Consider the following 56,665-nt stretch of genomic DNA (forward strand, 5'->3'; position numbering starts at 1 on the left):
TCCAGCTCTGCACTTCTTCCGGAGTCAGGGTGTCGAGGTTGACGCGACGGGCCGACGGGCCAGCTTCCCAGACGATTTCCGGGTAGGCGTCCAACGGTGGTGCTTCCTGGGCAACCGGTCCGGAACCGTCGAGCACAAAGTGCGTGTGACGGGTGGCGGCGCAGTTGGGGATCATGCACACCGGCAGCGAGGCTGCGTGAGTCGGATAATCCATGATCTTCACGTCGAGCACGGTGGTCAGGCCACCGAGGCCCTGGGCGCCGATGCCCAATTGGTTGACCTTCTCGAACAGCTCCAGGCGCATTTCTTCAATGCGATTGGACGGGCCGCGCTTTTTCAGCTCGTGAATGTCGATGGATTCCATCAACACTTCTTTAGCCATGACAGCGGCTTTCTCGGCGGTGCCGCCGATGCCGATCCCGAGCATGCCCGGAGGGCACCAGCCGGCGCCCATGGTCGGAACGGTCTTGAGCACCCAGTCGACGATTGAGTCGGACGGGTTGAGCATGGCCATTTTCGACTTGTTCTCGGAACCGCCGCCCTTGGCCGCCACGTCCACTTCCACGGTGTTACCCGGAACGATGGAGTAGTGGATCACGGCCGGGGTGTTGTCCTTGGTGTTCTTGCGAGCGCCCGCCGGGTCGGCGAGGATCGAAGCGCGCAGGACGTTTTCCGGCAGGTTGTAGGCGCGACGTACGCCCTCGTTGATCATGTCGTCCAGGCTCATGGTGGCGCCATCCCAACGCACGTCCATGCCCACGCGGACAAACACGGTCACGATGCCGGTGTCCTGGCAGATCGGACGGTGGCCGGTGGCGCACATGCGCGAGTTGATCAGGATCTGTGCCATCGAGTCGCGAGCCGCTGGCGATTCTTCGCGCAGGTAGGCCTCGTGCATCGCCTGGATGAAATCCACGGGGTGGTAGTAGGAAATGAACTGCAGGGCGTCGGCAACGCTCTGAATCAGGTCGTCTTGCTTGATCACGGTCATGAGTCGCGCTCCTCTAAAAGACGGGAACATTCAATAAGGTGCTTGCAGCTTGGGTGCATCGGTCGGTTGCAAGCACCTTTCAAGGCACGCCGGGGCTGCTGGCGCGACGCTAAAAAGGCGCGGCAGTATACCGCGCCTCACGGGCAGGCACACGCGCCGGCAGTCAATCGTTGGTCGCATACCGCACATATCCGCAGGAGCTGCCGAAGGCTGCGATCTTTGAGGTAGTTTTTTGAGGCGCAAGATCAAAGGATCGCAGCCTGCGGGGAATGTCAGTCAAGGATTTGACGCCGGTTTTTCGCCCCTAAAATTGAATGGTCATTTAACGACCGCGCTACTAAAGTGACATTTGGTCTGTAGAGTAGGACGCTCCGTCAGCCTCCATTATTGGTGAGTCAACGATTGACCCCTAACGCCATCCAGCAACTGTTGCTCAAGCGTTTTGCCCTCGCGGCCGGCACCTATGCCCTGGCATTGCTATTGCTGTGGCTGGCTTTTTTTACGGATCACTTTACTGGATCTCAGTCTGGTGTCGCCGTCGGTAGTGCGCTGGTGGTCATCAGCCAGGCCATTCTGTTCGCGCTGTTTTATTCCGGCCTCAACCTGCGCTTTGCCGACCCGAGCCTGACCGAGGCGCAAGTGTTGCTGGGGCTGGGGTGGCAAACCTGGCTGGTCGCCCATCTGGACGAAGCCCGTGGCGCGTTCCTGGTGTTCTATGTCCTGATTCTGCTCTTCGGCCTGTTCCATCTGTCGCGCCGCGCCTTTGTGCGTTGTGCTCTGTTGGTGTTCTTCAGTTTTTGCGCGATCACCCTCTGGGAAGGCTACCACTCCCAGTTGCCGGACCCGGCCACGGCGGTGTTGCAGGTGTGCGTGTTGTTTATCGTACTGGTGTGGCTGGTGCTGTATGCCCGCTATATCCAGGCCTCGCGGCAACTGATGCGCCAGCGGCGATTCGCCTTGCAGGCACACCAGGACACCTTGCGCGGAATGATGCGTCAGCTCGAGGATCTGGTGGCTACCGACGAACTGACCGGCCTGTTCAATCGCCGGCATTTCCTGCGCCTGGCTTCCCGTGAGTTGAATGCCATGGACGCCGGTGTGGTGCATGGCCTGGCATTGATCGACCTCGATCACTTCAAACGCATCAACGATGTACACGGCCACGCGGCCGGCGATCAGGTGTTGCAGGCCTTTGCTGGCGTGGCCACAGCCTGCCTGCGCGAGGGCGATGTGCTGGCCCGCTACGGCGGTGAAGAGTTCGTTGTGCTGCTTCCCGATTGTGATGCCGAGCGTTTGACGGCTTGTTGCGAGCGGCTGCGTATCGCCTTCACCGATGTAGAGATGGTGGGTCTCAATGTGCGCAACCTCAGCCTGTCGGCCGGGATGACCCTGCTGGCGCTCGGCGACGATCTTGACGATGCCTTGCAACGGGCCGATCAGGCGCTGTATCGCGCCAAGCGTGACGGACGCAACCGTTGTGCCGCGGCGTGGGAGAACGTCGATGCCTGAGTTGCGGGTCGGAGACAAACAATGGTCGGTAGCGGCGGGCAGCAATCTGCTCGACGCACTGAATCACAATGGCGTGGCGGTGCCTTATAGCTGTCGCGCCGGCAGCTGTCATGCGTGCCTGGTGCAGTGCATGCAGGGTTTGCCAAATGACAGTCGTCCCGATGCCTTGAGCGCGCAGCAGCGTGAGCAGGGTTGGCGCCTGGCGTGTCAGTGTCAGGTGGTCGAGGACTTGCAGGTGCATGCCTTTGATCCGTTGGTCGATGGTCGCCCTGCTGAAATTTCAGCCGTCGACTGGTTGAGCACCACGGTGCTGCGCTTGCGCGTAATCCCGCAACGACCGTTGCGTTACAGGGCCGGACAGCATCTGGTGTTGTGGGCGGATCATGTGGCACGGCCCTATTCCTTGGCGAGCTTGCCCGAAGAGGAACGGTTTCTGGAGTTCCACCTTGATTGTCGTCTACCGGGTAAATTCAGTGAGGCGGCTCGCCACTTCAAGATCGGCGAATCGATCCGCCTGGGTGAGCTGCGCGGTGGCGCCTTGCATTATGACCCGGACTGGCATGCCCGACCGCTGTGGCTGATGGCGGCGGGCACCGGTCTGGGGCCGCTGTTTGGCGTTTTGCGCGAAGCCTTGCGACACAATCACCAAGGCGACATCCGCGTCATTCACCTGGCCCATGATGCCGATGAGCATTACCTGGCCAAACCCCTGCAAGCCATGGCTGCCAGCCGCCAAAACCTTAGTGTCGAGCTGTGGACCCCGGCCGGGTTGCCAGCGGCTTTGGCGCAACTGCGGCTTGTTTCGCGGCAAACCATGGCCTTACTCTGCGGAGCCCCCGACAGCGTCGACAGCTTTGCACGGCGTCTTTACCTGGCGGGACTGCCGCGCAATCAACTGCTGGCCGATGTGTTCCTGCCCCGTGGTTGAGCGCTGACTTCTCAGACGCGAGATTTGCCATGACCGATGCCATCCAGGTTGAACGCGAACGCGGCCTGCTGACCCTGCGCCTGAATCGTCCGGACAAGAAAAACGCCCTGACTCGCGCCATGTACAGTCACTTGGCCGAGGCGTTGCAACAAGCCGACAGTGACCCCGAAATCAACGCCGTGCTGATCACCGGGTCCGCCGAGTGCTTTACCGCCGGCAATGACATCGCCGACTTCATCCAGCAACCACCGAGCAATCTTGACAGCCCGGTGTTTCATTTCATGCTCAACCTGCTCGAATGCCGCAAACCGGTGATTGCCGCTGTGGCGGGGGTGGCGGTGGGGATTGGCACAACGATGTTGCTGCATTGCGATCTGGTCTATGTGAGCCGCGATGCACGCTTGCGCATGCCGTTCGTCAATCTCGGTTTATGCCCGGAGTTCGGTTCCAGTCTTATTCTGCCGCGGCTGCTGGGGCAGGCCAAAGCGGCGGAGCTGTTGTTGCTGGGAGAAGGCTTTAATGGTGAACAGGCTGCGGCGTGGGGCATTGCGTCCCAAGCCTTGGGCAGTGGCGAAGAAGCCTTGGCCAAGGCGCGGGAGATGGGGCTGCGCTTCGAATCGTTGCCGCCGGAAGCGGTGCGCATCAGTAAGCAATTGATGAAAGCGCCGGATCGGGAATTGCTGCGCAAAGTGATCGAGGAGGAGGGCGCGTTGTTTACCCAGCGGCTGCGATCGCCGGAAGCGTTGGCGGCGTTGACCGGGTTTATCAAACGGCATTGAGTTTTGTGGTGACAGAGTGGGCGTCATCGCTGGCAAGCCAGCTCCTACAGTTGATTTGCGGTGTTCATACGATCCCTGTAGGAGCTGGCTTGCCAGCGAAGAGGACAGATCAGAAGACTCACCTTCAGGATCAGGAAGCAAAAAGCCCCGCCATTCACATGGCGGGGCTTTTGATTTTCGAACAACCGGTCACTCAGACCATCGGGTCGCCAACGTGCAGGATTTTCATGCCGTTGGTGCCGCCGGTGGTGTGGTAGCTGTCGCCCTTGGTCAGAATGACCCAGTCGCCTTTCTGCACGACGCCGCGCTTGACCAGCTCGTCGATTGCTTTCTGGCTGACTTCGTTCGGCGCCAGCGAAGCCGGGTCGAACGGGATGGTGTACACGCCACGGAACATTGCCGCGCGTGCCTGGGCTTCGCGGTGCGGGGTGAACGCGTAGATCGGCACCGAGGAACGGATGCGCGACATGATCAGCGGGGTGTAGCCACTTTCGGTCAGGGCGATGATCGCTTTCACGCCCGGGAAGTGGTTGGCGGTGTACATGGTCGCCAGTGCAATGCTTTCGTCGCAGCGGGTGAACTCCTTGCCGATGCGGTGGCTGGAAGTCTTGCTGGTCGGGTGCTTTTCGGCACCGACGCAGATACGCGCCATGGCCTGAACAGCTTCCAGCGGGTACAAACCGGCAGCACTTTCGGCCGAAAGCATCACGGCGTCGGTGTAGTCGAGTACGGCGTTGGCCACGTCGGACACTTCGGCGCGGGTCGGCATCGGGTTCTGGATCATCGACTCCATCATCTGGGTCGCGACGATCACCGCCTTGTTGTGACGGCGTGCGTGCAGAATGATCTTCTTCTGGATGCCCACCAGTTCGGCGTCGCCGATTTCCACACCCAGGTCGCCACGGGCAACCATCACCGCGTCGGACGCCTTGATCAGGCCGTCGAGGGTTTCGTCGTCGGCCACGGCTTCGGCGCGTTCGATCTTCGCCACCAGCCAGGCGGTGCCGCCGGCCTCGTCGCGCAGCTTGCGGGCGTATTCCATGTCGGCGGCGTCTCGCGGGAAGGACACGGCGAGGTAGTCGACTTCCATTTCCGCAGCGAGCTTGATGTCGGCCTTGTCTTTTTCCGTCAGGGCCGGGGCGGTCAAGCCGCCACCGCGACGATTGATGCCTTTGTGGTCGGACAGCGGGCCGCCGATGGTCACGGTGCAGTTCAGTTCGTTGGCGGTGGCAGTGTCGACGCGCATCACCACGCGGCCGTCGTCGAGCAGCAGCTCGTCACCCACGCCGCAGTCCTTGACCAGGTCCGGGTAGTCGATGCCGACCACCTGCTGGTTGCCTTCGGTCAGAGGATGGCTGGTGGAGAAGGTGAATTGATCACCGATCTTCAGCTCGATCTTCTTGTTGGCGAATTTGGCGATACGGATTTTCGGGCCTTGCAGGTCACCCAGCAGGGCGACGAAGCGACCGTGCTTGGCGGCGAGGTCACGCACCAGCTTCGCGCGAGCCTTGTGCTCGTCGGGGGTGCCGTGGGAGAAGTTCAGGCGGGCGACGTCCAGGCCAGCCAGAATCAGCTGTTCGAGAACTTCCGGCGAGTTACTGGCCGGGCCAAGGGTGGCAACGATTTTGGTACGACGGACGGACATGCAAAGACTCCTGAGTTCAAGCGCTAAGTGAGGCTACTATGCTGCGAAGGTGTAGTCATTGTTCGTGTGCACTACTTTTTTTGAAGATATTGGTTTCAAGGAAGAACCAGGTGCCGCGGTGTCTTGACGGATCAACTTTGCGCCGGACAGCCTGAAGATTTCCGCCCGCGGGTCGATACAGCGTTCAAGACAGGAGATCCCCCATGCGATTCGTGCACATTGCCGCCCTAGCCATCAGCGTCCTCAGCGTCACGGGCTGCACCCGTTGGTCGATGAACCATCATTTGAACAATGCCTACAAAGCTTATGACCGGGGCAACTGCGAGCAAGTCATGCTCGAATTGTCCAAGGTCGAGCGCGAAAGCCGGGCACGCCCTTATGTGTGGCCGGAAGCATCGATGATGCGTGGCCTGTGTCTGGAGCGGCAGAAGATGTTCGTCGATGCGGCGCAGACGTATCAGTTCATCATGGCCGCGTATCCCCAGAGTGAATACGCTTATCGCGCCCGCGCGAGATTGGAAACCCTGCAAAGCCTGGGACACTACCCGTTGCGCAGTGCGGCCGCAGCGGTTCGCCCGACACAATTCTGAAGGTTCGCTGCCTGGCTCACCGGCGCAGGTGAGCTATAGTCGAATAAACCGGTTTAGAGCCTGATCTCTAATCCGGGGCAACGCCTGCAACCGGCATTGGCAAGACACAGCGCTGCAAGTAGCGGCGCACCGGGAGTGGGGAGAGCGGGCACTTATACAAGACAGACCCGTTCCGAAGCAGTAGTGCGGTTCTGCTTAAGAGCCTTGCATAGTGACGTCCACATGTTTACCGACCGCCGGATCGAGCGGCACCAACTGCCGTATTGTCTGAAAGTCTTCAACGGCCACACCGACAGGACCATCGGCTACCTGGGCAATGTGTCCGAAGACGGGCTGATGCTGATCAGCCAGCTGCCGATGATGATCGGCGCTGATTTTGATTTGCGCCTGAAGATCCCCGTCACTGATGGCAGCCCGAAAGTGATCGACCTGCGGGCGTGTTGCCTGTGGTGTCATGAGGACGCAACCCCTCACCACTATGACGCCGGGTTCAGCCTGCAACGGGCGCCGCCGGAGTATGGGCAACTGGTCGAGGCGTTGAAGCAGTATTTCAGTTTTCAGACGTTGCCGGCGTCGGCCTGAGGTCAACCACGATTGCGCTGATCGTCATCCCCCGGCTTTCTTCCAGGCCAGGTACTGTGTCACCAGTTTAGCGCCCAACCCGTCAGGACGCGCTTCCAGTACCCATGCGCCATGAGCGCTCAACCGCTCATGGCGTTCGGCCCGCGCGTTCAGGTAGTCCACGGTACCGCAGTAATCCAGTGCCTCTTGCAAGGTTTGCACGGGTCGCTGTCGCAGACTATCGAGCAGATCCTCGCGCAAACTGGCCACGACGACCTGATGCTGTTTGCTCAGGCGTTTGACCGCGATCAGCAATTCTTCGTCGTCTTCGTCCCGCAGATTGGTGACCAGCATCACCAGTGCCCGGCGTTTTTGCCGGGCCAACAATTGATTGGCGGCAGCCTGGTAGTCGGCGGGGCGCTGAGTGCTGTCGAGGTCATAGACACTGTTGAGTAGGACGTTGATCTGGGCAACGCCTTTGACCGGGGCAAGATAGCGCGGCTTTTCGCTGGCAAAGGTGTTCAGACCCACCGCATCACCCTGGCGCAACGCCACATAGCTGAGCAAAAGGCAGGCATTGAGCGCGTGGTCGAAATGCGTCAGTTCATCATCCTGACTGCGCATGTGCCGGCCGCAATCGAGCATGAAGACAATCTGTTGATCGCGCTCGTCCTGATACTCCCGGGCAATCGGCGTGCGTTGGCGGGCGGTGGCTTTCCAGTCGATCTGACGCAGGCTGTCGCCTTCACGAAACTCCCTGAGCTGATGAAACTCCAGACCCAGGCCGCGACGTTGTTTTTGGCGCACGCCGAGCTGGCTGAGCCAGTTATCCACAGCCAGCAGTTGACCGCCATAGAGGCGGGTGAAGTCGGGGTAGACGCGGGTATGGTCGGGTACATTGAGCAAGCGTTTGTCGGACCATAAGCCCAGCGGGCTCGGCAAGTTGATTTCGCACTGTTCGAACCCGAAGTGACCGCGTTTGAGTGGGCGTAGCCGATAACCGACGCTGCTGTGATGGTCGGGTTGCAGTTGGGCAATGAGGGGCAGGTTTTCGAAGCTCAGGCCCGGCGGCACATGATCAAAGATTTGTATGTTCAGTGGCTGTGCAAAGTCATGCGCGATGGTCAGTTGCACATCGCTCCACCGTCCAAGCGCCAGGGTGGCGGGCAGTTGGCGCTTCAGCCGGGGCGAGGGCAGGCGCTTCAAGCGCACGGCATCGAGAATGGCCAGGGCCGACAACGCCAACAACAATCCCCAGTTGATCGCCGTGAGATTCGATGGCATGGCGATTTCCAATGCCCGCAATGTACCCAGCGCAATGCCGCATGCCAGCAGGATCACCAGCCAGATCAGCATCAGGCGCGACGGCTTCACTGGCGCGGCGCCGGCACTTGATCGAGCAATTGCTGGAGTACCTGATCGACGTCCAGACCTTCGATATCCAGCTCCGGCGCAACGCGCACGCGATGGCGCAACACGGCCAGTGCGCAGCCCTTGATGTCATCAGGGATGACGAACTCGCCACCTCGCAGCAACGCTCGAGCCCGGGCACAACGCACGAGCGCGATGGACGCTCGCGGGCCGGCGCCGAGGATCAGGCCAGGCCAATTGCGGGTGGACCGCGCCAGGCGCACGGCGTAATCGAGCACCTGATCGTCCAGTGGCAAATCGCTGGCGATACGTTGCAGGGCCAGCACATCCTTGGCTTGCAGCAGTGTGCGTAGGGGCTGCACGTCAAGCATGTCGGCGCGAGTCGAGCGGCTGACCTGACGCACCATGGAAAGCTCCTGGTCGGCGTCCGGGTAGTCCATGCGTACCTTGAGCATAAAGCGATCCAGCTCCGCTTCGGGCAGTGGATAAGTACCTTCCTGTTCGATCGGATTTTGCGTGGCGAGCACCATGAACGGTTGCGCGATAGGCAGGGCGCGACCTTCGAGGGTGACCTGGCGTTCCTGCATGGCTTCGAGCAGCGCGGCCTGGGTTTTCGCCGGGGCGCGGTTGATCTCGTCGGCCAGCAGCAGGTTGGTGAACAGCGGGCCTTTGCGCAGCTTGAATTGCTCGGTCTGCAAGTCGTACACCGCATGACCGGTGACGTCGCTGGGCATCAGGTCCGGGGTGAACTGGATGCGCGCGAACTCACCGCCGAAGCAGCGAGCGAGGGCGCGTACCAACAGGGTTTTGCCCAGCCCCGGTACACCTTCAAGCAACACATGACCGCCGGCGATCAGCGCGGTCAGGACGTCGTCGATCACCGTGTCCTGGCCGATCAAGGCTTTTTGCAGTTCCTGGCGCAAAGCCCGGGCCAACTGGCTGGCGCGCTGGCGTTGCTGAGCTTCATGGCTTGGTACATCCGGCTCGATCGCTTCACTCATAGGGCGTTCCTCAAGATTTGCAGGTGGGCGACCTGACGGCTGAAATCAACGCTGGACACTCGTCGTTTCGGGCGTGGGGTCATGGCCTGGCTGATAGCGTGTGTGGGTTGGCCGGTAAGGCGTTCAATCACCTGCCATTGTTCGGCAACGTCAAGCTGTTCAAAACCCGGGTAGCGACGTCGTGCACGGCGCAGGATGTCTTGCTGCAAAGCCTGCAGCAGGTGGGCCTGACCGCTGCGGCGCCAGATGAAGTCGGCACTGGCGCGCAGGTGTTCCTGAAGTTGCCGACGTGCCTTCGGCGCGGGCTCCAGCAGAGGGCCCTGTCTTACGCCCAGGTGCCAGAAGCCCAGGCAGATCAGCGCGAACAAGGCCACCAGCGCCTGGGGGAAGTAGCGCAGCAGCAAGGTCGGCAGACTGTCGTGATCGGTATTGAAGACCAATGTCACATCGGTGTCGGCGGTCAGGTACCAAAGCAGCCAGGCGTTGTCGTACAGGTCGATGGTCGGGGTTTTCCACAGGTCCGCATCGGTGACCACAATGACTGAGCCGAGCCCGAGCCCGAGCTGCATCATGTGCGTGGCTTTGCTGCTGTTGGCCCAGGCCTGGGCGAGGTTGTTCGGGTCTTCGAGATGGAAGGCGGTGTCGAAACCGGCGAAGGCCGGTGCATCTTCGTCTTCCAGGTAAAGTCTGGTCAGGTTGGGGTAGGGATCTTCGCCGACATTGGGCGGCGGGCCCTTGAGGTCTTTGCTCAGCGACTGGTGAATCTGCACTCGATCAAGCAGCAGGTCATTGCTCTGGCCCAGTTTTTCATCCCACAGCGATTGGGCGACGAACAACAGCCGCCCACCGCCCCGGGTCCAGTTCATCACTTGATCAATCTGTCGTGGGGTCATGTTGTAGCGGTCCCCGAGCAACAGCAGGCTGTGCTGGCGCGGGTCGAGGGCCGGCAGGGCGTCGAGTCCATTGGCGTGGGTGACGGTCAGGCCTTGCTTGCGCAGGAAGTGTTCCGCTGCCAGATAGGGATTGGCCTGGGCCTCGGGAGAGGGACCGTGATCGATTTCTTCCTGAAAGGGTGTGGCCTTGAGGTACAGATAAACACTCGATATTGCGAGCAGAACAATACCGAGCACGCCGATCACTATCCATCCACGCCGACTCAATGGGTTGCTCCCGGACCGAACAGATCGCGCCAGGTTTCACACAGTTCCTGCTGCGTCTGGAGCGGGGGCAAGCGATGACCATAGGCCATGTTTTGCCAGTGCCCGGTCAGGGCTCTGCTGAAAGCCAGCAGGGCCGGTTGTTGCAGTTGCTCGATGCGCTTGAGCACCTGGCCTTCGGTGTCGGCGCTTTTAAACGATATGTTGAAGTCGTGCAGCAAGCGGCTGAGCAGGGCGCGGTAGAGCAACCCGAGGGCCTCGCGTGGGTTGGTTTGCCACAGGTGTTCGGCACTGGTGGCGATGTCGTCGGGCAAGGATTCTGGCTTTAGATCCAGTCCGAACGCCTGCTGTGGCAAGGGGAGTTCGGCCTTTCGCTTTCGCGTCGGACGCCGGTTGACCAACGTCTGCAACACGTCGCGATAGCGCCAGATCAACACCGCGAGGCCACTGATGAACGCCCCCCACAAGACAACTTCAATGACTGTCGCCGCCGCAGCGAATCGCTGGCCGTCAAACAGCTTGAACAACGCCTTCAGCCATTGCGGCGTTTTATCGTCGTTTGGGGATTCGGCGTCCGGTTTGTCCTCGCCGAATCGGTAGCGTGTTACCGCTTCCCTGTTCTTGAAGGGCGGTTGATCGAGCAGGGCCTTGATGCTGTCACGGGAGGCTTGGCTGGTCAGGGGTTGATCGAGCAAACGCGGGCTGTCGGGGGATACGTCCGGTTCGGCGGCCCACACTGTATGCGCTGTCGGCAGTAGCAGGAACACCGCCAGTAACAGCGCGCTGCTTACAGCGACTACGCGCTGACGGAGGCGACGGAACACCAGTTCGATGTCCCAGGCTTCCAATACGGTGCGCCGGTTCAGATACAGGCTGAATCCACAGGCAACATAAACCGGTTCCCAGACGACAAGCACCACGACATAGAAAGCGTTGGTCAGGTGCTCCAGCCAGCGCCAGTCCTGGGTCATCGCGCTGATCAGCGTCTGCCAGCTCCAGTCAATCGCGACTTGCTCGGGCAGCAGGAAATAAAACAACGCCATCAGACCGATCCACAAGGCGCCTTCCAGATGGACGCCGATGATTGTCAGCCAGCGCGCGGCGCTGGCGTCTCGCTGCAGCAGCACGCGCAAACGTTGCTGGCGCGGATGCCCGTCCAGACCTTCCAGTTGCATCACCGGCATCACGAAACTGCGAGTCGGACTCAAACGGCGCCAGGTCAGGCTGGCGAGCAATTGCGGTCTGAGTAATCGCGGCCATTGGTAAAGTGCCTGTTTGAGCGTGGGTGTTTCGCCGAACAGGGCTTTGGACAGGATGTACAGCGGCAGGCGGTCGAACGCCGGTTTCAGCCACCAGAAGATGAACACGGCAAGGGATGGCGAATCCCAAAGCCCCCAGGTCAGCAGCGCGAAAACCGGAATGGTGATGATCGCCCAGCTGGTCATCAACAGGCGCCGATGGCGCTGGCTCAGGAGTACCCCCAGGTCCATGGCTTCCCAGGTTGTGCGAGGGCGGATGGCCACGGTGGCGTCACTCAGGCGCATGACGTTGGCGTCCGGCAAACAGCAGATAAATCAGCACCAGCACCCATAGCCCCGCACCGACCAGGTACTTGATCACGGCCGTGGGGCCGGTCATTGATGACCAATAGGCCTCGATGAACGCAGCAATCAGCAAAAATAACATGACCCCGCAAATCATCAGGACGCTTTTGTGCGCCGCCAGCCGCAAGGCTTCAGTGCGCGTCAGGCGCCCCGGTGCGATCAGAGCCCAACCCAGTTGCAAACCGGCAGCACCGGCCAGGGCGATGGCGGTGAGTTCAAAGGCACCGTGACCGATCACGAATGGCCAAAAGGTTTGTCCGTAGCCGATATTCGTCAGGTGTCCGGCGACTGCGCCGATCATCAAACCGTTGAAAATCAGGAAAAACACACTGCCCATCCCCAGCAGCAAACCGCTGGCGAAGGTCTGAAAGGCAATGCCGATGTTGTGCATGATGTAGTAGCCGAACATCACCCAGTCTTCACTGGCGGCACGCTCCGCTGTGCGCCCGAGATGACCGGCGACGGGGTCGTACATACTTTGCATTTCGCTGACCTGGGGGGCAGGGATCAGGTTGTAGATCAGGTCCGGGAACACATACACCAGCAGCGCGAACCCGCCCAGGCTGCCAAAAAACATCAGGCTGGCGGCAAGTACGAAGCGCCATTGTTCACGCACCAGTTGCGGGAAGTCCGCGAGGATGAATGCCAGCACATTGGCGCCCAGTCGGCTGCGGTGACGATAGAGTTGTTGATGTCCGCGCAGTACTTGTTGCTGTAATGAGTCCACCAGAAAGCTGCTGTAGCCACGTTCCCGGGCAATTGCCAGGTGATGGCAAAGGCGTCGGTAGTTGCTCGGGAAACTGTCGAGGTCTTGGGCTTTGCGGTCCCGCTCCAAGCTCGCCAGCTGGAGGGAAAACTGCGCCCATTCGGCCTGGTGCCGATGCTCGAAGAGACTTTGCTTCATGCCGGTCCCAACAAGCCGCGAGCGATGCCATTGAGCGCTTCCACCGCTCGCGGAGCAGGAACCTGAAAGGGTTGCGCGAGGATGGACGCCAGTTCATGGGTGCGCGCTTGAGAGAGTTCACCCTGGCGTTCGGCAAAGCCAAGAATGGCCCGCTGTTCGATGAGGGTCAGTGCCAATGGCGGTCGGCAAGGCTGGGCCTCGGGCAGCTCGGGACGAATGAGCGGTTGATCGCGGTAAATCACCAGTGTGCCGGCGGCAATGTCGCCAAGGCGCTTGAAGTTTGGGTGTTGCAGGCAGCTGATGGCGCCAAAGAAGTACCCGAACGGCAGCAGATCGACAAAACGCAGCAAGTTGCGCAGCAGCGAAGCGGACCAGCCGATGGGCGTGCCATCGTCCTGCACCACGCGCAATCCCATCCATTGCTTGCCCGGTGAGCGGCCCTGGTTAAGCACTTCGAACAACACCATGTACCACCAACTGATCACGAACAGCAGGATCGAGCCCAGCCCTGCGCCCAGTTTGCCGAGCATCGCCAGGACAATAAACAGCAGGCCCAGAATCACACCGCGCACGCCAAGGTCTATGGAGAACGCCAGGGCACGCACCATCAATCCGGCTGGTCGCAGTGGCAAGTCGATGCCTTCGGGCGTTTCGACCTGATGCCGCGTATCCAGTGGTGGTGACAGCGTTGCATTCCGTGGCGGTGCTGTGGTCTCGAGCATGGGCAACCTGATGATGTGGCCTGGATCGGGAGTCGGTGTCCCGATGCTAGCAGCCTCCTTGGGTAATACGACATAACAATGTAATGCACATCATTTTGCGCAAGCTGCTTGAATGGCAAGACTACTGGCCCAGGCGGGACGTGAACGCCTAAACTTTGCCGATCTTCAGTTCAGGAATCGCCCGTGACCTCCATTTTCTGGTACGACTACGAAACCACTGGCATCAATCCCCGCTGCGACCGCCCTTTACAGATGGCCGGGCTGCGCACCGACTTCGACCTCAATGAAATAGACGAACCGGTCAACCTCTTTTGCCAGCCAAGCGAGGACATCCTGCCGCACCCGGCCGCTTGTGCGATCACCGGGATCACTCCGACTTTACTGGCCGAACAGGGTTTGAGCGAAGCCGATTTCATGACGCGTGTGCATGCCCAGCTCGCGGCGCCGGGCACCTGTGGCGCGGGGTACAACACCTTGCGTTTCGATGACGAGATGACCCGCTACAGTCTTTATCGAAACTTTTTCGATCCTTACGCCCGTGAGTGGCAGGGCGCAAACAGCCGCTGGGACTTGATCGATGTGGTTCGTGCCGCTTACGCCTTGCGTCCGGACGGCATCGTCTGGCCGACGGATGACGAGGGGCGGATTACGCTTAAGCTCGAGCGTCTGACCGCTGCCAACGGTCTTGATCATGGTCACGCCCACGAAGCGCTGTCGGATGTTCGCGCGACGATTGCCTTGGCACGCCTGATTCGGGAAAAACAGCCAAAGTTGTATGACTGGCTGTTTCAATTGCGCAGCAAACAAAAGGTTATGGATCAGATTCGCCTGCTGCAACCGATGGTGCATGTTTCCGGGCGGTTTTCGGCGGCGCGCAATTACGTGGGTGTCGTTTTGCCTTTGGCCTGGCATCCACGCAACAGGAATGCCCTGATTGTCTGTGACCTGCACCTTGATCCACAAGGGCTGCTCGACCTGGATGCCGAGGCGTTGCGTCAGCACCTGTACACACGCCGTGATGACCTGCTTGCGGGCCAATTGCCGGTACCGCTGAAACTTATCCACATCAACAAATGCCCGGTGGTGGCACCTTTGGCGGTACTTCGTGCTGAAGATCAGCAACGTCTGGGCCTGGACATGCCGCTTTATCAGCAACGTGCGCTGCGGCTAAGTGAGGCGCAGAAAGTTTGGCTGGATAAAGTGCTGACAATTTATGCCAAGGAGGATTTCACCCAGAGCCAAGACCCCGAACAACAGTTGTACGATGGATTTATCGGGGATCGGGATCGTCGCCTGTGCGAACAAGTCAGAAACGTCGACCCTGTTCAATTAGCGCAAGAGTCGTGGCCTTTCGATGATGAGCGTTTGCCGGAATTATTGTTTCGATATCGCGCTCGTAACTTTTCCGACACGTTGAGTATCGAAGAACAAGAGCGATGGCGAATGTTCTGTCAGAAGCGTCTGACAGACCCTGAATGGGGTGCACCCAATACCTTGGAAAGTTTCGTAGAGGCTGCAGCCCAGTTGAGTGTAACTGCTACGCCGTTTCAGCAAATGGTATTGAGTGAGTGGCAGGACTATGTCCAGAAATTACGCAAACGTTTGGATCTTTGAAATCGAACATGCCTCGGGTTGAATATCGCGCATAAAAAACGCCAGCATCTGCTGGCGTTCTTTTTTGTCACGGATCCGTCTGCGACAAGCTCTGCGGCTTAGCCCAGCAGGGTAGCCCAGCCTTCAACCACGTCACCGCCCCACTTGGCTTTCCACTCTTTCAGAGTTTTATGGTTGCCACCTTTGGTTTCGATGACTTCGCCGTTGTGCGGGTTTTTGTATTGTTTAACTTTGCGAGCACGCTTGGTGCCAGTCGTTTTGACGGCAGCGCCGCGTGGTGCTTTGGTTTTGGAGTCTGGATCCAACAGCGCGATGATGTCGCGCAGGGACTTGGAGTATTCGCCCATCAGGGTGCGCAGTTTGCCTTCGAATTCCAGCTCGGTTTGCAGCTTGTCGTCTTGGGACAGGTTCTTCAAACGGGCTTGCAGCTCTTTGATAGCTTCTTCGGTGGCGCGATATTCGTTGATCAAGGACATGGTGACTACCTTATGTTTTGCGCTGGATGGCAGGTGACAGTGCGGCAATAATAGTCAGGGTGTTTCATCAAGTAAACATTTAAACCAAGTTTATTTACTTTAGTTGCATGGATTCTGGACACATTGGTAATGCAATTAAAAGTGTGATTTCGACCTCAGGAAAAAAACATAAATTAACAAATGAGCAGCTTCGCAAGAGCAGCCGCAGGGTTGAGCACGGCGATGCTCATCGTGCGGGGCCTGCCTTCTGGCAGCGCAGGGTGTCATCAATACTGCAGTTTTTTTGCACAATCGCTAGAATGGCCGCCTTTGCGAAGTTCTGGAGTTTCCCCCTCATGCGCACCTTTCGCCTGGTGATTTCTTGCCCGGACCGTGTCGGCATCGTTGCCAAAGTCAGTAACTTTCTGGCATCACACAACGGCTGGATCACTGAAGCGAGCCATCACTCGGACAATCTCAGTGGCTGGTTCTTCATGCGTCACGAAATTCGCGCCGATTCGCTGCCGTTCGGTATCGAAGCGTTGCGCGAAGCCTTTGCCCCGATCGCCGAAGAGTTCTCGATGGACTGGCGCATCACCGACACCGAACAGAAGAAACGCGTGGTTCTGATGGCCAGCCGCGAGTCGCACTGCCTGGCGGACTTGTTGCACCGCTGGCACAGCGATGAGCTGGACTGCGAGATTTCCTGCGTGATTTCCAACCATGATGACTTGCGCAGCATGGTGGAGTGGCACGGCATTCCGTACTACCACGTCCCGGTCAATCCGCAGGATAAACAACCGGCATTCGCCGAAGTGTCGCGCCTGGTCAAACAGCACGACGCCGAAGTAGTGGTACTTGCCCGTTACATGCAGATTCTGCCACCGCAGTTGTGTCGCGAGTATGCGCAGAAGGTCATCAACATTCACCACAGCTTCCTGCCATCGTTCGTCGGTGCCAAGCCTTATCACCAGGCGTCCCTGCGTGGCGTGAAGTTGATCGGCGCGACCTGCCACTATGTGACCGAAGAGCTGGACGCCGGCCCGATCATCGAGCAGGACGTCGTGCGCGTCAGCCACAGCGACAGCATCGAAGACATGGTGCGGTTCGGTCGTGACGTCGAGAAAATGGTACTGGCCCGCGGCCTGCGTTATCACCTGGAAGACCGGGTGCTGGTGCATGGCAACAAGACTGTGGTGTTCTGATAGCACCACCCGATGGTTGAAATTCGAAGGGCCTGGGCGTTCAATCGCTTCAGGCCCTTCGCCGTTTCTGCCCTGAGGACATGACCATGGCCGATCCACTGGACAAAGCAACATCCAAGGCTCCCGCCACGCTGGGTGAGGGTTGTTTGAGCCGCTACGACCCGGACGACATGGAGCCTGAAACCGGAACGGAATTTCCTGACGCCGCGAAATTGTGGGAAGAGTTGAAACGTCAAACCGACGAAAAATCTCAGTAGGAGTTGCCCAAAGCTGCAATCTTTATGCTCGCTTAACCTTCGTCAGCTTCTTCAACAACGGCCGCCCGAGCATCAGCAAAAACACCGGCCCACCGGCCAGCAAGTAGAAGTAAAACGTCACCGCACGCCAAATCAGAATCGCCGCTGCTGCTGTGGACTTACCTACCATGGGCGCCAGCAACGCCGCTGACGTCAACTCCGCCGCTCCGGCACCGCCTGGCAGCAGGCTGAATTGCCCGGCGCTGAGTGCAAGCATCTGCACAAGAAAGCTCCAGGCCCATTGCAGATCTGCGCCAAGCCCACGCAACGCCAGGTACAGCACGCTATAGCGCAACGCCCAATGCACACAGGTCAGCGCAAACACCGTGATCAGTGTCTGAAAGGGTAACTTCAGCGTGTCAGTAAAAGCCGCCAGAAAATGCAGGAGTTTTCTCGCCCAGCGCATTCGGGTGGCGGTCTGGACATTCAGACGGGCGAGCAATCGACCGCTCATTCGAATCACTAACCGGTGATAACGGGCCAGCATCACGCAACTGAGCAACCCGCCAAACATCGAAATGGCGCTGACGGTCAGCAACCACTCCATACGCTGGCTGAGGTGTTGGAACAGTGAATAGATCAGAATTCCGCTCAGGGCGCAGAGAAAAAACAGCAGATCGCTCAGTTGGTCCATGGCAAATACCGCGCTACCCCGGGCCGGGCGTACGCCGTTGCGGGCAAGCAGCGCCATGATGGTCAAGGGGCCGCCACTACCGCCGGGTGTGGCGCAGTAGGCAAACTCGGCTGCCATTACCACGCCGAGGCTTTTGAGTCCGTTCACCTTGTGGCGTTGATCTCCCAATAGCAGACTTAAACGCAGGGAGTTCACCAGCCAGCACAGCACGATCATACCGAACATGATCAGCAGCCAGGTTCGTGGAAAACCGCTCAGCCGCGACCAGGTCTCACTGCCGCCCAGCAACGTTGGAATCAGCACCGCAGCGAGTAGGCCAATCAGTAAAAGAATAATGCGACTCATGCGACACGACCGATTCTGTCGCTTTGCTGGGCCAGCCAACGGGTCTTGGTCATCGGTACGCGTCCTTGATCGAGCAGGCGTTCAAGGGTGTTCAGCCAGTAACGCCGCGAGAAGTCATGGCGCATGTCGACCGGGTGCAAACCAAGACGAATCACTGGAGCGTGTCGCCAGCGTTGTTCGCGCTGGTCATTGACGAGTTTGGAAACGCCGCGACGCCAGGCACTGCGGGCGCTCCACACCAGACCGGGCGCATCGATTGCAGTAAATTCCGGCAAGCGGTACAGAAACTGCGGGTCGCTCGTGTAGCTCAAAGGTAACTCTCGCAAGGCCTGTCGGGTGCCTTCGCTCATCAGCCAGGCCGGAGCGACGAATCCCTGCAGCGGCCAGTCATGGCGGCGAAACAGGTCGATCCCCGAACGCAGGCGGGCGAGAGCGGCTTCGCGAGATAATTGATAAAACTCGCCTTCGTGGGTGTAAATCCGGCGCATGAACCAGTCCCGGGCATTGCTTGCCATTGGTCCGTCATCGCAATGGAAGTAACCGTGCAGCGTCAATTCGTCACCACGGGCGACCCTGTCACTTAGAAAACGGCGAAAGTCGGGATGAGCGCCGAGATCGTTGTCCTTATGGTAGTTCGGCACCACCAGCCAGGTCATTGGTACACCACCTAGCGCGTCGACGGCTTCGACGAAGGGTCGATAGTCGGCCCAGGTTTGCGGAGCGACATCATGCAATACCAATAACAGAGCTGGACTGTTCATGGACTCAGCCATTGGCCGTCTGCGGCCATTGCGTGCCGAGCACGGCGTGGTAGTGCCCCAGCAGGCTGTCGACCACCGAATTCCAGGCGTAAAAACGTTCGACATGTTTGCGCGCCTGTCTTCCCAGCGCGGCGCTGTCTGAGGCGAACAATTCACGCACCGCATTGGCCATGGCCGTGGGATTGTTCGGCGCGCACAGCAGGCCGCCTTCTTCGGTGACGATTTCCTCAAAGGCGCCGGCCGCGACGGCCACCACCGGAATACCGCACGCCATCGCTTCGAGGATCACCAGGCCGAAGGTTTCCTGGTCACCGGCGTGGAGCAACGCATCGGCACTGGCCATCAGGCGGGCGACTTGCGTGGCGGGGCAGAACTGATCGATCACGCTGACGTTGGACGGCACCGCTCCGGGCATCGACGAGCCGACCAGCAACAGGTGATAGCGCCGTCCCAGGCGCTTCATGCAGTCGAGCAGTACCGGCAGATTTTTTTCCTTGGAGCCACGTCCGGCAAAGATCAGCAGATGGGTGTCTTCATCGATACCCAAATCGGCACGCAACTCTGGATCTCTGGCATCCGGAGTGAAGGTCTGCAGATCGACGCCCAGTGGTTGCACGAAAACATTCCTGACACCCAGCCCGGTCAGTTTGTCGGCCATGACCCGACTTGGCGCCAGTACCCGATCGAAGTTGCCGTATAGCTTGCTGACATAGGCCTCGACATTGTTGGTCACCCAATTACCCATGCGATTGCTGACCAGCAGCGGCAGGTCTGAATGATAGAAACCAATGACGGGCACATCGAGTTGGCGTCGAGCATCCAGCGCAGCCCAGGCGGTGAGGTAGGGGTCACCCACTTCAATCAGATCGGGCTGTAAATCCTGCAGGACGTTGCGCCAGGGCGCGAGACGGAGAGGGAATCGATATCCCTTGCCGAAGGGCAGGGCGGGTGCCGGAACCTTGAATATGCCGTCGTGTTCGCTAAAGGAGGAGCCGGGAATCAGCAAGCTGTGGCGAATGCCCGGCTTGATGCCCAGGCGACGATGCTTGGCATCCAGATAAGTGCGAACGCCACCGCTGGCAGGGGCGTAGAACATGGTTATGTCAGCGATATGCACGATGAGCATCCCTCCGGTCCTGGTTCTCCCTTGGTTGACCTTTATGAAGGATAGTTGTTCGGTTGGGGTTGTGATGGCGGGGCCAGTTCCTACAGGTCTTGTGCTTAACCCTGTAGGAGCTGCGATGCGGCGATCCGACTTGCCGGCAAAGTGGCCGATCCGGCGCTAGATGCGGAAACTGCCAACCAACTGCTTCAAACGCGCCGCCTGCTGTTCAAGATCCGAGCACGCGCGCAACGTCGATTGCAGGTTCTCCACGCCTTCCTGGTTCAGCGTATTGATCTCGGTGATGTCGACATTGATCGACTCCACCACGGCCGTCTGTTCCTCGGTCGCGGTAGCGACCGACTGGTTCATGCCGTCGATTTCACCGATACGCAGCGTCACGCTGTTGAGGCGCTCGCCCGCCAGATTGGCGATTTCCACGCTGTCCTGGCTGTGACGCTGACTGTCGCTCATGGTGCTGACCGATTCTCGGGCGCCGATTTGCAGTTCCTCGATCATGGTCTGCACTTGCTGCGCCGACTCCTGGGTGCGGTGCGCCAGATTGCGGACTTCGTCAGCCACCACGGCAAAACCACGCCCGGCTTCGCCGGCACGGGCCGCTTCAATCGCGGCGTTGAGTGCAAGCAGGTTGGTTTGCTGGGAAATGCTGGTGATCACTTCGAGAATTTGCCCGATGTTCACGGTTTTGCTGTTCAGCGATTCGATGTTGCTGCTCGACGCGCTGAGCATGCTCGACAGTTGATTCATCGCGGCAATGCTGCGATCCACCACTTGCTGGCCGTCTTCGGCGAGGCTGCGGGCGTCGCTGGCCTGGTTCGATGCTTGCGCGGCATTGCGGGCGATTTCCTGGGCGGCGGCACCGAGTTGGTTGATGGCCGCGGCAACGCTGCTGGTGCGTGAGGCTTGCTGGTCGGAGTTGTACATCGACGAATTGGAAGCCGCCACCACCCGCAAGGCCACTTCGTTGACCTGACCGGTAGCGGAAGACACTTCACGGATCGAACCGTGGATGCGCTCAACGAAACGGTTGAAGGCGGTGCCGAGGCTGCCGAATTCGTCGTTGTTCTCAATGGTCAGGCGCTTGGTCAGGTCGCCCTCGCCGTCGGCGATATCGGCCATGGCGCGGGTCATGACGTGCAGAGGCTGGATAAGAATGCGGATCAGCATGCCCAGCAGGGCGATGATGATCGCCACGGCGATCACGGTTGCAACCACCGCCGAGGTGCGGAATTCGCTGAGCATCGAGAAGGCTTTTTCCTTGTCGACCGACAGACCGATGTACCAGTTGACCGAAGGCAGGCCTTTGATCGGGGTGAACGAGACAATGCGGGTCTTGCCGTCGACATCGACTTCGCTGAAACCGCTGCCGATGCGAGGAGTGTCTTTCGCAAACGCCTCGCTCAGGGATTTCATTACCAGGGTTTTGTCCGGATGAACCAGGATCTTGCCGTCGGCGCTGACCAGAAACGCGAAACCCATGCCATCGAAATCGCGGGCACTGAGGGTCTCGATCAGGGTTTGCAGGCTCAGGTCACCACCTACAACGCCCACGCTCTGTCCGGCTTTTTTCGAGGCAGCGGCCATGGAGATGATCAACTGGCCGGTCGCCGCATCGATGTACGGTTCGGTCAGGGTCGGCGTGCTGCTGTTTTCGGCACCTTTGTACCAGGGACGAACGCGCGGATCGAAGCCGTCAGGCATCTTTGCATCAGGACGTATAGTGAAGTGCCCCGTGGCGTCACCCAGGTAGGATGCCATGAAGGTCGACGTCAGGGCTTTCTGCTCAAGCAGGTTGGCGACGTTGGATTGTTCCGCATTGATCGCAATGTTTTGCGAAAGGTTTTCGATCAGCAAAATGCGGCCGGCCAGCCAGGTCTGAATATTGCTGGCGGTGACGTCGCCCATCTCGTTGAGGTAGCTGTCCAGGTCTTCGCGGATCGCGTTGCGCTGTAGATAGTCGTTGTACAACGTGAATGAGGCGAAAGCGGCAATAACGATGAGCGCGGCGGCAAGCAGGATTTTATGGCTGAAACGCAGATTTTTGTTCATGGCTTGGGGTTCCGCTAAGGTCTTAATGTCCAACGCGTGCTTTTATAAAGGGACGCACTGTAGGCAATGTTGAAAGCAACTGATATTTCCGCCTCTCCTTAGGGAAATTTCTGATCAGATCGTGTCTGATTGCTTTGTCGAAGTAGCTATCGGCCGAGCAGGACTAAAGATTAACCATTGGGTGACCAAATGCCTGACTCATCGCAACTCGTCATCGGCGCCGATCTGGCGGGGCAACCGATTTCCCAGGACTTTCGCCTGGCGAATCGTCACGGATTGATCGCGGGTGCAACCGGCACTGGTAAAACCGTGACTTTGCAACGCCTGGCCGAAGCCTTCAGCGATGCGGGAGTGGCAGTGTTCGCGGCCGACATCAAGGGAGACCTGTGCGGCCTGGGTGCCGCGGGCAACCCCCAGGGCAAGATCGCAGAACGGATTGCCGGGATGCCTTGGCTGAACCATCAGCCTCAGGCGTATCCGGTGACCTTGTGGGACATTCATGGTCAGTCCGGTCATCCTTTGCGTACCACCTTGAGTGAAATGGGGCCGCTGCTAATCGGCAGCCTGCTGGAACTGACCGACAGTCAGCAGTCCGCGCTGTATGCAGCGTTCAAGGTCGCGGACCGTGAAGGTCTGTTGCTGCTGGATCTGAAAGATTTGAAGGCATTGCTCAACCATCTCAAGGACAACCCGGTGCTGCTGGGGGACGACGCGGCCCTGATGACCACGGGTTCAAGTCAGGCGCTTTTACGCCGACTGGCCACCCTGGAGCAGCAGGGCGCCGAAGCGCTGTTCGGTGAACCGGCGCTGCAACTGGAAGACTTGTTGCAACCGACCGCAGACGGACGCGGGCGTATTCACCTGCTTGATGCCAGTCGCCTGGTGCACGAAGCGCCCAAGGTCTACGCGACATTCCTTTTGTGGCTGCTGGCCGAACTGTTCGAACAACTGCCGGAGCGCGGTGATGCCGACAAACCGCTGCTGGCGCTGTTTTTCGACGAGGCACACTTGTTGTTCAACGGCACACCACAGGCATTGCGCGATCGTCTGGAACAGGTTGTACGGCTGATTCGTTCGAAAGGCGTGGGCGTGTACTTCGTCACTCAGTCGCCGGGCGATTTGCCGGACGACGTGCTGGCTCAGTTGGGCTTGCGTATTCAGCACGGTTTGCGCGCCTTCACCGCCAAGGAGCAGAAGTCCCTGCGGGCGGTTGCCGAGGGATTTCGGCCAAATCCGGCGTTCGACACCTTGTCGGTGCTGACCGAGCTTGGCATTGGCGAGGCGCTGGTCGGCACGCTTCAAGAGAAAGGCACGCCGCAGATGGTCCAGCGGGTGTTGGTGGCACCGCCACAATCGCGAATCGGGCCGTTGAGCGAAACCGAGCGCATGGTTTTGATCGCAGGCTCACCGTTAAAGGGGCGGTATGACAAGCCGATCGATCGCGAATCAGCCTATGAAGTGCTGATGGGACGCAAGGGCTTGGCACCTGAACCCGAATCGGAGCAGGGCAAGCAGGAACCGAGTTTCACCGAACAGGCCGGAGAGTTTCTCGGCACCGCGGCAGGGAAGGCGTTGAAATCGGCGATGCAACAGGCAGCGAACCAGATTGGCCGACAGTTGGTGCGTGGTTTGATGGGGTCGTTGCTGGGCAGCAAAAAACGCCGCTGAAAGCAAAAGATCGCAGCCTCGGGGTACTCGCAATCCCAATGTAGGAGCTGCCGAAGGCTGCGATCTTTTAAGCCTTGGATTTGGCGTGCGCCGCCAGCCGCTCCAGCGCTGCCCGCAAATTCGGGTCGCTGATGCCATCGGCCGTGGCCTGAATGGTCGCGGCCGCAACGTTGGACAAATCCATGGTATGCCCGGTCGCACCTTGCTGAACGGTCGGTGGCTGAACTTTGAACAGGATTCGGGTCAGACTGGCAAACTCATCGAACATCTGCAATTGCCGCTGCAGGCGCTTTTGCTGGTAACGCAGCCGGGTCGCCCAATGCCCATCGGTGACAATCAGCAACAAACTGCCTTCGCGCCAGGAGGCCACGTGGCAATGCTCGCGAGCGGCGGGTTGCAGTTGACTTTCAAGCAGACGCTGCAGATGACCCAGTCGTTGAGCGTGGCCGAGGATGGCTTTCAACGGTTTGGCTTCGCGTAATAGAACGGCAGGTACTTTAGCCGTAAGTGGGCGAAACGCCATGATCAGACACCTGAAGTAACAGAGACGCCATGGTAGCAGAAAGCACGGATCAACCCGCCCATTGCTTTTGGGTGTGCTTTACCCATTAAATCAACAACTAACTTCTTCCTTGAATGGGTTGAAGTTGAGCAAAACGCCCTTATTTTAAGTGAGCCCCGTCAAAGCGCAGTGCCAGCATCGTGGAATTTCGCCACTTTCCTCACCACCGTTTCCGGGTAGAATGCTCGTTCGCATGCGGCCATGAGGGCTGCACGGGCGACTCACGGGGCCGCCCTCCATCCCTTTAGTGTGGAAGATCCTGCCGATATGTTTGCGCCTTTGTTAAAGAAACTTTTTGGAAGCAAGAATGAGCGTGAAGTCAAACGCATGCTCAAGACGGTGCAACTCGTCAATGCCTTCGAAGAGCAAATGGTGGCCCTTTCGGACGATCAATTGCGTGCCAAGACAGACGAGTTCAAGGCCCGCATCGCCAAAGGGGAGACCCTCGACAAACTGCTGCCAGAAGCCTTTGCGGTCGCCCGTGAAGCCGGTAAGCGTGTCATGGGCATGCGTCACTTCGACGTCCAGCTGATCGGCGGCATGACCTTGCATGAAGGCATGATCGCGGAAATGCGTACCGGTGAAGGCAAGACCCTGGTGGCAACACTGGGCGTTTACCTCAACGCACTGTCCGGCAAAGGCGTGCACGTAGTGACGGTGAACGACTACCTGGCCCGTCGTGACGCCAACTGGATGCGTCCGTTGTACGAATTCCTCGGCCTGACGGTCGGCGTGGTCACGCCGTTCCAGCCGCCGGAAGAGAAGCGCGCCGCCTACGCCTCCGACATCACCTACGGCACCAACAACGAATTCGGTTTCGATTACCTGCGCGACAACATGGCGTTCAGCATGGAAGAAAAATTCCAGCGCGAACTCAATTTTGCCGTGATCGACGAAGTCGACTCCATCCTCATCGACGAAGCCCGTACCCCGCTGATCATTTCCGGTCAGGCCGAGGACAGCTCCAAGCTGTACATCGAGATCAACAAACTGATCCCGCGGCTGGAATTGCATGTCGAAGAAGTCGAAGGCGAAGTCACCAAGGCTGGCCATTACACTGTCGACGAGAAGACCCGCCAGGTAGAGCTCAACGAAGCCGGTCACCAGTTCGTTGAAGAGTCGCTAACCTCCCTCGGCCTGCTGGCTGAAGGCGAAAGCCTGTACTCGGCGCACAACCTGAGCCTGCTGACTCACGTTTATGCCGGCCTGCGTGCGCACAAGCTGTTCCACCGCAACGTCGAGTACATTGTGCAGGACGGTCAGGTTGTCCTGGTCGACGAACACACCGGTCGCACCATGCCGGGCCGTCGTTTGTCCGAGGGCCTGCACCAGGCCATCGAGGCCAAGGAAAACCTGAACATCCAGGCCGAGAGTCAGACCCTGGCATCGACCACGTTCCAGAACTACTTCCGTCTGTACAACAAACTGTCCGGCATGACTGGTACGGCCGACACTGAAGCGTTCGAATTCCACCAGATCTATGGCCTGCAGGTCATGGTCATTCCACCGAACAAGCCGTTGGCCCGTAAGGACTACAACGACCTGGTGTTCCTGACCGCCGACGAGAAATACGCCGCGATCGTGGCCGACATCAAGGAAAGCATGGCTGCCGGCCGTCCGGTTCTGGTGGGTACCGCGACCATCGAAACCTCCGAGCACATGTCGAGCCTGCTCGTGAAAGAAGGCATCGAACACAAGGTCCTGAACGCCAAGTTCCACGAAAAAGAAGCCGAGATCATCGCCCAGGCCGGCCGCCCAGGCGCGCTGACAATTGCTACCAACATGGCCGGTCGTGGTACCGACATCCTGTTGGGCGGTAACTGGGAAGTGGAAGTGGCATCGCTGGAAGACCCGACCCCTGAGCAGATTGCCCAGATCAAGGCCGACTGGCAGAAGCGTCACCAGCAAGTGCTCGAGTCGGGCGGCTTGCAGGTGATCGCCTCCGAGCGTCATGAATCGCGCCGTATCGACAACCAGCTGCGTGGTCGTGCCGGTCGTCAGGGCGACGCCGGTTCCAGCCGTTTCTACCTGTCCCTGGAAGACAGCCTGATGCGCATCTTTGCCTCTGACCGGGTGAAGAACTTCATGAAGGCCCTGGGCATGCAGCCTGGCGAAGCGATCGAGCACCGCATGGTGACCAACGCCATCGAAAAGGCTCAGCGCAAGGTTGAAGGCCGCAACTTCGACATTCGTAAACAACTGCTCGAGTTCGACGACGTCAACAACGAACAGCGTAAAGTGATCTATCACATGCGTAACACGTTGCTGGCCGCCGACAATATCGGCGAGACCATCGCCGACTTCCGTCAGGACGTGCTCAACGCCACCGTCAGCGCCCACATTCCTCCGCAATCGTTGCCTGAGCAGTGGGATGTGGCGGGTCTTGAGGCTACGTTGCAAAGTGACTTCGGTGTCGCGCTGCCGATCCAGCAGTGGCTCGACGAAGACGATCACCTGTACGAAGAAACCCTGCGTGAAAAACTGATGCAGGAACTCATCGCCGCGTACAACGAGAAAGAAGACCAGGCGGGCGCCGAAGCGCTGCGCTCCTTCGAGAAGCAAATCGTTTTGCGCGTGCTGGACGACCTGTGGAAAGATCACCTGTCGACCATGGATCACCTGCGTCACGGTATCCACTTGCGTGGTTATGCCCAGAAGAATCCGAAGCAGGAATACAAGCGCGAGTCGTTCACGCTGTTCTCCGAGCTGCTGGATTCGATCAAGCGCGACTCGATCCGTGTGCTGTCCCACGTTCAGGTTCGCCGCGAAGATCCGATCGAAGAAGAGCAGCGCCTGCGCGAGGAAGCCGAAGCTTTGGCGGCCCGCATGCAGTTCCTGCATGAAGAAGCCCCAGGTCTGGAGCAACCGGAAGTGTTGGGCGAAGAGATCGATGTGGTCCTGGCCGCCGCTCCGGTTCGCGCCGAACACAAGCTGGGTCGCAACGAGCTGTGCTACTGCGGTTCGGGCAAGAAGTTCAAGCATTGCCACGGGCAGATCCAGTAAAACCCGTTTCAAACGCTGAAATACCCGCGCCGCGACCGGCTTTTGCCGTCGCGGCGTTTTGCCATTCAAACCACCGTTTATCCTGAAACGGTGCTGACATCATTTAAAGGAGCGCATTCATGGCTGTTGGTCTTGGTCCTTTGCCAACGTTGCACCCGGTTGCCGGTTTTGAACTCGGTATCGCCTCGGCCGGCATCAAGCGCCCGGGGCGCAAGGATGTTGTGGTCATGCGCTGTGTTGAAGGCTCCACGGTTGCCGGCGTGTTCACCCTGAACGCCTTTTGCGCCGCACCGGTGATCCTGGCCAAACAACGCGTGCAAGGCCCGGTGCGCTATCTGCTGACCAACACCGGCAATGCCAACGCCGGCACCGGCGAACCAGGCCTGGCCGCAGCCGAGCGTACTTGCGCGAAACTGGCCGAGTTGACCGGAGTCGATGCCAGCCAGGTGCTGCCGTATTCCACCGGTGTGATCGGCGAGCCGCTGCCTGTGGAGAAAATCGAAGGTGCGCTGCAAGCGGCCCTCGATGACCTGTCGGTCAACAACTGGGAAGCTGCCGCCACCGGCATCATGACCACCGACACCCTGCCGAAGGGCGCCAGCCGCCAATTCGAGCATGACGGCGTGACCATTACCGTCACGGGTATCAGCAAAGGCGCCGGCATGATCCGTCCGAACATGGCAACCATGCTCGGCTACATCGCCACCGACGCCAAAGTCGCTCGCGACGTGCTGCAAAACCTGATGCTGGATGGCGCCAACAAGTCGTTCAACCGCATTACCATCGACGGCGACACCTCGACCAACGACTGCTGCATGCTGATCGCCACCGGTCAGGCTGCGCTGCCGGAAATCACCCGCGCCGAAGGCGAGCTGTTCGCCAAGCTCAAGCAAGCGGTGTTCGAAGTCTGCATGGACGTGGCCCAGGCCATTGTTCGCGATGGCGAAGGCGCGACCAAGTTCGTGACTGTTGAAGTCAATGGCGGCGGCAACCACCAGGAATGCCTGGACGTCGGTTACACCGTGGCCCATTCGCCGCTGATCAAGACCGCGCTGTTCGCTTCCGACCCGAACTGGGGCCGTATCCTGGCTGCTGTGGGTCGTGCTGGTGTACCGAACCTGGACGTGAGCAAGATTGACGTGTTCCTCGGCGAAGTGTGCATCGCCAGCCGTGGCGCGCGTGCTGCGACCTACACCGAAGCCCAGGGCGCAGCGGTGATGCAGCAGGAAGAAATCACTATCCGTATCGAGCTGGGACGCGGCGATTGCAGCGAAACCATCTGGACCACCGACCTGTCCCACGAATACGTGAAGATCAACGCCGAGTACCGTACGTAACGACCCATAACCCGTAGGAGTCGGCTTGCTGGCGAAGGCGTCTTTTGCCGCGATCAATGTATCGAAGCTGATGACGCTTTCGCTGGCAAGCCAGCTCCTACAGGGTGATCTATATGGCTTGAGGATGCTTGAACATGAGTTATCACCTGATCATCGGCGACAAACTGCTTTCTTCCTGGTCCCTGCGCGGCGCTCTGGCTCTGGATTTGACCGGTACTGCCTACAGCGAAGAACTGATCAAGCTGAACCAGCCGGATACCCGCGAGCGTCTGCTCAAGCATTCGCCGACCGGTAAAGTCCCGCTGCTGAAAACCCAACACGGTACGGTCGCCGACTCCCTGGCGATTGCCGAGTACCTGGCAGAGCAATTCCCGCAAGCCGGACTTTGGCCAAAAGATACCGCCGCCCGTGCCCAGGCGCGTTCGGCGTGCGCACAGATGCATGCGGGGTTCTTTGGCATGCGCGCCAACATGCCGTTTGATCTGAGTCACGATGCACCCCTGTCACCGATTCCAGCTGATGTGCAGGCGGACATCGAGCGCATGTCGGCGTTGTGGGCCGAGTGCCGTGCCGTCGCGACCGAATCCGGACCTTACCTGTTTGGTCGTGTCAGTCTGGCCGATGCGTTTTTCGCCCCGATTGCTGTGCGCCTGCGCACCTACCGGGTGAAACTGTCCACGATTGACGAAGCCTACGTCGAAACCCTCTACCAATGGCCCGCCTTCAAGGCCTGGCAGAAGGCCGGACTGGAGGAACTGCAAAGGTGAAAAGAGTCCATGTAGCCGCGGCCGTCATCCGTGATGGCAGTGGCAATATCCTGATTGCCCGGCGTGCCGATTCCCAGCATCAGGGCGGTCTGTGGGAATTTCCCGGTGGCAAGGTCGAGGCCGACGAGTCGGTTGAAACCGCGCTCGCACGCGAACTCAAGGAAGAGCTGGGGATCGTGGTCAGCGCGGCGCGTCCGATGATCAAGGTCCGTCATGACTATCCGGACAAGCAGGTGTTGCTGGATGTCTGGGAAGTGTCGGCATTTAGCGGTGAGCCCCATGGCGCCGAAGGTCAACCACTGGCCTGGGTGTCTGTGCGTGATCTGTCGGGGTATGAGTTCCCGGCGGCCAATCAGCCGATTGTGGCGGCAGCCCGGTTGTCTTCGCAGTACCTGATTACCCCGGAAGACCTGGAAACACCGGCTCTATTGCGTGGTATTCAGAAAGCCATCGCCGGTGGCATCAGGCTGATCCAGTTGCGGGCGCCGAACGGCTACGATCCGCAGTATCGCGATCTGGCGGTGGATGCCGTGGGCCTGTGCGCCGGTAAGGCACAGTTGATGATCAAGGGGCCGTTCGAGTGGCTGGGCGATTTCCCGTCAGCTGGCTGGCACATCACCTCGGCTCAATTGCGCAAGTACGCAGCGGCCGGTCGACCATTGCCAGCCTCGCGCTGGTTGGCGGCGTCCTGCCACAACGCTGAAGAGCTGGCGCTGGCCGAACAGATGGGCGTGGATTTTGTCACCTTGTCGCCCGTGCAGCCAACCCTGACTCACCCTGATGCGCAGCCGTTGGGCTGGGAGCAGGCGTCGAGCCTGATCGACGGATTCAGCAAACCGGTGTTCCTGCTCGGTGGTGTGGGTCCGGCAGAGTTGCAAAAAGCCTGGGCGGCGGGGGCCCAAGGTGTGGCGGGGATTCGGGCGTTCTGGCCTGATTCTTTGGTGTAGTTTGCTGGACTCTTCGCCAGCAAGCCGGCTCCTACGGATTTAGGCACACTTGTAGGAGCCGGCTTGCCGGCGAAAGCAGCCTGTCAGGCGCAGACTAAACCCCCGGTTTTGCCGCGGCCTGCCAAAGAATCTCGGCAATCCCTTGGCGCTTGGCAATCACTCGCGCCACGACAAACAACAAATCCGACAACCGATTGATGTACGCAAGGCCAACCCCGGCCAACGGCTCGATCGCATTCAATTGCTGGCATCTTCGCTCGGCACTGCGGGCAAGGCTGCGGCAGACATGGGCCTGGGCAATCAGCGCCGAGCCTCCCGGCAAGATGAAATTCTCAAGCGGCCCCAGCTCTTCGTTCCATACATCGATCGCCGCTTCCAGACGCTCGATTTCCGCTGCGTTCAGTGCTTGATAAACCGGCATCGCCAGCTCGCCACCCAGATCGAACAAGCGGTGCTGACAAGGTGCCAACACCTCGATCACTTCGTGCAAGCCTGGACATGTGCCTGTTTCTGCCGCCAATCCGGCCAGCAGCACGCCGACCTGACTGTTGAGTGTGTCGACCTCACCAATCGCCTCGATTCGCGGGTGATCCTTGGGCACGCGACGGCCGTCGCCCAAACCGGTTTCACCTTTGTCACCGGTGCGGGTGTAAATCTTCGACAGGCGAAAACCCATGGTTACCTCGTTAGCTGATTGAGTTCTTGAGAAACAAGCGGGGTGCTTGCCAATGGCAGGCGCAAGGTGAAACAGGTGCCTTGGCCCAGGGTTGATTGCACTTCCATCTGACCCTTGTGGTTGTTGGTGATGATGAAATACGACACTGACAGGCCAAGGCCTGTGCCCTGGCCGATTTCCTTGGTAGTGAAAAACGGTTCGAACGTGCGTTTGCGCACGCTTTCGCTCATGCCGATGCCGTTGTCCTCGACCTGGATTTCCGCCCACGGCGGATTGAGTCGGGTGCGCAGAATGATCCGCCCCGGTTCGCTGTCGTCTTCGCGCTGGTGAATGGCTTGCGCGGCGTTTTTCAGCAGATTGAGCAAAACTTGCTCCAGTTCGTTCGCAGTGCCCGGCACCGGCCCCAGCGCCGGGTCGAACTGGCGGATGATTGCCTGGCCCTTGAAGTCGAAACCGATGGCCAGATCGAAATCGTTGCCGGCAATTTCCACGGCTTGATCAATCAGTGCAGGTAAATCGCACGGGGCCATTTGTCGGGTGCTGCGGCGGCTGAAACTGAGCATGTGGGTAACGATTTTTGCTGCCCTGGCGCCGGCCTGCTGGATGCCGTCGAGTAACTGCGGCACTTCGCGGATTTGCAGATACTGGTTCACCGTCGCCAGTTCGATGTTGGCCTGTTCCGCCACTTCGATGTTTTTTGGCAGTTCAGGCGACAGGCGTCGTCGAATGTTTTGCACGTTGTGCAGGATCGCACCCAACGGGTTATTGATCTCATGGGCCATGCCGGCGGCAAGACCGCCGACCGAGAGCATTTTCTCTGACTGCACCATCATTTCTTCCAGGGACAGGCGCTGGGTGATGTCGTCGATCCTGATCACCACGCCGCGCCCTGCGCCCCCCATGAGCGGATAGAACGTCAGGGCGTAGTGCCGGGGGTCCTCGTCCTTGACCCAGGTAACCCGTTCGATCTTGGCCACCATGTGTTGCTCAACGGTTTGCTTGAGCTGCGGCAAAAACGGCTTGAGCGGCTCGAAAGCCAGGAAGATCGGCTGATTCAAGGCTTCGTCCAGACGCGTGCCGGACAGGGCGCTGGCCTCCTGATTCCATTGCGTCACGTAAAGCTGTTCGTCGAGTGCAATCAGCGCTGACGGCATGGAGTCGATGATGCTGTTGAGGTAATTCTGGAAGCCGGTGAGTTTCTTTTCGATCTTGCTGCGCACCTGGACTTCAAGTTCCAGCTTGCGATTGGTATGCCGGGTTTCTTCGGCTAGACCCTGGGCCTGGTCGTAAGCCGCCTGTGAGTCGTCCCGCGCCCGTTTGAGCTGCTGCTCCCGGGCTTCGATGCGCGAGAGCATGGTGTTGAACGCTTCCGCGAGACTGCCGATTTCATCGTGGTTGCCGCGCGAGGCGCGCAACGCGTAATTCTCTTCGCGGGTCACTTGTCGGGACAGCTCTTCGAGCTGATGGATCGGTCGGGTGATCAGGCGCTTGATCTGGCGAGCGATCACCAGCCACAGCAGCACGCTGAAAATCAGGATGCCGAGGCTCGCGGTCAGAGTCCCTGTATAGAAGGCGACGGGCAGTTCGCTGCTGGCGACCAGCAGCAAATGCCCGGGAGCGGTGCCCGGGCGGGGCAGGGTGATGACTTGATTGCTGCGAAACTCGGTAGCCTGCCAGGCTTCGATATGCCGGTAGCGTTTGGGCAGTTCCAGCTTTTCGCCATGCTGCAATTGCGCGAGCTGCTCGCCCTTGCCGTCATAGAGAGCAGCCGCGCGCAACGGCGAATAGGCATTGAGCTCATTGAGCAGGCGCTCGGCGCTTTGCGGCGATTGGAGTGCCTCGGACACCAGGCTGGGGTTGGAGATCAGGCGGCCGATCGTCTGCAAGGCTTGAGGCGCCATGCTTTCCTGCGAGATGTAGTACGCGGCGCTGATAAATGTCAGGTTGGCCACGAGCAGGACGGTGGTCAACAGCACCAGCAGGGCGGCCAGAAGTTTCTGGCCGACAGGCAGGTTTTCAAGACGCTGGCGCAATGGCATCAGGTTCTTCGCTGAATAGGAACAAGTGGCCAGCGTAGCCGCTGCTCAGTCGCTGGGCAATCCAAGGCTGTGCAGACGGGTGATAAGGCGTTGTTGCAATTGAGTGAGGTGGGGCAGTGTCAGCTGATGACGTTCCGCGACTTTGCAGGCGTAACCGAGCAGGTAACTGATCTCGGTACGACGCTGGCTCGTAACATCCTGATGCATCGAGGAATAATTGGCAGCGGTCGCGTGAATCACGCGTTCGACTTCCGACAGCAGGTTTTCGGCGGCGGCAGGCTGTCCGCAACGCTCAAGCAACTCCGTCAGTTCGCTACACAGGGTAGCGACTTCGCAGTGGTGGTCTTGTAAGACGCCATTGCGGCAATCGTGCAGCACCGTCAGCGGATTGATCGCGCAGTTGAGCGCGAGTTTTCGCCACAGCCTCGTCAGAATTTCCGTGTTCCATTCATGGGGAATGCCGGCTGTGCTCAAGTCTTCCAGCCAGATCGGCGCGACCGGGTGGCAGGTATCCCCGAGCCAGGTGAAGCCGTGCCCTGCAAACACCACCCGCCAGTCACCATCGCGAAAGGCACCCTCGGTACTCGACGCAAAAATGCAGCGCGCCTGTGGAACCTGCATTGCTACGGCGTCCTGACTGCCCAGACCGTTTTGCAACAGGATCACCTCGGTACCCGGCGCCAGGCGCGGCGCCAGTTTGGCAACCGCCGCTTCGGCGTCGTAGGCTTTGCAGGCCACCAACAGTCGGCTGATCGGTTCAATGCTTTCGGGTGTTTCGGCGGGTACGGCAAAGCGTTGTGTTTCACCGTGTTCCACGAGCGTCAGTCCGCCAGCGGCCTCGTAGGCCTGCAGTCGCGCGGTATCACGCAGAATCAATCTGACCGGCGCTCCGGACCGTGCCAGACGTGTCGCCCATAAAGTGCCGAGGCTACCGGCGCCCAGAACATGCCAGGTGGTGGACATCAACTTTTTGCTCTGTTTGAAGCGCGCATCGGAGGCTCGCAGTGAATGATGGAAAAGACCCGTTATAATCAGCGCGGATTTTAACCGCAAGCAAGGCGTGCTTTCTCGGCGCGCCTTTTATTTGGAGAGATTACATGCCGTCGTTCGACGTGGTATCCGAACTGGACAAACACGAAGTCACCAACGCGGTCGAGAACGCCGTCAAGGAACTCGATCGTCGCTATGACCTGAAAGGCAAGGGCAGCTTCGAGTTCAAGGAAAAAGACCTGACCGTCAATCTGACCGCTGAAGCGGATTTCCAGCTTGAAGCAATGATTGAGATCCTCAAGCTGGCGCTGGTCAAGCGCAAGATCGACGTGCAGTGCCTTGAGGTCAAGGATGCGTTTGCGTCGGGTAAATTGATGAAGCAGGAAGCCGTTCTCAAGGAAGGCATCGACAAAGAGCTGGCCAAGAAAATCGTTGCTCACGTCAAGGATGCCAAGCTCAAGGTCCAGGCCGCCATTCAGGGCGAACAGGTGCGCATTACCGGCAAAAAGCGTGACGACTTGCAGGAAGCCATTGCCGCGCTGCGAGCCAAGGAATTCGGCATGCCGCTGCAGTTCAACAACTTCCGCGACTGATTTTCGAAGCGGGAACCTCTCGGCGTTTTCGGCGTCCGAGGCCCAAGCAACGGCAGAAACGATTGAGCCCGTGGCGGTTCGGTCTTTCTGCCGCTATTTTTCGCGTGCCGGATAGCCGGAAAACAGGAGAAAGCAGATGGACTTAAATGCTGAAGTAGACAATCTGGTCAAGGCTTCCCAAGCCTGGATCCCGATGATCATGGAGTACGGCAGTCGCGTACTGTTGGCGGTGATCACCCTGGCTATCGGCTGGTGGCTGATCAACAAGGTCACGCAAAAGCTCGGCGGCCTGCTGGCGCTGCGTAATGCAGATCTGGCGCTGCAAGGGTTCATCAGCAGCCTGGCAAACATCATTCTCAAGGTTCTGCTGATTGTCAGCGTGGCGTCGATGATCGGTGTGGAAACCACCTCGTTTGTCGCGGCGATCGGTGCGGCAGGTTTGGCCATCGGTCTGGCCTTGCAGGGGAGCCTGGCAAACTTCGCCGGTGGCGTGCTGATTCTGTTGTTCCGTCCGTTCCGTATCGGTGACTGGATCGAGGCCCAGGGTGTTGCCGGGACCGTCGACAGTATTCAGATTTTTCACACTGTCCTGCGCACGGGCGACAACAAAACCATCATCGTACCCAACGGCAATCTGTCGAACGGCATCATCACCAACACCAACCGTCAGCCGACCCGCAAGGTTGTCTTCGATGTGGGTGTTGATTACGAAGCGGATCTGCAAAAGGCCCGTCAAGTATTGCTGGAGCTGGCCAAGGATCCACGCGTGTTGACCGATCCCGAGCCTCAGGCCGTGATTTCGACCCTGGGCGACAGTTCGATCACTGTTTCCCTGCGTGTGTGGGTCAAGACGGCTGATTACTGGGACGTGATGTTCATGTTCAATGAATTGTCCCGTGACCGCCTCCGGGATGCGGGTATCGATATTCCATTTCCACAGCGGGTTATTCGTGTGGTTCAGGAATCTGCGGTGCAGTGAAGTGTATTTAATACAGGCCTGACTGTTTGGTCAGGCCTGTATTGGTTGAACCTCGTACAACAAGTAATAAAAAAGGCCCATCCGAAGATGGGCCTTTTGTTTGTTACCGCAAACTAACTGGATGCGATTACAAAACCGACAGCGGGTAGTCGACGATGAAACGGAACTCTTTCACGTCGCCTTCGCCTTCGTCGGCATTAGCGAAGTGCCATGCCTGACGGATACGGAAGGACAGGTCCTTGGCTGGGCCAGACTGAACTACGTATTTGGCTTCAAAGTTGGTTTCGTTGTGCTTGCCATCTGCACCGTAGAAACCTTCGTAAGAACTGCCTGCTGGAGTGTTGGTACCGTCGATGTCCCAACCTTTCACGTAACGGGTCATGAAGCTCAGACCTGGAACGCCGTACTCAGCCATTTTCAGGTCGTAACGAACCTGGGCAGACTTCTCGTTTGGTGCGTTGAAGTCAGAGTACTGGATGGAGTTGGCGAGGAAGATCGAGTCGCCACCCTTGTTGTTGTCACCCACGCCGATGTAGTCGAACGGGGTGTCGCCGTTGATTTTCTGGAAGGCCACGGTAATGGTGTGTGCCTGCAGGAACGAGAAAGCAGCGGCCAGGGAGAACGCGGTGTTGCTGATAGCGCCGGCTTTAGCGTCACCGGTATCTTCGGTGTTGTAGATGTTACCGTCCAGGTTCAGCGACTCACTGTCAGTGAACGGGATGGTGTAGTTCAGGTTGGCGTAGTACTGGTTCCAGATGTCTTCCAGCTTGGCGCCGTACAGCGATGCACTCAGGTTGTCGGTGATGCCCCATTTGCCACCAGCGTAGTCGATGGAGTTGGCTTCCTCGCCAGCGTAGGTAGCATACAAGCCGCCTTCACGGGAGTTGGCGTTCTGGCTGGTGCCCGAGTAGAAATGACCGGCTTCGAGGTCAAGGTTCTGGATTTCGCTGCTCTGCAGCTGGAAGCCGCTCGCAGTTTGCGGAAGGATGCGGGAGCCGCCGACAGCGAATACCGGAGCGGTGCTCGGCTGCATGTCACCCATTTTCAGCTCGGTCTTGGAAACGCGAAGCTTCAGAGCGCCGCCAGCTTTACCCTGGCTGTCTTTGTTCTGGCCTTGGTCGTTGAGGCTCAGGTTGCCCGACCCTGCATTCTCGTCGGTGCCGTCGAGCTTGATTGCCAGGTAACCGAATGCATCAACGCCAACACCGATCAGGCCTTGGGTGTAGCCAGAGCTGAAGTTGCCCCAGATGCCTTGGGTCCAGTCTTTCTGGTCACGGCTGCCGGAATCTTTGTTATCACGGTTGAAGTAGTAGTTGCGAACCAGCAAGTTCAGCGTGCTGTCTTCAACAATACCTTTGGCTTCAGCCTGGTCACTTACGAAAGGGGCGGCCGTAGCCAATTGGGTACTGGCTGCTGCTGCAACTGCCAGTGCGATCATGCTCCACTTCATCACGCGCATCGTGATTTGCTCCTTTGGTTTTTAGAAGAGTACTGCCGTCCCACCTGTTTTATTATCTGGGCGGCTCTTTCTTTTTGTGTCGGCGCAAACTTATATCACGCCGACAATGTTGGCGATACTTGCGTATCTAACCTTTCGTGTTCTGTACGACCCTGTCGCAAACAGCTTGGTAGATGTCGCAAATTTAAAGCCCCAACGCAACAGGGTTGACCACGTCTGTGCGGTTTCTTTACGCCTGAGTGTCGGTAAAAAGAGTCCTTGGTGAAACGTTTGAATCTCCTTTGGGCTACCTTGCCACTGTTTTTTTCTGCCTTCGGGCTTCCACTTCCAGCGGAGCGCCATCAGGCGATGTGGGTATGAATGCAACAAGCGTGCACAAACTACTGTTGTGCTGCTGTTTTTTTCTAAAACGTTGACTGGTCGTGAAAAAACCTCATAAACCGGGGGGTTCAAGCGCCTTTTTTTTTGGCTTGACTCCGTGTTGCACATCATGGTTCCCGGTTGATGTCGACCGCCTGACCGCCAAAAATGTTACCGGTTCACCCCGCCTGTGGGTAAAAGGCGGATGTCGAAGCGTTCAGCGTAGACGCACTGTGCGGTTTTGGTGCGAAAAATTTTACTGAATTTTCTCGAACCGAAAAAAATTCTCATCACCTGAAGCAAAAATATCGTTATCAATCAGTCATTTCGATGTTTTTGGTCTCGGCGGCGGTGCTGTCATGGTGCGCTCAACCGAAAAACGATTCATGGCAGTGCGCGGCACGCCTCTATTTTTCCAAATGCAGGATCGGTTCGTCGTGAAGCGCGTGCGATTCGCAGGTATGCTGCCATCCGGTCGTTTGGCGCACCCCACTCTCGGGATGGGCGCTAAGCTGAAAATGATGCCCCGGCGGGAGTGCTCACAGTGTTCGATTTAGATCCACGCCTTCAACAAGACACGTTGCCGATCGGAGACTTTCCGCTCTGTCGGTTACTGCTGTCCAACGACTCGAATTATCCCTGGTTCATCCTGGTGCCACGTCGCGAAGCTATCAGCGAGATATTTCAGTTGGATGTCTCTGATCAGTTGCAGTTGTTTCAGGAAACCACGGCGCTGGCGGAAACCCTCAAGGACGCCTTTGACGCAGACAAATTAAATGTCGCGGCTTTGGGTAATGTTGTCAGTCAATTGCACATGCACGTCATCGTGCGCAAACGCGAAGACGTCGCGTGGCCGGCACCGGTATGGGGGAAGCATCCCGCCAAGCCTTACGGTTCGGAACAAATCGCTGCCATTCACGAACGGTTGCGTCTGGTATTGACCGATGGTTTTACGTTTTTGGAGGACTGAGCCATGAGCCTTGAAGAGCGCGTGACTGATCTGGAAAGTCGTCTGGCGTTTCAGGATGACACCATTCAGGCATTGAATGATGTACTGGTGGCGCAACAGCGGGTGGTTGAGCGCCTGCAGCTGCAGATGGCGGCACTGCTCAAGCGGCAGGAGGAAATGGTCGGTCAGTTCGAGTCTTTTGAAGAAGACGCCCCACCGCCGCACTACTAGTAGTAGTTAGTCGTTAGTGAGTTGAGATTGCGATGTAAGCAAAAAAAACCGCGAACAGTCAGGCTGTTCGCGGTTTTTTTATGGCCTTGAATCAGCGTCGTGGCAATGCGGCGATCACGTCTTCGGCTTGCAGGCCTTTGTCACGGTTCATGACAGAGAACTCTACGCGTTGGCCTTCGACCAGGACGCGATGTCCTTCGCCACGAATGGCCCGGAAGTGCACGAAGATATCGTCGCCGGAATCGCGGGAAATAAAGCCGAAGCCTTTCGACGTATTGAACCACTTGACGGTGCCGGTATCGCGGTTGGTCATGTCATAGCTTGGTGATGCCGTTGCAGGTGATGATTTGTAAAAGCTGATGGCCAGGTGCAAGGCTACGGCAACAAGCGCCGCTACCAGGCTGAACAGAACGGCGGGTTGGCCGGCAATGACGGGCATCGGTGCGATCAGCGTCAATGTTTGCAGAACCACAGCCAGTACCAGCAAGGCACTGACCAGGTTCTGCAGTTGATGACGCGGGCCTTTGTTCCAGTAAGGAATGACGGGAGCAAGAGTAAGGTTGAGCAGGCCGAAAAAGGCCAGGTAAAGGGCGTCGGGTTGTTGCAGGTAGGGTAAGGCTTCGGGATGCAGGCTAGGGATGAAGGACAGCAGCAAAGCCGCTGCACCTATCAACAGGTGGACGATTTTCAACATTTTGATTAACTCACGTTAAGACAGCACACAAGGAAGAGCTGATGGCGCACGGTTCGCTTCAGAACAATAGGAGGCGTTGGACACGTACCCGGTATCAGCCTATGCGTCGCACCCGGAAAAAATAGGCATTGACGACACGCTGCCTATTTAACAGTAAAGCCGCAGGGTACTCAAATCAGGGCGTCCGACGGCTAGTCAAGGAGGGGCGATGTTCCCGAAATCTCGGGGCTGCGGTGTGAGGGCAGGCTTGCTAGAGTGGTTGTGCACCTGTTGGATGAAATTCATCACCTTTAGGGGAAAGACATGGCAATCGATATCGGTATCAGTGAAGAGGATCGCAAGTCCATCGTCGACGGACTGTCGCGTCTGTTGTCGGACACCTATGTTCTTTATTTGAAAACCCATAATTTTCATTGGAACGTCACCGGGCCCATGTTTCGGACCCTGCACTTGATGTTCGAAGAGCAGTACACCGAACTGGCGCTGGCGGTCGATTCCATCGCCGAGCGCATTCGCGCCCTCGGGTTTCCTGCACCCGGTGCTTATTCTGTTTATGCGCGCCTCTCTTCTATCAAAGAGGAGGCGGGGGTGCCTGCTGCAGAAGACATGATCAAACAATTGGTCGAAGGCCAGGAAGCCGTGACACGCACTGCGCGAGGCATTTTCCCGTTGCTCGACAAGGTCAGCGACGAACCGACGGCAGATCTGCTGACCCAGCGTATGCAGGTTCACGAGAAAACCGCGTGGATGTTGCGCGCGTTACTGGACCAATAACGCTTCTGAACGCGGGTAACACCATTGAGGTGTTGCCCGCGCTGCCTATTCCGACATCTTTACGCACTTCTCAGTGAAGGCATCGGCGGAAAGTTGCGTGGGAAAAATACCTGAGTAGGACGTTGTCCATGATCTGCCAGCAGTTGTTGGCTTATCCTACGATCAGGGTCATAAAGTCATCTGGATATACCTTTGTATCCGCGTTTTTATAAGTGGCACACAGTTGCTCATATAAAAAATCGAGGATGACAAAGGAGTGTCAGCGTTATGGTTTATGGCAGAGAAACACAGGGGCGGGACAATACACGTAGTGAAATAATGATTGATCCATTCGTCCGTGAATTTGATATGGGGCTGGTACGGCCTTTGTCTCGTTCCGTGCGCTTGAACGGCTTTGCGACCTGTTTGCGACTTGAGCAGGTTTATTGGGATATTCTGGCGGACATGGCCAGGATCAATTGCTGCACGGTAAGCACCCTGTTGTCTCACGTGGATCGCGAAGTACATTTGCGCCATGGCGGGGTAAAGAATTTCAGTGGATTGGTGCGGGTCGTCTGTGTTGTGCACAATCTCAGGGAAGTGGTGATGTCCCAGCCATCGCATTAAACAGGCAGAGTGTCGGCCTGTGCAGTCTTACGGCTGCACAGGCCGCATTTAATGGATATAATCCCGCTCTTTGCCGCAAAGCCCTGCGTGCGCGGTAGCAATCTGATCGCCGAGACAACCCCCATGCCGATGTACGATTATCAATGTGCTTCCTGTGGTCATCAGTTGGAAGCCATTCAAAAGATCAGCGATGCACCGCTGGTCGACTGCCCTGCCTGTCAGGCGCCAGAGCTTAAAAAGATGCTGTCCATGCCGGGCTTCCGCCTCAGCGGCAGCGGTTGGTACGAAACCGATTTCAAGACCGGTACCAAGAAGAATCTGGCCAGCGGCGACAAAGCTGACTAAGGTCTGGAACCCGAGTTGAACGACACGTGCGAGCTCTTGAGCATCCCGCAGCGGATGTGCCCAAGGTCTCCAACCGAATTTCGAATTACGAGAAGTGAAACCACTACCATGATGCGCAGCCATTATTGCGGCCAACTGAACGAAAGCCTGGAAGGCCAGGAAATTACCCTTTGCGGATGGGTCCACCGTCGCCGTGACCACGGTGGGGTGATTTTCCTCGATATCCGTGATCGTGACGGTCTGGCCCAGGTAGTGTTCGATCCAGACCGTGCAGAAAGCTTTGCCGCCGCCGACCGCGTACGCAGCGAGTTCGTCGTGAAGATCACCGGCAAGGTTCGCCTGCGTCCGGCCGGTGCTACCAACGCCAACATGGCGTCGGGCATGATCGAAGTCCTGGGTTATGAACTGGAAGTGCTGAACGAGTCGGAAACCCCGCCGTTCCCACTGAACGAGTTCTCCGACGTTGGCGAAGAAACCCGCCTGCGTTATCGCTTCCTCGACCTGCGTCGCCCGGAAATGGCCGAGAAGCTGCGTCTGCGTTCACGCATGACCACCAGCATCCGTCGCTTCCTGGACGAGAACGGCTTCCTCGACGTCGAGACGCCGATCCTGACCCGTGCCACCCCGGAAGGCGCACGTGACTACCTGGTGCCTAGCCGTACTCACGCTGGTTCGTTCTTCGCCTTGCCGCAATCGCCGCAGCTGTTCAAGCAACTGCTGATGGTGGCCGGGTTCGATCGTTACTACCAGATCGCCAAGTGCTTCCGCGACGAAGACCTGCGCGCCGACCGCCAGCCGGAATTCACCCAGATCGACATCGAGACCAGCTTCCTCGATGAAAAAGAGATCATGGGCCTGACCGAGCAAATGATCCGCAACCTGTTCAAGGAAGTGCTGGGTCTGGAATTCGGTGATTTCCCGCACATGACCTTCGAAGAAGCCATGCGCCGCTACGGTTCCGACAAGCCTGACCTGCGTAACCCGATGGAACTGGTTGACGTTGCCGACCAGCTCAAGGAAGTCGATTTCAAGGTGTTCAGCGGCCCGGCCAACGACCCGAAATGCCGTATCGCCGCCTTGCGCGTTCCGGGCGGGGCAAGCATGCCGCGCAAGCAGATCGACGATTACACCAAGTTCGTCGGCATCTACGGTGCCAAGGGCCTGGCGTACATCAAGGTCAACGAGCGCGCTGCCGGTGTTGAAGGTCTGCAGTCGCCGATCGTGAAAAACATCCCTGAGGCCAACCTCAACGTGATCCTCGATCGCGTTGGCGCGGTCGATGGCGACATCGTGTTCTTCGGCGCCGACAAGGCCAAGATCGTCAGCGAAGCCCTGGGTGCGCTGCGGATCAAGCTCGGTCACGACCTGAAACTGCTGACTTGCGAGTGGGCACCGATGTGGGTCGTCGACTTCCCGATGTTCGAAGAAAACGACGACGGCAGCTTCAGCGCCTTGCACCACCCGTTCACCGCGCCGAAGTGCACGCCGCAAGAGCTTGAGGCCAACCCGGCCGGCGCTCTGTCCCGTGCCTACGACATGGTGTTGAACGGTACCGAGCTGGGTGGCGGTTCGATCCGTATTCATCGCAAAGAGATGCAACAGTCGGTGTTCCGTCTGCTGGGCATCAACGAAGCGGAACAGGAAGAGAAATTCGGCTTCCTGCTCGACGCCCTGAAGTACGGCGCACCGCCGCACGGTGGCCTGGCCTTCGGTCTGGACCGTCTGGTGATGCTGATGACCGGCGCCCAGTCGATCCGTGAAGTGATCGCCTTCCCGAAAACCCAGAGCGCGGCAGATGTCATGACTCAGGCGCCGGGTCAGGTGGATGCCAAGGCATTGCGCGAATTGCATATTCGTCTGCGCGAAACGCCTAAGGCCGAGTAAGGCTGGTTAGAAGGGCGCATCTCTGGATGCGCCCTTTCTTTATAGGCAGAGCTGTACAGGATTTCTGTTTGCCGGCCGACGCAATGCAGCGCGGCGGGCAATGTTTCAAAGAGAATTCGGAGCGAGATATGGCAGGTCATTCCAAGTGGGCGAACATCAAGCACCGCAAAGAACGTCAGGATGCCAAAAAAGGCAAGATTTTCACCAAGTGGATTCGTGAGCTGACCGTCGCGGCCCGTCAGGGTGGTGGTGATCCAGGTTCCAACCCACGTCTGCGTCTGGCGTTGGACAAGGCCCTTGGCGCGAACATGAGTCGCGACATCATTGACCGCGCAGTCGCCCGTGGTGCCGGCGCCGCCGATACCGACGATATGGTCGAACTGACCTACGAGGGCTACGGCCCGGGTGGCGTCGCGGTGATGGTCGAGTGCATGACCGACAACCGTAATCGCACCGCAGCTGCGGTTCGCCACGCGTTCAGCAAATGCGGCGGCAATCTCGGCACTGACGGCTCGGTGGCTTACCTGTTCGAGCGCAAGGGGCAGATTTCCTTCGCCGCCGGCGTGGATGAAGACGCGCTGATTGAAGCGGCCATGGAAGCCGACGCTGACGACGTGGTGACCAACGAAGACGGTTCTATCGACGTGTTCACTTCGTTTGCCGGTTTCTATGCCGTTCGTAACGCGCTGGAAGCGGCCGGTTTCAAGGGTGATGATGCAGAAATCGTCATGCTGCCGACCACCAGTGCCGAGCTCGATCTGGAGGGTGCCGAGAAGGTCCTCAAGCTGATCGATATGCTAGAAGACCTGGACGACGTGCAAAACGTCTACTCCAACGCGGAGATTCCGGAGTCGGTGGCCGCACAGCTCGGTTGAGGTATTGAAAGATCGCAGCCTTTACCCGTTCCCGTAGGAGCTGGCGAAGCCTGCGATCTTTTGATTTTCGGTGGTTTATTTAAAAGATCGCAGCCTTCGGCAGCTCCTACACAGTTATCCTCCGTTAACCGCGATCTCTTTCTGCAGGCGTTATGACTTTAATCCTTGGTATCGACCCCGGTTCGCGCATCACCGGTTATGGTGTTGTTCGCGATACCGGCCGTGGTTGCGAGTATGTGGCCTCCGGCTGCATCCGTACCGGCGCCGGCGAGTTGCATGAGCGCTTGCAGATTGTCTATCGCGGTGTCCGGGAAATCATTCAGACGTACCATCCGGTAACCATGGGCATCGAAAAGGTGTTCATGGCGCGCAACGCCGACTCTGCCCTGAAACTGGGCCAGGCCCGCGGTGCCGCCATTGTGGCGGGCGCGGAAGAAAACCTGGAAATTGCCGAATACTCCGCGACCCAGGTCAAACAAGCCGTGGTCGGCACCGGCGCGGCGAATAAAGAACAAGTGCAGATGATGGTCATGCATATGCTGAAATTGACCAGCAAACCTCAGATCGATGCCTCGGACGCCCTGGCCATTGCCATTTGTCATGCTCATACCCGGTCCAGCCTGTTGCCCCACGGTCTGGGTGCGGCACGCAGTCGTGGCGGGCGCCTGCGTCTCTGATAGCATCAGCAGTCATTTTCATGGAATGTGGAATTTTCGCCTGGGTTGTCGGCGATACTTCCTCATTCCGTCAGTCGCTGGCCCAGAGCTGGCCAACGCTCAAGGATTTGTAACGTGATTGGACGTTTGCGCGGCACCCTGGCTGAGAAGCAGCCACCGCATCTGATTCTGGATGTAAATGGTCTGGGTTATGAGCTTGAAGTGCCCATGACGACTCTGTATCGCTTGCCGTCGGTCGGTGAGCCGCTGACCTTGCACACCCATCTGGTCGTGCGCGAAGACGCGCAGTTACTCTATGGTTTTGTCGGCAAGCGTGAGCGAGACTTTTTTCGCGAATTGATCCGCCTCAATGGTGTCGGGCCAAAGCTGGCCCTGGCCTTGATGTCTAGCCTGGAAGTCGACGAGTTGGTCCGCTGCGTGCAGTCCCAGGACACCTCGGCGCTGACCAAGGTGCCGGGCGTGGGCAAGAAGACCGCCGAGCGTTTGCTGGTGGAACTGAAGGATCGTTTCAAGGCATGGGAAACCGTACCGGCCATGTTTGCGCTGGTACCGAACCAGCCGGATGGGCCAGCCCCGGTGAACACCGCTGAAAACGACGCGGTCAGCGCCTTGATTTCCCTGGGTTACAAACCCCAGGAGGCAAGCAAGGCGGTGTCTGCGATCAAGGAGAAAGGTTTGAGCAGCGAAGACATGATCCGCCGTGCCTTGAAGGGGATGATCTAAGTGATTGAAGCTGATCGTCTGATTGCTGCCACGACGGCCCCTCGTGACCGCGAGGAAGTCCAGGATCGCGCCATTCGCCCGGTCAGTCTGGCCGAATACATCGGCCAGCCGACCGTTCGTGAACAAATGGAGTTGTTCATCCAGGCGGCGCGCGGGCGTAACGAATCGCTGGATCACACCCTTATCTTCGGCCCGCCGGGCTTGGGTAAAACCACCCTGGCAAACATCATTGCCCAGGAAATGGGCGTGTCGATCAAGAGCACGTCCGGCCCGGTGCTGGAACGCCCCGGTGATCTGGCGGCGCTGCTGACCAACCTTGAACCACATGATGTGTTGTTCATCGACGAAATCCATCGGCTGTCACCGATCGTCGAAGAAGTGCTTTACCCGGCCATGGAAGATTTCCAGCTCGACATCATGATCGGCGAGGGGCCGGCGGCGCGCTCGATCAAACTGGATCTGCCACCGTTCACCCTGGTCGGCGCGACCACGCGGGCAGGGATGCTGACCAACCCGTTGCGCGACCGTTTCGGCATCGTTCAGCGTCTTGAGTTCTACAACAACGCTGACCTGTCGACGATTGTCAGTCGTTCGGCGAGCATTCTCGGTTTGCCGCTGGACCCGGAAGGTGCGTTCGAAATCGCCCGCCGTGCTCGCGGCACCCCGCGGATCGCCAACCGCTTGCTGCGTCGGGTGCGCGATTTCGCCGAAGTGCGTGCCAAGGGGCATATCACCAAGCCGATTGCCGACCTGGCGCTGAACCTGCTGGACGTTGATGAGCGTGGCTTCGATCATCAGGACCGACGTCTGTTGTTGACCATGATCGAGAAGTTCGATGGCGGTCCGGTCGGTGTGGACAGTCTGGCCGCCGCGATCAGCGAGGAGCGCCACACCATTGAAGACGTGCTGGAGCCTTACCTGATCCAGCAGGGCTACATCATGCGCACGCCACGGGGGCGAGTGGTGACGCGACATGCCTACCTGCATTTCGGTTTAAACATTCCGTCACGATTGGGCGAAATGCCCGTGGTAGACGAGTTTCTTGATGTCGTGGACGATTAATCACCTTTGCGTGCTGATTTTTTCGGGCAATGTGTGGTCCCACGACCGTACTTTTGCGCGAAAGCCGCAGAACAATGAAAAACAGTTGCCTGGCCGGATTGGCAACCTGAGGAGTAAGCACTAGAGTATGCGCGCGCAAAACGGGCTGGAGCCTTTCGCACATCGTTGTCGCGTTTATTACGAGGACACCGATGCGGGCGGCATCGTGTATTACGTTAATTACCTCAAGTTTATGGAACGGGCTCGAACCGAGCGGCTACGAAATCTGGGCTTTGCCCAATCGCAGCTGGCAGGTGAGGACCTGTTGTTTGTCGTGCATTCCAGCGAAGCGCGTTACCACGCGCCGGCGCGACTGGACGACGAACTGCTGGTAAGCGCTGAAGTAATCGAATTGAACCGTGTCAGCCTGCGTTTCAAGCAGCAGGTCAGGCGGGCTACGGATGATGCGCTGCTCTGCGAAGGGCAGTTTCTGGTGGCCTGTGTGCGCACTGAAAGTTTAAAACCCCGGGCCATTCCCGAAGCTCTACGAGCGGCCTTTGCCGACGTGAGCGGCGCGGGTACACACTCAAAGCAGGAGATAAAGCGTGGAAGCTAACGTCGTCGACCATTCCTCCATGTGGAGCCTGGTCAGCAATGCCAGTATCGTGGTGCAACTGGTAATGCTGACCCTGGTAGCCGCATCGGTGACCTCATGGATCATGATCTTTCAGCGCAGCAACCTGCTGCGCGCCGGTCGACGTGCCCTGGAGAGCTTTGAAGAGCGCTTCTGGTCGGGTATCGACCTGTCCAAACTCTACCGTCAGGCCGGCAGCAACCCGGACCCTGATTCAGGCGTCGAGCAAATTTTCCGCGCCGGCTTCAAGGAATTCTCCCGTCTGCGCCAGCAGCCAGGCGTGGACCCGGAAGCGGTCATGGAAGGCGTGGCCCGTGCCATGCGCGTTGCCATTTCCCGTGAAGAAGAAAAGCTTGAGCAGAGCCTTCCGTTTTTGGCGACCGTTGGTTCCGTGAGCCCGTACATCGGTCTGTTCGGTACGGTGTGGGGCATCATGAACTCCTTCCGTGGTCTGGCGACCGCGCAGCAAGCGACCCTGGCCACTGTGGCTCCGGGTATCGCCGAAGCACTGATCGCTACCGCGATCGGTCTGTTCGCCGCCATTCCTGCCGTAATCGCCTACAACCGTTTTGCCGCTCGCAGCGAAACGCTGATCAGCCGTTACTACACCTTCGCCGATGAATTCCAGGCGATCCTGCACCGCAAAGTGCACACCAGCGAAGAATAAGCAGGTAATTTCCAATGGCTTTAATCGCTCGAGCTCGCAAAAAGCGCAAGCCGGTTGCCGAGATGAACGTGGTGCCTTACATCGACGTGATGCTGGTACTGCTGGTCATTTTCATGGTGACCGCGCCGATGCTCAATCAGGGCGTGAAAGTTGATCTGCCCAAGGTTTCCAGCGAAGCCTTGCCGCAGGACAACAACACCCAGGTCCTGACCATTTCGATCAAGGCTGACAAGACCTATTACTGGAACCTTGGCAGCGAAGTCGATACAGAAAAGCAGCAGGACAAGGCCATGACCTTGCCGCAGATGACCGACGCCGTGACCAAGATCATTCGCGCCGGCAACGAAGGCGGCAAGCACACCCAAGTGTTCATTCGTGGCGACAAGACGGTCGACTACGGCGCCGTCATGGGTGCAATGGGCGGGTTGCAGAAAGCCGGGGTCGGTAATGTTGGCTTGATTACCGAGGCACCCTGATGCAACAAATGCGAGAGCCGTCCGCCTCGGAAAGTTACTTCTGGCCCAGTGTCTGGGCGATTGGCTTGCACGTGCTGGTGTTCGGCATGCTGTTTGTCAGTTTCGCCTTTACCCCGGAGTTACCGCCGGCCAAGCCGATTGTCCAGGCGACCTTGTACCAGCTGAAATCGAAAAGTCAGGCGACCACCCAGACCAATCAGAAGATTGCGGGTGAAGCGAAGAAGTCCGCCGCGCGCCAGACCGAAGTCGAGCAGTTGGAACAGAAAAAGGTCGAGCAGGAAGCGGTGAAGGCTGCGGAACAAAAGAAAGAAGAAGCGGCTCAAAAGGCCGAGGAAGCCAAGAAGGCCGACGAGTCGAAGAAAGCGGAAGAGGCGAAAAAGGCTGACGAAGCCAAGAAAGCCGACGAAGCGAAGAAGACTGCTGAAGCCAAGAAGGCAGAAGAGAAACAATTGGCTGATATAGCCAAGAAGAAAGCGGAAGAAGAAGCCAAGAAGGCTGCTGAAGAAGAGGCCAAGAAAGCGGCCGCTGAAGAAGCCAAGAAAAAGATCGTCGAAGACGCAAAGAAGAAAGCCGCGGAAGACGCCAAGAAGAAAGCTGAAGCTGAAGAGGCGAAGAAGAAAGTCGCCGAAGACGCGAAGAAGAAAGCCGCTGCCGACGCTGCGAAGAAAAAATCGCAGGATGCGGCACGTAAATCCGCCGAAGACAAAAAGGCCCAGGCCTTGGCAGATTTGCTTTCCGATACGCCACAGCGTCAGCAGGCCTTGGCCGATGAGCAGGGTGACGAAGTCGCCGGCAGTTTCGATGACCTGATTCGTGCACGTGCTGCGGAAGGCTGGGCTCGTCCACCTTCGGCGCGCAAAGGCATGACAGTGGTGTTGCAAATCGGCATGTTGCCGGACGGTACGCTGACCTCGGTAAGCGTTTCCAGGTCCAGCGGCGACGGTCCGTTTGACGCATCGGCTGTGGCAGCGGTGAAGAATATTGGACGTTTGACAGAAATGCAGGGAATGAAGCCGAGCGATTTCGCTCCGTATCGTTCATTCAAGATGACATTCACACCTGAGGATCTAGCCTTGTGAGAAACCTTCTTCGAGGAATGCTCGTCGTTATCTGCTGCATGGCAGGGTTAGCGATGGCAGATGAGAAAAACATTCTGGTCACCAGCGGCAGCGATCGGGCAACTCCGATTGCAGTCGTGCCGTTCGGTTTCCAGGGCGGCAGCGTGCTGCCGGACGATATGGCCGAAATCATCGGTAACGACCTGCGCAACTCGGGTTACTACTCGCCGATTCCAAAGCAGAACATGATCAGCCAGCCAAGCCAGGCCAGCGAAATCATCTACCGTGACTTCAAGGCGCTCGGTGCGCAGTACGTCATGGTTGGCAGCATTGTTCCGGCCGGCGGTCGCCTGCAGGTGCAATACGCACTGTTCAACGTCGCCACCGAACAGCAAGTGCTGACCGGTAGCGTGTCGGGTGGCGTTGATCAACTGCGCGACATGGCGCACTACATCTCCGACCAGTCGTTCGAAAAACTCACGGGTATCAAAGGTGCGTTCTCGACTCGCTTGCTGTACGTGACGGCCGAGCGTTTCTCCGAAAAGAACACTCGCTACACGCTGCAGCGTTCGGATTATGACGGTGCCCGTGCGGTAACCCTGCTGCAATCGCGTGAGCCGATCCTGTCGCCGCGTTTTGCACCGGACGGCAAGCGCATCGCTTATGTCTCCTTCGAGCAGAAGCGTCCACGCATCTTCATGCAGAACATCGACACCGGTCGCCGTGAGCAGATCACCAACTTCGAAGGTCTGAACGGCGCGCCAGCCTGGTCGCCGGATGGCAATCGCCTGGCGTTCGTACTGTCGAAAGACGGCAACCCGGACATCTACGTGATGAACCTCGGTTCGCGTCAGATCACTCGCGTTACCAACGGTCCCGGCATCAACACCGAACCGTTCTGGGGCAAGGATGGTTCGACCATCTACTTCACGTCTGACCGTGGCGGCAAACCACAGATCTACAAGACCAGCGTCGGTGGTGGCGGTGCTGAACGTGTGACTTTCGTCGGTAACTACAACGCCAACCCTAAACTGTCGGCTGATGAAAAGACGCTTGTCATGATTCATCGTCAGGATGGTTTCACCAATTTCAAGGTGGCGGCCCAGGATTTGCAGCGCGGTAGCGTAAAAATCCTCACTGATAGCACTCTGGACGAGTCGCCTACTGTCGCGCCCAACGGCACCATGGTAATCTACGCCACCCGCCAGCAGGGCCGGGGAGTCTTGATGCTCGTGTCCATCAATGGACGCGTAAGGCTCCCGCTTCCTACCGCACAAGGCGAAGTCAGAGAACCTTCCTGGTCCCCTTACCTGAACTGACGCGGCGCTTTACGTTGTACTTAACACACTGGGGTTCATTAGGAGTTTCACGATGGAAATGCTGAAGTTTGGTAAATTTGCTGCGCTGGCACTGGCCATGGCTGTAGCTGTAGGTTGCTCGTCCAAAGGCGGCGACAATGCCGGTGAAGGCGCGGTAGATCCAAACGCTGGTTACGGCGCAAACACTGGTGCAGTTGACGGCTCCCTGAGCGAAGAAGCTGCACTGCGCGCTATCACCACTTTCTACTTCGAATACGACAGTTCGGATCTGAAACCAGAAGCCATGCGCGCTCTGGACGTTCACGCCAAAGACCTGAAAGCAAACGGCGCTCGCGTTGTTCTGGAAGGCAACACCGACGAACGTGGTACTCGTGAGTACAACATGGCACTGGGCGAGCGTCGTGCGAAAGCCGTTCAGCGTTACCTGGTACTGCAAGGTGTTTCCCCAGCTCAGCTGGAACTGGTTTCCTACGGCGAAGAGCGTCCAGTTGCTACCGGTAACGACGAGCAGTCCTGGTCTCAAAACCGTCGCGTCGAACTGCGTAAGTAATTCGTCATGCGAACGTGCCGTCGTGCTGTAACTGTTTTGGCTCTCAGCCTCGCTCCGCTTGCGGTGTGGGCTGCGGTTCCTGTGGTCGAGGACAACTCCGGCTATAACAATAGCGGGAGCAGTTATCCGCCTGCAGGTTACGGTACGAGCGGCGCCTATGCCGGGGGAGGGGTTTCGACCCCTGTCTCGGCACAGGGCCAGCTGTTCAACCAACTGCAACAAATGCAGGATCAGATCTCGCGCCAGCAAGGTGTGATCGAAGAACTGCAAAATGATGTAGCGCGCATGAAGCAGGAAAGCCTGGAGCGATACCAGGATCTTGATCGGCGCATAGGAACCGGCGTTGCACCAGCCGCGACTCCTGATAATTCTTCCACCGGTGGCGATTTGAATGCCCCCGGCGCAGCAGCAGCTGCAGGCGCTGGCGCAGCGGCCGCTCAAGCGCCCGCCGCGGGTAGCGAGCCAGCGGATCCGGCGAAGGAAAAGCTCTATTACGACGCTGCCTTCGACCTGATCAAGGCCAAGGATTTCGACAAGGCCAGTCAGGCTTTCGCCGCTTTCCTGCGCAAATACCCGAACAGTCAGTACGCGGGCAATGCCCAATACTGGCTGGGCGAAGTGAACCTGGCCAAAGGTGATCTGCAAGGTGCAGGTCAGGCATTTGCCAAGGTTTCCCAGCTGTATCCCAAGCACGCCAAAGTGCCTGATTCGCTGTACAAGCTTGCTGATGTAGAGCGCCGCCTGGGTCATACCGACAAGGTCAAAGGCATTCTGCAGCAGGTCGTGTCCCAGTATCCGGGCACGTCGGCCGCTCAGTTGGCACAGCGCGATCTGCAAAAAATGTAAGGCTGCCTGACCTGTTTCGAAGAAACCCGCGCTTGTCGCGGGTTTTTTCGTTAGAATTCACGCCCTTTTTATGAAACACGCTTTTTGGTGCCTGCGCATTGCCGGGGTTCCTTGAAGTGCCTGACGGAGGCGGACAGCCTGTTTAGCTGTTACGCCCGTGGCGACTATGCAAGACACATTGAGAATCACCGAAGTTTTCTACTCGTTGCAGGGTGAAACACGGACTGCCGGGCTGCCCACTGTTTTTGTGCGCCTGACCGGTTGTCCTCTGCGTTGCCAGTACTGCGACAGCGCCTACGCCTTCACTGGCGGGACCATCCGCACCCTCGATGACATCCTCGAGCAGGTCGCCGGATTCCGTCCGCGTTATGTCTGTGTCACGGGCGGCGAGCCTTTGGCCCAACCCAACGCCATTCCATTGCTCAAACGCTTGTGCGATGCCGGTTACGAAGTGTCACTGGAAACCAGTGGCTCTATTGATATCTCGGCGGTGGATTCCCGAGTCAGTCGCGTTGTCGACCTGAAGACACCGGGTTCGAAGGAAGCACACCGCAACCGCTACGAAAACATTGAACTGCTCACACCCAACGACCAGGTGAAGTTTGTCATCTGTTCGCGGGAAGACTATGACTGGTCAGTGTCCAAGCTGATCCAGTACGGTCTGGATCGGCGTGCCGGTGAAGTGCTGTTTTCGCCAAGTCACCATGATCTCAATGCTCGGGATCTGGCGGATTGGGTGGTGGCGGACAATCTGCCAGTGCGCTTGCAATTGCAGCTGCATAAATATCTTTGGAATGACGAGCCGGGGCGCTGAGATGACTGATCAATTGAACACCACCGAAAAACGCGCGGTCATCTTGCTGTCTGGCGGTCTGGATTCCGCCACCGTCGTGGCCATGGCTCGCGCCGAAGGCTACAGCTGCTACACCATGAGCTTCGACTATGGTCAGCGCTCCCATGCCGAACTGCACGCCGCGGCGCGTGTTGCTCGCGATCTGGGTGTAGTCGAGCACAAAGTGATCGGCCTTAACCTGAACGGCATGGGCGGCTCCGCACTGACGGACAGCAGCATCGATATTCCAGAAGAGTTGGGTGAGGGCATTCCGGTGACTTACGTGCCAGCGCGTAACACGGTGTTCCTGTCTCTGGCGTTGGGCTGGGCTGAAGTGCTTGGCGCACGTGACATCTTCATCGGTGTGAATGCGGTGGACTACTCCGGTTACCCGGATTGCCGTCCCGAATTCATCGAGTCTTTCGAGCGCATGGCCAATCTGGCCACCAAGGCCGGTGTCGAGGGCAATGGTTTCCGCATCCAGGCACCGCTGCAAAACCTCAGCAAGGCGCAGATCGTCCAGGCGGGTGTGAAGCTGGGGGTGGATTATGGCCTGACCGTTTCCTGCTATCAGGCCGATGATAACGGCCGTGCATGCGGTAAGTGCGACAGCTGCCGACTGCGTGCAGAAGGCTTTGCGGCAGCCGGAATCAGCGATCCAACCCCTTATTTTTGATTTATTTCAAAATAGGTGTTGAATAGTCCTTAAAAATCAGTATTATACGCGCCACCACACAGCGGGTCGTTAGCTCAGTTGGTAGAGCAGTTGGCTTTTAACCAATTGGTCGTAGGTTCGAATCCCACACGACCCACCATTTTCAAAGCAGTTTTAAAAGTCTGGAAGGCCCACGCAAGTGAGGATTTCCGGATTTTTTTTTGCCTGCGATTCAGGGCGGCCACTTCAGGCTGCACCGCATGACCAAGTCAGAATCACCTTTTGCATCCGTCGGATATTCTGTAGCCTTGCGCAGCTCCAACGCTGTCCGTGCCTGATCAATACTCACTTTCCCGGCGGTACCCTGAAGGGTCCGGAGCCGGGTGTATACTCGACTTTCGCGCGAATGCGCCTGCAGGTCTTGCGAACATGACGCAGATTTCCGAACGCCTTCTGGTTCAAGCCCACCTCGATGCCAAGCAGCCCAAGCCGCTGACCGCTGACGAAGAGGCTTACTATCGCGCCGCCATCGCTGCCGAGCTCAAGGCTCAGGACGCGGTGCTGGTTGCACACTTCTATTGCGATCCGGTGATTCAGGCCCTGGCCGAAGAAACCGGAGGCTGCGTTTCCGACTCGCTGGAAATGGCCCGTTTCGGCAACGCTCATCCGGCCAGGACAGTCGTTGTCGCCGGCGTGAAATTCATGGGTGAGACGGCAAAAATCCTCAACCCTGAAAAACGCATCCTCATGCCGACCCTGGAGGCGACCTGTTCGCTGGACCTGGGTTGCCCGGTCGATGAGTTTTCGGCGTTTTGCGATCAGCATCCGGAGCGCACGGTGGTGGTATATGCCAACACCTCCGCGGCGGTCAAAGCCCGGGCGGACTGGGTCGTGACTTCAAGCTGTGCCCTGGAGATCGTTGAAAGCCTGATGGATAACGGCGAAACCATCATCTGGGGCCCGGACAAGCACCTGGGCACCTACATTCAACGCAAGACCGGCGCCGACATGCTGCTGTGGGACGGTGCCTGCATCGTTCACGAAGAGTTCAAGTCCAAGCAGCTCGAAGACATGAAAGCGCTGTACCCGGATGCGGCGATCCTGGTGCACCCTGAATCGCCGACCTCGGTGATCGAACTGGCGGATGCCGTAGGCTCGACCAGTCAATTGATCGCGGCGGCACAGAGCCTGCCTAACAAGACGCTGATCGTCGCAACCGACCGCGGCATCTTCTACAAGATGCAGCAGCTGTGCCCGGACAAAGTCTTCATCGAAGCGCCTACGGCCGGTAACGGCGCCGCATGCCGCAGTTGCGCGCATTGCCCGTGGATGGCGATGAACACGCTTGAGCGCACGCTGAAGAGCTTGAAGGAAGGCGCGAATGAGATCTTTGTGGATCCGGCGCTGATTCCGCAGGCGATTCGCCCGCTGAAGCGGATGCTTGATTTCACTCAGGCTGCGCGGATGAAGCTGGCCGGTAACGCATAAAGTCAAAAGCCAAGATCAAAAAGATCGCAGCCTTCGGCAGCTCCTAGATGGTTTTGTTTTCACCTGTAGGAGCTGCCGAAGGCTGCGATCTTTTTTGTGGCTGTTACTTGGTTTTCTTTGGAATCCGCACCAGCTGCGTATTTGAATACATGTCATGCCAGCTGCGTTTCTGCTTGTCGAACAGCGACCAGAAGAACCCCAGTCCAACGCACAGCAGTGAGGCGATCGACACCACAAAGCGCAGTAGCGCCTGCCACAGGCTGATGGACGAACCATCGGTATTCTGTACCCGAATGCACCACACCTGCATGCCAAGCGTCTGGCCGGAATACGTCCAGAACTTGGCGAAGAACCCAAACAGTACAAACAGCAGGACCGTCGAGAGCAAAGGATCACCATCCAGAGCCCCGGCTTCGGTCAGGGTGCGCATTTTTTCTTCGCCAATGATCGCCATCTGAACCATCTTGTAGATGCCGCTGGTGACGATCAGCAGGGCAGTGCACAACAGAAAGTCGTAAAACATCGCTGCCAGGCGACGACCCAGGCCTGCGACAGGAAAGTCGCCCTGAGGGGTAAGCAGGTGTTTCGACATGGCAGGCTCTCGGTGGAAAAAGAAAGCCATTTTACGGATTTACGCGCACAAAAAAGCCCCTGATGTCAGCATCAGAGGCTTTTTCGTAACAGAAGATTAGGCTTCTGCTTGAACTTCGTCAGCCTGCATGCCTTTCTGGCCCTGCACGGCGATGAAGGTCACTTTCTGGCCTTCTTTCAGGCTCTTGAAGCCGTTGCCCTGGATTGCGCGGAAATGCACGAACAGATCCGGACCGCTTTCAGGAGTGATAAAACCAAAACCTTTCTCGTCGTTAAACCACTTGACGGTACCGCTCTGACGTTGGGACATTTCTTATTTCCTTTGACGCAAAAATTAATGACAGTCTCCTTCACATGAAAGAGTACTGGGGCTGGTTGCAGGAGAGTAAGAAGACGTCGAACGGGATGTAGCTAACTTGTAGGCTACTGCCCAGGTCACGATTCCAAGCGACCCATGCAAACACAGTGAACAAACTCTACGCCAACTACGGGAGAAAAAACAAGCCCCCGTAGAAGGCCCGTATTTGCTCAGGTTGATGGCGTTTAGTCAGTTCAGCAGGTGCTCTATGCAGGTGCCTTGTTCAATTGTGTTCGATCGTTATAAGCAAAGTTCATAATCGAAGCTTAGAGCTAAAACAGTGCACTGCTTTATGGCGGTTGCGTTACACATTAGTGCACTGTTAACGCAACCGCGTTACTTATAGGAACAGTTAATCAGCCGCGATAGTAGCGTTGAGGAACAAATGGCATTTTGCTTACCAGCAAAGGCACCTTTTTCCCACGAACAATCGCCCAGACAGGTGTGTCCAGCGCGACGTAAGCGCTGTCGACGTAACCCATTGCCAAAGGACCCGCCAGGGTCGGCCCGAAACCACCGCTGCAGACGGCGCCAATGATCTCGCCAGTCTCGTTGACTATTTCGGCACCTTCGCGCACCGGGGTGCGTTCTTGCGGCAACAGGCCAACACGTTTACGGCTGACACCGCCTTGCTGCTGGACGAATACGTTTTCAGCGCCAGGGAAGCCGCCGGCACGTGCGCCATCGGCACGACGCGGTTTGGAAATCGCCCACAGCAAGCTCGCTTCGATCGGGGTGGTGTCGGTGTTCATGTCGTGGCCATACAGG

At 58.2% G+C, this 56,665-nt stretch carries 57 protein-coding genes and 1 tRNA gene (2 of these 58 cut by a window edge); 36 read left to right on the forward strand and 22 right to left on the reverse strand.

Annotated features, from left to right (window positions below):
- A protein-coding gene (locus tag AD668_RS04840) for a fumarate hydratase (protein WP_053155254.1) crosses the window boundary here: on the reverse strand, positions 1–991 show its 5' portion. Its footprint begins 533 nt before the window's first position; the window shows 991 of its 1,524 coding nt (coding positions 1–991); the start codon lies at positions 989–991; its stop codon lies beyond the left edge, outside the window.
- Between the two features lie 402 nt (positions 992–1,393).
- Here AD668_RS04840 and AD668_RS04845 point away from each other — a divergent pair, with 402 nt between their 5' ends.
- From AD668_RS04845 to AD668_RS04855, 3 genes are read left to right on the forward strand one after another with little or no spacing between them, the layout of a single operon-like run.
- A complete protein-coding gene (locus tag AD668_RS04845) occupies positions 1,394–2,500 on the forward strand; it encodes a diguanylate cyclase (protein ID WP_053155257.1) in 1,107 nt (368 codons plus the stop codon).
- On the forward strand, positions 2,493–3,428 hold the full coding sequence (locus AD668_RS04850; RefSeq protein WP_053155259.1) for an iron-sulfur-binding ferredoxin reductase: 936 nt from the start codon (positions 2,493–2,495) through the stop codon (positions 3,426–3,428). The genes AD668_RS04845 and AD668_RS04850 overlap by 8 nt, the downstream gene beginning before the upstream one ends.
- 29 nt (positions 3,429–3,457) lie before the next feature.
- Positions 3,458–4,207, forward strand: coding sequence for an enoyl-CoA hydratase-related protein (locus tag AD668_RS04855; protein ID WP_053155261.1), 750 nt, complete (start codon positions 3,458–3,460; stop codon positions 4,205–4,207).
- A gap of 193 nt (positions 4,208–4,400) precedes the next feature.
- Here the strand turns inward: AD668_RS04855 and pyk are convergent, their stop codons facing one another.
- A complete protein-coding gene (pyk, locus tag AD668_RS04860; protein WP_053155263.1) occupies positions 4,401–5,852 on the reverse strand; it encodes a pyruvate kinase in 1,452 nt (483 codons plus the stop codon).
- A 203-nt stretch (positions 5,853–6,055) separates the two neighbouring features.
- On the opposite strand from pyk, the gene AD668_RS04865 reads away from it, so the two are divergent.
- On the forward strand, positions 6,056–6,442 hold the full coding sequence (locus tag AD668_RS04865; protein ID WP_053155265.1) for a tol-pal system YbgF family protein: 387 nt from the start codon (positions 6,056–6,058) through the stop codon (positions 6,440–6,442).
- Positions 6,443–6,664: 222 nt separating this feature from the next.
- Complete coding sequence (locus AD668_RS04870) at positions 6,665–7,024, forward strand: PilZ domain-containing protein (protein ID WP_053155267.1); 360 nt, start codon at positions 6,665–6,667, stop codon at positions 7,022–7,024.
- A 24-nt stretch (positions 7,025–7,048) separates the two neighbouring features.
- On the opposite strand, the gene AD668_RS04875 is transcribed toward AD668_RS04870, so the two are convergent.
- From AD668_RS04875 to AD668_RS04900, 6 genes are read right to left on the reverse strand one after another with little or no spacing between them, the layout of a single operon-like run.
- Positions 7,049–8,377, reverse strand: coding sequence for a DUF58 domain-containing protein (locus tag AD668_RS04875; protein WP_053155270.1), 1,329 nt, complete (start codon positions 8,375–8,377; stop codon positions 7,049–7,051).
- Positions 8,374–9,375 (reverse strand): MoxR family ATPase, encoded by a 1,002-nt coding sequence (locus AD668_RS04880; RefSeq protein ID WP_053155272.1) that lies wholly within the window; start codon positions 9,373–9,375, stop codon positions 8,374–8,376. Before AD668_RS04880 ends, AD668_RS04875 begins: the two co-directional genes overlap by 4 nt.
- Positions 9,372–10,535 (reverse strand): DUF4350 domain-containing protein, encoded by a 1,164-nt coding sequence (locus tag AD668_RS04885; protein ID WP_053155275.1) that lies wholly within the window; start codon positions 10,533–10,535, stop codon positions 9,372–9,374. Before AD668_RS04885 ends, AD668_RS04880 begins: the two co-directional genes overlap by 4 nt.
- Complete coding sequence (locus AD668_RS04890) at positions 10,532–12,076, reverse strand: DUF4129 domain-containing protein (protein WP_053155276.1); 1,545 nt, start codon at positions 12,074–12,076, stop codon at positions 10,532–10,534. The genes AD668_RS04885 and AD668_RS04890 overlap by 4 nt, the downstream gene beginning before the upstream one ends.
- Complete coding sequence (locus tag AD668_RS04895) at positions 12,063–13,040, reverse strand: stage II sporulation protein M (protein ID WP_053155278.1); 978 nt, start codon at positions 13,038–13,040, stop codon at positions 12,063–12,065. Before AD668_RS04895 ends, AD668_RS04890 begins: the two co-directional genes overlap by 14 nt.
- Positions 13,037–13,762, reverse strand: a complete 726-nt coding sequence (locus tag AD668_RS04900; RefSeq protein WP_053155280.1) for an RDD family protein — start codon at positions 13,760–13,762, stop codon at positions 13,037–13,039. Before AD668_RS04900 ends, AD668_RS04895 begins: the two co-directional genes overlap by 4 nt.
- Positions 13,763–13,945: 183 nt before the next feature.
- Here AD668_RS04900 and sbcB point away from each other — a divergent pair, with 183 nt between their 5' ends.
- The gene (sbcB, locus tag AD668_RS04905) at positions 13,946–15,376 is read left to right on the forward strand and encodes an exodeoxyribonuclease I (protein ID WP_053155282.1); all 1,431 of its coding nucleotides are present in this window, start codon (positions 13,946–13,948) and stop codon (positions 15,374–15,376) included.
- A 98-nt stretch (positions 15,377–15,474) separates the two neighbouring features.
- On the opposite strand, the gene mvaT is transcribed toward sbcB, so the two are convergent.
- Entirely contained in the window at positions 15,475–15,852 is a 378-nt protein-coding gene (gene mvaT, locus AD668_RS04910; protein WP_053155285.1) for a histone-like nucleoid-structuring protein MvaT, read from the reverse strand.
- A gap of 335 nt (positions 15,853–16,187) precedes the next feature.
- On the opposite strand from mvaT, the gene purU reads away from it, so the two are divergent.
- Together purU and AD668_RS29640 are read left to right on the forward strand one after the other, a co-directional pair.
- The gene (purU, locus tag AD668_RS04915) at positions 16,188–17,036 is read left to right on the forward strand and encodes a formyltetrahydrofolate deformylase (RefSeq protein WP_053155287.1); all 849 of its coding nucleotides are present in this window, start codon (positions 16,188–16,190) and stop codon (positions 17,034–17,036) included.
- 86 nt (positions 17,037–17,122) lie between these two features.
- A complete protein-coding gene (locus AD668_RS29640; RefSeq protein ID WP_172681784.1) occupies positions 17,123–17,293 on the forward strand; it encodes a hypothetical protein in 171 nt (56 codons plus the stop codon).
- Positions 17,294–17,315: 22 nt separating this feature from the next.
- On the opposite strand, the gene AD668_RS04920 is transcribed toward AD668_RS29640, so the two are convergent.
- From AD668_RS04920 to AD668_RS04935, 4 genes are all read right to left on the reverse strand, one after another.
- A complete protein-coding gene (locus AD668_RS04920) occupies positions 17,316–18,311 on the reverse strand; it encodes a lysylphosphatidylglycerol synthase transmembrane domain-containing protein (RefSeq protein ID WP_053155289.1) in 996 nt (331 codons plus the stop codon).
- On the reverse strand, positions 18,308–19,084 hold the full coding sequence (locus AD668_RS04925) for a DUF2334 domain-containing protein (RefSeq protein ID WP_053155290.1): 777 nt from the start codon (positions 19,082–19,084) through the stop codon (positions 18,308–18,310). The genes AD668_RS04920 and AD668_RS04925 overlap by 4 nt, the downstream gene beginning before the upstream one ends.
- A complete protein-coding gene (locus tag AD668_RS04930; protein ID WP_053155291.1) occupies positions 19,077–20,198 on the reverse strand; it encodes a glycosyltransferase family 1 protein in 1,122 nt (373 codons plus the stop codon). Before AD668_RS04930 ends, AD668_RS04925 begins: the two co-directional genes overlap by 8 nt.
- 156 nt (positions 20,199–20,354) lie before the next feature.
- Positions 20,355–22,244 (reverse strand): methyl-accepting chemotaxis protein, encoded by a 1,890-nt coding sequence (locus AD668_RS04935; RefSeq protein WP_053155292.1) that lies wholly within the window; start codon positions 22,242–22,244, stop codon positions 20,355–20,357.
- A gap of 189 nt (positions 22,245–22,433) precedes the next feature.
- On the opposite strand from AD668_RS04935, the gene AD668_RS04940 reads away from it, so the two are divergent.
- Positions 22,434–23,912 (forward strand): helicase HerA-like domain-containing protein, encoded by a 1,479-nt coding sequence (locus AD668_RS04940; RefSeq protein ID WP_053156048.1) that lies wholly within the window; start codon positions 22,434–22,436, stop codon positions 23,910–23,912.
- 67 nt (positions 23,913–23,979) lie between these two features.
- Here the strand turns inward: AD668_RS04940 and AD668_RS04945 are convergent, their stop codons facing one another.
- The gene (locus tag AD668_RS04945; protein WP_053155293.1) at positions 23,980–24,435 is read right to left on the reverse strand and encodes a DUF721 domain-containing protein; all 456 of its coding nucleotides are present in this window, start codon (positions 24,433–24,435) and stop codon (positions 23,980–23,982) included.
- Positions 24,436–24,741: 306 nt separating this feature from the next.
- Here AD668_RS04945 and secA point away from each other — a divergent pair, with 306 nt between their 5' ends.
- The 4 genes from secA (at position 24,742) to AD668_RS04965 (ending at position 30,528) form a co-directional block, all read left to right on the forward strand.
- Positions 24,742–27,477, forward strand: coding sequence for a preprotein translocase subunit SecA (gene secA / locus AD668_RS04950; RefSeq protein WP_053155294.1), 2,736 nt, complete (start codon positions 24,742–24,744; stop codon positions 27,475–27,477).
- Between the two features lie 119 nt (positions 27,478–27,596).
- Entirely contained in the window at positions 27,597–28,814 is a 1,218-nt protein-coding gene (argJ, locus tag AD668_RS04955) for a bifunctional glutamate N-acetyltransferase/amino-acid acetyltransferase ArgJ (protein ID WP_053155295.1), read from the forward strand.
- Positions 28,815–28,948: 134 nt separating this feature from the next.
- Positions 28,949–29,581: a glutathione S-transferase family protein gene (locus tag AD668_RS04960; protein ID WP_053155297.1), complete on the forward strand. Its 633-nt coding sequence runs from the start codon at positions 28,949–28,951 to the stop codon at positions 29,579–29,581.
- Positions 29,578–30,528: a Nudix family hydrolase gene (locus AD668_RS04965; RefSeq protein ID WP_053155299.1), complete on the forward strand. Its 951-nt coding sequence runs from the start codon at positions 29,578–29,580 to the stop codon at positions 30,526–30,528. Before AD668_RS04960 ends, AD668_RS04965 begins: the two co-directional genes overlap by 4 nt.
- A 94-nt stretch (positions 30,529–30,622) precedes the next feature.
- On the opposite strand, the gene AD668_RS04970 is transcribed toward AD668_RS04965, so the two are convergent.
- From AD668_RS04970 to AD668_RS04980, 3 genes are read right to left on the reverse strand one after another with little or no spacing between them, the layout of a single operon-like run.
- Complete coding sequence (locus AD668_RS04970; RefSeq protein WP_053155301.1) at positions 30,623–31,204, reverse strand: cob(I)yrinic acid a,c-diamide adenosyltransferase; 582 nt, start codon at positions 31,202–31,204, stop codon at positions 30,623–30,625.
- Positions 31,205–31,206: 2 nt separating this feature from the next.
- Positions 31,207–33,243: a HAMP domain-containing sensor histidine kinase gene (locus AD668_RS04975; protein WP_053155303.1), complete on the reverse strand. Its 2,037-nt coding sequence runs from the start codon at positions 33,241–33,243 to the stop codon at positions 31,207–31,209.
- A 45-nt stretch (positions 33,244–33,288) separates the two neighbouring features.
- On the reverse strand, positions 33,289–34,206 hold the full coding sequence (locus AD668_RS04980) for a putative 2-dehydropantoate 2-reductase (RefSeq protein ID WP_053155305.1): 918 nt from the start codon (positions 34,204–34,206) through the stop codon (positions 33,289–33,291).
- Between the two features lie 134 nt (positions 34,207–34,340).
- Between AD668_RS04980 and AD668_RS04985 the strand changes: the two genes are divergently transcribed.
- Entirely contained in the window at positions 34,341–34,826 is a 486-nt protein-coding gene (locus tag AD668_RS04985) for a YajQ family cyclic di-GMP-binding protein (RefSeq protein WP_053155306.1), read from the forward strand.
- Between the two features lie 136 nt (positions 34,827–34,962).
- On the forward strand, positions 34,963–35,805 hold the full coding sequence (locus AD668_RS04990; protein ID WP_053155308.1) for a mechanosensitive ion channel family protein: 843 nt from the start codon (positions 34,963–34,965) through the stop codon (positions 35,803–35,805).
- A 127-nt stretch (positions 35,806–35,932) separates the two neighbouring features.
- Here AD668_RS04990 and AD668_RS04995 read toward each other — a convergent pair whose 3' ends face one another.
- Positions 35,933–37,264, reverse strand: coding sequence for an OprD family porin (locus AD668_RS04995; protein WP_053155310.1), 1,332 nt, complete (start codon positions 37,262–37,264; stop codon positions 35,933–35,935).
- 904 nt (positions 37,265–38,168) lie between these two features.
- Here AD668_RS04995 and AD668_RS05000 point away from each other — a divergent pair.
- A complete protein-coding gene (locus tag AD668_RS05000; RefSeq protein ID WP_053155312.1) occupies positions 38,169–38,594 on the forward strand; it encodes an HIT domain-containing protein in 426 nt (141 codons plus the stop codon).
- Between the two features lie 3 nt (positions 38,595–38,597).
- Positions 38,598–38,804 (forward strand): SlyX family protein, encoded by a 207-nt coding sequence (locus AD668_RS05005; protein WP_053155314.1) that lies wholly within the window; start codon positions 38,598–38,600, stop codon positions 38,802–38,804.
- A 91-nt stretch (positions 38,805–38,895) separates the two neighbouring features.
- On the opposite strand, the gene AD668_RS30175 is transcribed toward AD668_RS05005, so the two are convergent.
- Positions 38,896–39,498, reverse strand: coding sequence for a cold-shock protein (locus AD668_RS30175; RefSeq protein WP_053155316.1), 603 nt, complete (start codon positions 39,496–39,498; stop codon positions 38,896–38,898).
- 303 nt (positions 39,499–39,801) lie between these two features.
- On the opposite strand from AD668_RS30175, the gene AD668_RS05015 reads away from it, so the two are divergent.
- The 19 genes from AD668_RS05015 (at position 39,802) to nadA (ending at position 54,948) form a co-directional block, all read left to right on the forward strand.
- On the forward strand, positions 39,802–40,272 hold the full coding sequence (locus AD668_RS05015) for a Dps family protein (RefSeq protein WP_053155318.1): 471 nt from the start codon (positions 39,802–39,804) through the stop codon (positions 40,270–40,272).
- Between the two features lie 267 nt (positions 40,273–40,539).
- Positions 40,540–40,878, forward strand: coding sequence for a ribbon-helix-helix domain-containing protein (locus tag AD668_RS05020; RefSeq protein WP_053155321.1), 339 nt, complete (start codon positions 40,540–40,542; stop codon positions 40,876–40,878).
- A gap of 123 nt (positions 40,879–41,001) precedes the next feature.
- Entirely contained in the window at positions 41,002–41,223 is a 222-nt protein-coding gene (locus AD668_RS05025) for an FmdB family zinc ribbon protein (protein ID WP_053156051.1), read from the forward strand.
- A gap of 108 nt (positions 41,224–41,331) precedes the next feature.
- Positions 41,332–43,107, forward strand: coding sequence for an aspartate--tRNA ligase (gene aspS / locus AD668_RS05030; RefSeq protein WP_053155323.1), 1,776 nt, complete (start codon positions 41,332–41,334; stop codon positions 43,105–43,107).
- 128 nt (positions 43,108–43,235) lie between these two features.
- Complete coding sequence (locus tag AD668_RS05035) at positions 43,236–43,982, forward strand: YebC/PmpR family DNA-binding transcriptional regulator (protein ID WP_053155325.1); 747 nt, start codon at positions 43,236–43,238, stop codon at positions 43,980–43,982.
- A 152-nt stretch (positions 43,983–44,134) separates the two neighbouring features.
- The gene (ruvC, locus tag AD668_RS05040) at positions 44,135–44,659 is read left to right on the forward strand and encodes a crossover junction endodeoxyribonuclease RuvC (RefSeq protein ID WP_046042207.1); all 525 of its coding nucleotides are present in this window, start codon (positions 44,135–44,137) and stop codon (positions 44,657–44,659) included.
- 114 nt (positions 44,660–44,773) lie between these two features.
- Positions 44,774–45,382, forward strand: coding sequence for a Holliday junction branch migration protein RuvA (gene ruvA, locus AD668_RS05045; RefSeq protein ID WP_007995640.1), 609 nt, complete (start codon positions 44,774–44,776; stop codon positions 45,380–45,382).
- Positions 45,383–46,444 carry a Holliday junction branch migration DNA helicase RuvB gene (gene ruvB / locus AD668_RS05050; RefSeq protein ID WP_053155327.1) on the forward strand — a complete coding sequence of 354 codons (1,062 nt, stop codon included), beginning with the start codon at positions 45,383–45,385 and terminating at the stop codon, positions 46,442–46,444. It abuts the gene before it with no gap.
- A 127-nt stretch (positions 46,445–46,571) separates the two neighbouring features.
- Entirely contained in the window at positions 46,572–47,039 is a 468-nt protein-coding gene (gene ybgC, locus AD668_RS05055) for a tol-pal system-associated acyl-CoA thioesterase (protein WP_053155328.1), read from the forward strand.
- Positions 47,029–47,724: a protein TolQ gene (gene tolQ / locus AD668_RS05060; protein WP_034149144.1), complete on the forward strand. Its 696-nt coding sequence runs from the start codon at positions 47,029–47,031 to the stop codon at positions 47,722–47,724. The genes ybgC and tolQ overlap by 11 nt, the downstream gene beginning before the upstream one ends.
- Positions 47,725–47,747: 23 nt before the next feature.
- Positions 47,748–48,200 carry a protein TolR gene (tolR, locus tag AD668_RS05065; RefSeq protein ID WP_172681793.1) on the forward strand — a complete coding sequence of 151 codons (453 nt, stop codon included), beginning with the start codon at positions 47,748–47,750 and terminating at the stop codon, positions 48,198–48,200.
- On the forward strand, positions 48,200–49,279 hold the full coding sequence (gene tolA / locus AD668_RS05070) for a cell envelope integrity protein TolA (RefSeq protein ID WP_053155333.1): 1,080 nt from the start codon (positions 48,200–48,202) through the stop codon (positions 49,277–49,279). The genes tolR and tolA overlap by 1 nt, the downstream gene beginning before the upstream one ends.
- A gap of 17 nt (positions 49,280–49,296) precedes the next feature.
- Positions 49,297–50,577 (forward strand): Tol-Pal system beta propeller repeat protein TolB, encoded by a 1,281-nt coding sequence (gene tolB / locus AD668_RS05075; RefSeq protein WP_172681794.1) that lies wholly within the window; start codon positions 49,297–49,299, stop codon positions 50,575–50,577.
- Between the two features lie 52 nt (positions 50,578–50,629).
- Positions 50,630–51,127, forward strand: coding sequence for a peptidoglycan-associated lipoprotein Pal (gene pal, locus AD668_RS05080; protein WP_053155337.1), 498 nt, complete (start codon positions 50,630–50,632; stop codon positions 51,125–51,127).
- A 6-nt stretch (positions 51,128–51,133) separates the two neighbouring features.
- Positions 51,134–51,973 carry a tol-pal system protein YbgF gene (gene ybgF / locus AD668_RS05085; protein ID WP_053155339.1) on the forward strand — a complete coding sequence of 280 codons (840 nt, stop codon included), beginning with the start codon at positions 51,134–51,136 and terminating at the stop codon, positions 51,971–51,973.
- Between the two features lie 166 nt (positions 51,974–52,139).
- On the forward strand, positions 52,140–52,787 hold the full coding sequence (gene queE / locus AD668_RS05090) for a 7-carboxy-7-deazaguanine synthase QueE (RefSeq protein ID WP_053155342.1): 648 nt from the start codon (positions 52,140–52,142) through the stop codon (positions 52,785–52,787).
- Between the two features lies 1 nt (position 52,788).
- Entirely contained in the window at positions 52,789–53,481 is a 693-nt protein-coding gene (gene queC / locus AD668_RS05095; RefSeq protein WP_053155344.1) for a 7-cyano-7-deazaguanine synthase QueC, read from the forward strand.
- 63 nt (positions 53,482–53,544) lie between these two features.
- Positions 53,545–53,620: transfer RNA gene (locus tag AD668_RS05100), tRNA-Lys, on the forward strand.
- Between the two features lie 269 nt (positions 53,621–53,889).
- Complete coding sequence (gene nadA, locus AD668_RS05105) at positions 53,890–54,948, forward strand: quinolinate synthase NadA (protein WP_053155346.1); 1,059 nt, start codon at positions 53,890–53,892, stop codon at positions 54,946–54,948.
- A 103-nt stretch (positions 54,949–55,051) separates the two neighbouring features.
- On the opposite strand, the gene AD668_RS05110 is transcribed toward nadA, so the two are convergent.
- The 3 genes from AD668_RS05110 to gcvT form a co-directional block, all read right to left on the reverse strand.
- Positions 55,052–55,540 (reverse strand): RDD family protein, encoded by a 489-nt coding sequence (locus AD668_RS05110; protein WP_053155348.1) that lies wholly within the window; start codon positions 55,538–55,540, stop codon positions 55,052–55,054.
- Between the two features lie 96 nt (positions 55,541–55,636).
- Positions 55,637–55,849, reverse strand: coding sequence for a cold-shock protein (locus AD668_RS05115; protein ID WP_007977299.1), 213 nt, complete (start codon positions 55,847–55,849; stop codon positions 55,637–55,639).
- Positions 55,850–56,253: 404 nt separating this feature from the next.
- Positions 56,254–56,665 carry the 3' portion of a glycine cleavage system aminomethyltransferase GcvT gene (gcvT, locus tag AD668_RS05120; protein WP_053155350.1) on the reverse strand. The gene runs 713 nt beyond the window's last position, so the window shows 412 of its 1,125 coding nt (coding positions 714–1,125); its start codon lies off the right edge, out of view; it ends in the stop codon at positions 56,254–56,256.

It is taken from the genome of Pseudomonas sp. P1.8, from assembly GCF_001269805.1.
Taxonomy (GTDB): domain Bacteria; phylum Pseudomonadota; class Gammaproteobacteria; order Pseudomonadales; family Pseudomonadaceae; genus Aquipseudomonas.

Coding starts and splice junctions, on each gene's coding strand:
- AD668_RS04870 (WP_053155267.1), top strand. CDS start 6,665: ATGTTTACCGACCGCCGGATCGAGCGGCACCAACTGCCGTATTGTCTG.
- AD668_RS30175 (WP_053155316.1), bottom strand. CDS start 39,498: ATGTTGAAAATCGTCCACCTGTTGATAGGTGCAGCGGCTTTGCTGCTG.
- AD668_RS04935 (WP_053155292.1), bottom strand. CDS start 22,244: ATGAACAAAAATCTGCGTTTCAGCCATAAAATCCTGCTTGCCGCCGCG.
- AD668_RS04880 (WP_053155272.1), bottom strand. CDS start 9,375: ATGAGTGAAGCGATCGAGCCGGATGTACCAAGCCATGAAGCTCAGCAA.
- AD668_RS04865 (WP_053155265.1), top strand. CDS start 6,056: ATGCGATTCGTGCACATTGCCGCCCTAGCCATCAGCGTCCTCAGCGTC.
- aspS (WP_053155323.1), top strand. CDS start 41,332: ATGATGCGCAGCCATTATTGCGGCCAACTGAACGAAAGCCTGGAAGGC.
- AD668_RS04970 (WP_053155301.1), bottom strand. CDS start 31,204: ATGGGTTTTCGCCTGTCGAAGATTTACACCCGCACCGGTGACAAAGGT.
- purU (WP_053155287.1), top strand. CDS start 16,188: ATGCGCACCTTTCGCCTGGTGATTTCTTGCCCGGACCGTGTCGGCATC.
- ybgF (WP_053155339.1), top strand. CDS start 51,134: ATGCGAACGTGCCGTCGTGCTGTAACTGTTTTGGCTCTCAGCCTCGCT.
- AD668_RS04985 (WP_053155306.1), top strand. CDS start 34,341: ATGCCGTCGTTCGACGTGGTATCCGAACTGGACAAACACGAAGTCACC.
- AD668_RS04850 (WP_053155259.1), top strand. CDS start 2,493: ATGCCTGAGTTGCGGGTCGGAGACAAACAATGGTCGGTAGCGGCGGGC.
- queC (WP_053155344.1), top strand. CDS start 52,789: ATGACTGATCAATTGAACACCACCGAAAAACGCGCGGTCATCTTGCTG.
- secA (WP_053155294.1), top strand. CDS start 24,742: ATGTTTGCGCCTTTGTTAAAGAAACTTTTTGGAAGCAAGAATGAGCGT.
- AD668_RS04920 (WP_053155289.1), bottom strand. CDS start 18,311: ATGAGTCGCATTATTCTTTTACTGATTGGCCTACTCGCTGCGGTGCTG.
- AD668_RS04975 (WP_053155303.1), bottom strand. CDS start 33,243: ATGCCATTGCGCCAGCGTCTTGAAAACCTGCCTGTCGGCCAGAAACTT.
- ruvC (WP_046042207.1), top strand. CDS start 44,135: ATGACTTTAATCCTTGGTATCGACCCCGGTTCGCGCATCACCGGTTAT.
- AD668_RS05110 (WP_053155348.1), bottom strand. CDS start 55,540: ATGTCGAAACACCTGCTTACCCCTCAGGGCGACTTTCCTGTCGCAGGC.
- tolA (WP_053155333.1), top strand. CDS start 48,200: ATGCAACAAATGCGAGAGCCGTCCGCCTCGGAAAGTTACTTCTGGCCC.
- queE (WP_053155342.1), top strand. CDS start 52,140: ATGCAAGACACATTGAGAATCACCGAAGTTTTCTACTCGTTGCAGGGT.
- AD668_RS04855 (WP_053155261.1), top strand. CDS start 3,458: ATGACCGATGCCATCCAGGTTGAACGCGAACGCGGCCTGCTGACCCTG.
- tolB (WP_172681794.1), top strand. CDS start 49,297: ATGCTCGTCGTTATCTGCTGCATGGCAGGGTTAGCGATGGCAGATGAG.
- AD668_RS04890 (WP_053155276.1), bottom strand. CDS start 12,076: ATGCGCCTGAGTGACGCCACCGTGGCCATCCGCCCTCGCACAACCTGG.
- AD668_RS04995 (WP_053155310.1), bottom strand. CDS start 37,264: ATGCGCGTGATGAAGTGGAGCATGATCGCACTGGCAGTTGCAGCAGCA.
- AD668_RS04990 (WP_053155308.1), top strand. CDS start 34,963: ATGGACTTAAATGCTGAAGTAGACAATCTGGTCAAGGCTTCCCAAGCC.
- AD668_RS05115 (WP_007977299.1), bottom strand. CDS start 55,849: ATGTCCCAACGTCAGAGCGGTACCGTCAAGTGGTTTAACGACGAGAAA.
- AD668_RS04960 (WP_053155297.1), top strand. CDS start 28,949: ATGAGTTATCACCTGATCATCGGCGACAAACTGCTTTCTTCCTGGTCC.
- AD668_RS05035 (WP_053155325.1), top strand. CDS start 43,236: ATGGCAGGTCATTCCAAGTGGGCGAACATCAAGCACCGCAAAGAACGT.
- pyk (WP_053155263.1), bottom strand. CDS start 5,852: ATGTCCGTCCGTCGTACCAAAATCGTTGCCACCCTTGGCCCGGCCAGT.
- argJ (WP_053155295.1), top strand. CDS start 27,597: ATGGCTGTTGGTCTTGGTCCTTTGCCAACGTTGCACCCGGTTGCCGGT.
- ybgC (WP_053155328.1), top strand. CDS start 46,572: ATGCGCGCGCAAAACGGGCTGGAGCCTTTCGCACATCGTTGTCGCGTT.
- AD668_RS04930 (WP_053155291.1), bottom strand. CDS start 20,198: ATGCTCATCGTGCATATCGCTGACATAACCATGTTCTACGCCCCTGCC.
- AD668_RS29640 (WP_172681784.1), top strand. CDS start 17,123: ATGGCCGATCCACTGGACAAAGCAACATCCAAGGCTCCCGCCACGCTG.
- AD668_RS04945 (WP_053155293.1), bottom strand. CDS start 24,435: ATGGCGTTTCGCCCACTTACGGCTAAAGTACCTGCCGTTCTATTACGC.
- AD668_RS04900 (WP_053155280.1), bottom strand. CDS start 13,762: ATGCTCGAGACCACAGCACCGCCACGGAATGCAACGCTGTCACCACCA.
- AD668_RS04895 (WP_053155278.1), bottom strand. CDS start 13,040: ATGAAGCAAAGTCTCTTCGAGCATCGGCACCAGGCCGAATGGGCGCAG.
- AD668_RS04980 (WP_053155305.1), bottom strand. CDS start 34,206: ATGTCCACCACCTGGCATGTTCTGGGCGCCGGTAGCCTCGGCACTTTA.
- AD668_RS05020 (WP_053155321.1), top strand. CDS start 40,540: ATGGTTTATGGCAGAGAAACACAGGGGCGGGACAATACACGTAGTGAA.
- AD668_RS05025 (WP_053156051.1), top strand. CDS start 41,002: ATGCCGATGTACGATTATCAATGTGCTTCCTGTGGTCATCAGTTGGAA.
- AD668_RS04925 (WP_053155290.1), bottom strand. CDS start 19,084: ATGGCTGAGTCCATGAACAGTCCAGCTCTGTTATTGGTATTGCATGAT.
- AD668_RS04940 (WP_053156048.1), top strand. CDS start 22,434: ATGCCTGACTCATCGCAACTCGTCATCGGCGCCGATCTGGCGGGGCAA.
- AD668_RS05015 (WP_053155318.1), top strand. CDS start 39,802: ATGGCAATCGATATCGGTATCAGTGAAGAGGATCGCAAGTCCATCGTC.
- AD668_RS05005 (WP_053155314.1), top strand. CDS start 38,598: ATGAGCCTTGAAGAGCGCGTGACTGATCTGGAAAGTCGTCTGGCGTTT.
- pal (WP_053155337.1), top strand. CDS start 50,630: ATGGAAATGCTGAAGTTTGGTAAATTTGCTGCGCTGGCACTGGCCATG.
- nadA (WP_053155346.1), top strand. CDS start 53,890: ATGACGCAGATTTCCGAACGCCTTCTGGTTCAAGCCCACCTCGATGCC.
- mvaT (WP_053155285.1), bottom strand. CDS start 15,852: ATGTCCTTGATCAACGAATATCGCGCCACCGAAGAAGCTATCAAAGAG.